The 57,671-nt window shown below is 64.1% G+C and carries 48 protein-coding genes and 1 tRNA gene (1 of these 49 running past the window's edge); 12 read left to right on the forward strand and 37 right to left on the reverse strand.

Features of this window, described 5'->3' with window-relative positions:
* Nucleotides 1-102: 102 nt before the first annotated feature.
* The 6 genes from VF617_RS06755 to VF617_RS06780 all read right to left on the reverse strand — a co-directional run bounded on the left by VF617_RS06755 (nucleotide 103) and on the right by VF617_RS06780 (nucleotide 6,530).
* Nucleotides 103-486 (reverse strand): VOC family protein, encoded by a 384-nt coding sequence (locus VF617_RS06755; RefSeq protein WP_331014110.1) that lies wholly within the window; start codon nucleotides 484-486, stop codon nucleotides 103-105.
* A 99-nt stretch (nucleotides 487-585) separates the two neighbouring features.
* On the reverse strand, nucleotides 586-3,336 hold the full coding sequence (locus VF617_RS06760) for a [protein-PII] uridylyltransferase (RefSeq protein ID WP_331014111.1): 2,751 nt from the start codon (nucleotides 3,334-3,336) through the stop codon (nucleotides 586-588).
* Between the two features lie 16 nt (nucleotides 3,337-3,352).
* Nucleotides 3,353-4,228, reverse strand: coding sequence for an Abi family protein (locus VF617_RS06765; RefSeq protein WP_331014112.1), 876 nt, complete (start codon nucleotides 4,226-4,228; stop codon nucleotides 3,353-3,355).
* Between the two features lie 118 nt (nucleotides 4,229-4,346).
* Complete coding sequence (grpE, locus tag VF617_RS06770) at nucleotides 4,347-4,901, reverse strand: nucleotide exchange factor GrpE (protein WP_414713987.1); 555 nt, start codon at nucleotides 4,899-4,901, stop codon at nucleotides 4,347-4,349.
* Between the two features lie 29 nt (nucleotides 4,902-4,930).
* Nucleotides 4,931-5,974: a heat-inducible transcriptional repressor HrcA gene (gene hrcA / locus VF617_RS06775; RefSeq protein WP_331014114.1), complete on the reverse strand. Its 1,044-nt coding sequence runs from the start codon at nucleotides 5,972-5,974 to the stop codon at nucleotides 4,931-4,933.
* A gap of 43 nt (nucleotides 5,975-6,017) precedes the next feature.
* A complete protein-coding gene (locus VF617_RS06780) occupies nucleotides 6,018-6,530 on the reverse strand; it encodes a DUF6438 domain-containing protein (protein WP_331014115.1) in 513 nt (170 codons plus the stop codon).
* 91 nt (nucleotides 6,531-6,621) lie between these two features.
* Here VF617_RS06780 and rph point away from each other — a divergent pair, with 91 nt between their 5' ends.
* Nucleotides 6,622-7,335: a ribonuclease PH gene (gene rph / locus VF617_RS06785; RefSeq protein ID WP_331014116.1), complete on the forward strand. Its 714-nt coding sequence runs from the start codon at nucleotides 6,622-6,624 to the stop codon at nucleotides 7,333-7,335.
* On the forward strand, nucleotides 7,332-7,988 hold the full coding sequence (rdgB, locus tag VF617_RS06790; RefSeq protein ID WP_331014117.1) for an RdgB/HAM1 family non-canonical purine NTP pyrophosphatase: 657 nt from the start codon (nucleotides 7,332-7,334) through the stop codon (nucleotides 7,986-7,988). Before rph ends, rdgB begins: the two co-directional genes overlap by 4 nt.
* A 204-nt stretch (nucleotides 7,989-8,192) precedes the next feature.
* Here the strand turns inward: rdgB and VF617_RS06795 are convergent, their stop codons facing one another.
* The 4 genes from VF617_RS06795 to VF617_RS06810 form a co-directional block, all read right to left on the reverse strand.
* Nucleotides 8,193-10,394, reverse strand: coding sequence for a TonB-dependent receptor domain-containing protein (locus VF617_RS06795; protein WP_331014118.1), 2,202 nt, complete (start codon nucleotides 10,392-10,394; stop codon nucleotides 8,193-8,195).
* Between the two features lie 277 nt (nucleotides 10,395-10,671).
* Entirely contained in the window at nucleotides 10,672-11,685 is a 1,014-nt protein-coding gene (locus VF617_RS06800) for an inorganic phosphate transporter (RefSeq protein ID WP_331014119.1), read from the reverse strand.
* 15 nt (nucleotides 11,686-11,700) lie between these two features.
* A complete protein-coding gene (locus VF617_RS06805) occupies nucleotides 11,701-12,825 on the reverse strand; it encodes a DUF47 family protein (protein ID WP_331014319.1) in 1,125 nt (374 codons plus the stop codon).
* A 79-nt stretch (nucleotides 12,826-12,904) separates the two neighbouring features.
* Nucleotides 12,905-13,237 (reverse strand): Gfo/Idh/MocA family oxidoreductase, encoded by a 333-nt coding sequence (locus VF617_RS06810; protein WP_331014320.1) that lies wholly within the window; start codon nucleotides 13,235-13,237, stop codon nucleotides 12,905-12,907.
* A 382-nt stretch (nucleotides 13,238-13,619) separates the two neighbouring features.
* On the opposite strand from VF617_RS06810, the gene VF617_RS06815 reads away from it, so the two are divergent.
* Together VF617_RS06815 and VF617_RS06820 are read left to right on the forward strand one after the other, a co-directional pair.
* A complete protein-coding gene (locus VF617_RS06815) occupies nucleotides 13,620-16,226 on the forward strand; it encodes a TonB-dependent receptor (RefSeq protein WP_331014120.1) in 2,607 nt (868 codons plus the stop codon).
* Nucleotides 16,227-16,237: 11 nt separating this feature from the next.
* Entirely contained in the window at nucleotides 16,238-17,260 is a 1,023-nt protein-coding gene (locus VF617_RS06820) for an arabinan endo-1,5-alpha-L-arabinosidase (RefSeq protein WP_331014121.1), read from the forward strand.
* Between the two features lie 34 nt (nucleotides 17,261-17,294).
* Here the strand turns inward: VF617_RS06820 and VF617_RS06825 are convergent, their stop codons facing one another.
* From VF617_RS06825 to VF617_RS06850, 6 genes are read right to left on the reverse strand one after another with little or no spacing between them, the layout of a single operon-like run.
* On the reverse strand, nucleotides 17,295-18,089 hold the full coding sequence (locus tag VF617_RS06825) for a FadR/GntR family transcriptional regulator (RefSeq protein WP_331014122.1): 795 nt from the start codon (nucleotides 18,087-18,089) through the stop codon (nucleotides 17,295-17,297).
* A 40-nt stretch (nucleotides 18,090-18,129) separates the two neighbouring features.
* Nucleotides 18,130-19,638 carry an alpha-N-arabinofuranosidase gene (locus VF617_RS06830; RefSeq protein WP_331014123.1) on the reverse strand — a complete coding sequence of 503 codons (1,509 nt, stop codon included), beginning with the start codon at nucleotides 19,636-19,638 and terminating at the stop codon, nucleotides 18,130-18,132.
* A gap of 19 nt (nucleotides 19,639-19,657) precedes the next feature.
* On the reverse strand, nucleotides 19,658-20,977 hold the full coding sequence (locus tag VF617_RS06835) for an extracellular solute-binding protein (protein ID WP_331014124.1): 1,320 nt from the start codon (nucleotides 20,975-20,977) through the stop codon (nucleotides 19,658-19,660).
* A complete protein-coding gene (locus VF617_RS06840; RefSeq protein WP_331014125.1) occupies nucleotides 20,974-21,801 on the reverse strand; it encodes a carbohydrate ABC transporter permease in 828 nt (275 codons plus the stop codon). The genes VF617_RS06835 and VF617_RS06840 overlap by 4 nt, the downstream gene beginning before the upstream one ends.
* On the reverse strand, nucleotides 21,798-22,685 hold the full coding sequence (locus tag VF617_RS06845; protein ID WP_331014126.1) for a sugar ABC transporter permease: 888 nt from the start codon (nucleotides 22,683-22,685) through the stop codon (nucleotides 21,798-21,800). The genes VF617_RS06840 and VF617_RS06845 overlap by 4 nt, the downstream gene beginning before the upstream one ends.
* Nucleotides 22,682-23,773, reverse strand: coding sequence for a sn-glycerol-3-phosphate ABC transporter ATP-binding protein UgpC (locus VF617_RS06850; RefSeq protein ID WP_331014127.1), 1,092 nt, complete (start codon nucleotides 23,771-23,773; stop codon nucleotides 22,682-22,684). The genes VF617_RS06845 and VF617_RS06850 overlap by 4 nt, the downstream gene beginning before the upstream one ends.
* Nucleotides 23,774-23,987: 214 nt before the next feature.
* Here VF617_RS06850 and VF617_RS06855 point away from each other — a divergent pair, with 214 nt between their 5' ends.
* Both VF617_RS06855 and VF617_RS06860 read left to right on the forward strand, forming a co-directional pair.
* Nucleotides 23,988-25,538: an alpha-L-fucosidase gene (locus VF617_RS06855; RefSeq protein WP_331014128.1), complete on the forward strand. Its 1,551-nt coding sequence runs from the start codon at nucleotides 23,988-23,990 to the stop codon at nucleotides 25,536-25,538.
* A gap of 497 nt (nucleotides 25,539-26,035) precedes the next feature.
* The gene (locus VF617_RS06860) at nucleotides 26,036-26,662 is read left to right on the forward strand and encodes an alpha/beta hydrolase (protein ID WP_331014129.1); all 627 of its coding nucleotides are present in this window, start codon (nucleotides 26,036-26,038) and stop codon (nucleotides 26,660-26,662) included.
* Between the two features lie 182 nt (nucleotides 26,663-26,844).
* On the opposite strand, the gene VF617_RS06865 is transcribed toward VF617_RS06860, so the two are convergent.
* The 3 genes from VF617_RS06865 to VF617_RS06875 form a co-directional block, all read right to left on the reverse strand.
* Nucleotides 26,845-28,518 (reverse strand): response regulator, encoded by a 1,674-nt coding sequence (locus VF617_RS06865; RefSeq protein ID WP_331014130.1) that lies wholly within the window; start codon nucleotides 28,516-28,518, stop codon nucleotides 26,845-26,847.
* A 4-nt stretch (nucleotides 28,519-28,522) separates the two neighbouring features.
* On the reverse strand, nucleotides 28,523-30,031 hold the full coding sequence (locus tag VF617_RS06870) for an ATPase domain-containing protein (RefSeq protein ID WP_331014131.1): 1,509 nt from the start codon (nucleotides 30,029-30,031) through the stop codon (nucleotides 28,523-28,525).
* A gap of 98 nt (nucleotides 30,032-30,129) precedes the next feature.
* A complete protein-coding gene (locus tag VF617_RS06875) occupies nucleotides 30,130-30,705 on the reverse strand; it encodes a TetR/AcrR family transcriptional regulator (protein WP_331014132.1) in 576 nt (191 codons plus the stop codon).
* 183 nt (nucleotides 30,706-30,888) lie between these two features.
* On the opposite strand from VF617_RS06875, the gene VF617_RS06880 reads away from it, so the two are divergent.
* The 3 genes from VF617_RS06880 to VF617_RS06890 are packed head-to-tail and all read left to right on the forward strand — an operon-like array spanning nucleotide 30,889 to nucleotide 36,669.
* Nucleotides 30,889-32,061, forward strand: coding sequence for an efflux RND transporter periplasmic adaptor subunit (locus VF617_RS06880; RefSeq protein WP_331014133.1), 1,173 nt, complete (start codon nucleotides 30,889-30,891; stop codon nucleotides 32,059-32,061).
* Nucleotides 32,062-32,071: 10 nt separating this feature from the next.
* Nucleotides 32,072-35,251, forward strand: coding sequence for a multidrug efflux RND transporter permease subunit (locus VF617_RS06885; protein ID WP_331014134.1), 3,180 nt, complete (start codon nucleotides 32,072-32,074; stop codon nucleotides 35,249-35,251).
* Nucleotides 35,248-36,669: a TolC family protein gene (locus VF617_RS06890; protein ID WP_331014135.1), complete on the forward strand. Its 1,422-nt coding sequence runs from the start codon at nucleotides 35,248-35,250 to the stop codon at nucleotides 36,667-36,669. The genes VF617_RS06885 and VF617_RS06890 overlap by 4 nt, the downstream gene beginning before the upstream one ends.
* A gap of 632 nt (nucleotides 36,670-37,301) precedes the next feature.
* Here VF617_RS06890 and VF617_RS06895 read toward each other — a convergent pair.
* From VF617_RS06895 to VF617_RS06915, 5 genes are all read right to left on the reverse strand, one after another.
* Nucleotides 37,302-37,739: an OmpA family protein gene (locus VF617_RS06895; protein WP_414713977.1), complete on the reverse strand. Its 438-nt coding sequence runs from the start codon at nucleotides 37,737-37,739 to the stop codon at nucleotides 37,302-37,304.
* A 323-nt stretch (nucleotides 37,740-38,062) separates the two neighbouring features.
* On the reverse strand, nucleotides 38,063-38,578 hold the full coding sequence (locus VF617_RS06900; RefSeq protein WP_331014137.1) for a hypothetical protein: 516 nt from the start codon (nucleotides 38,576-38,578) through the stop codon (nucleotides 38,063-38,065).
* 220 nt (nucleotides 38,579-38,798) lie between these two features.
* Nucleotides 38,799-39,047, reverse strand: coding sequence for an AlpA family transcriptional regulator (locus VF617_RS06905; RefSeq protein WP_331014138.1), 249 nt, complete (start codon nucleotides 39,045-39,047; stop codon nucleotides 38,799-38,801).
* Nucleotides 39,048-39,530: 483 nt separating this feature from the next.
* Nucleotides 39,531-40,589: a tyrosine-type recombinase/integrase gene (locus VF617_RS06910; RefSeq protein WP_331014139.1), complete on the reverse strand. Its 1,059-nt coding sequence runs from the start codon at nucleotides 40,587-40,589 to the stop codon at nucleotides 39,531-39,533.
* Nucleotides 40,590-40,764: 175 nt separating this feature from the next.
* Nucleotides 40,765-40,850, reverse strand: a tRNA-Tyr gene (locus VF617_RS06915).
* Nucleotides 40,851-40,970: 120 nt separating this feature from the next.
* Here VF617_RS06915 and VF617_RS06920 point away from each other — a divergent pair.
* Both VF617_RS06920 and rlmB read left to right on the forward strand, forming a co-directional pair.
* Entirely contained in the window at nucleotides 40,971-42,572 is a 1,602-nt protein-coding gene (locus VF617_RS06920; protein WP_414713978.1) for a M20/M25/M40 family metallo-hydrolase, read from the forward strand.
* Entirely contained in the window at nucleotides 42,572-43,318 is a 747-nt protein-coding gene (gene rlmB, locus VF617_RS06925) for a 23S rRNA (guanosine(2251)-2'-O)-methyltransferase RlmB (protein WP_331014141.1), read from the forward strand. The genes VF617_RS06920 and rlmB overlap by 1 nt, the downstream gene beginning before the upstream one ends.
* Nucleotides 43,319-43,349: 31 nt before the next feature.
* On the opposite strand, the gene VF617_RS06930 is transcribed toward rlmB, so the two are convergent.
* Nucleotides 43,350-43,667: a 2Fe-2S iron-sulfur cluster-binding protein gene (locus VF617_RS06930; RefSeq protein WP_331014142.1), complete on the reverse strand. Its 318-nt coding sequence runs from the start codon at nucleotides 43,665-43,667 to the stop codon at nucleotides 43,350-43,352.
* A 64-nt stretch (nucleotides 43,668-43,731) separates the two neighbouring features.
* On the opposite strand from VF617_RS06930, the gene VF617_RS06935 reads away from it, so the two are divergent.
* Nucleotides 43,732-44,355 carry a DNA-3-methyladenine glycosylase 2 family protein gene (locus tag VF617_RS06935; protein ID WP_331014143.1) on the forward strand — a complete coding sequence of 208 codons (624 nt, stop codon included), beginning with the start codon at nucleotides 43,732-43,734 and terminating at the stop codon, nucleotides 44,353-44,355.
* 19 nt (nucleotides 44,356-44,374) lie between these two features.
* On the opposite strand, the gene VF617_RS06940 is transcribed toward VF617_RS06935, so the two are convergent.
* The 12 genes from VF617_RS06940 to VF617_RS06995 all read right to left on the reverse strand — a co-directional run.
* On the reverse strand, nucleotides 44,375-44,815 hold the full coding sequence (locus tag VF617_RS06940; protein WP_331014144.1) for a zinc ribbon domain-containing protein: 441 nt from the start codon (nucleotides 44,813-44,815) through the stop codon (nucleotides 44,375-44,377).
* Entirely contained in the window at nucleotides 44,808-45,701 is an 894-nt protein-coding gene (locus tag VF617_RS06945; RefSeq protein ID WP_331014145.1) for an ROK family protein, read from the reverse strand. Before VF617_RS06945 ends, VF617_RS06940 begins: the two co-directional genes overlap by 8 nt.
* 9 nt (nucleotides 45,702-45,710) lie before the next feature.
* A complete protein-coding gene (locus tag VF617_RS06950) occupies nucleotides 45,711-46,082 on the reverse strand; it encodes a cytochrome P450 (RefSeq protein WP_331014321.1) in 372 nt (123 codons plus the stop codon).
* An 18-nt stretch (nucleotides 46,083-46,100) separates the two neighbouring features.
* Complete coding sequence (locus tag VF617_RS06955) at nucleotides 46,101-46,472, reverse strand: hypothetical protein (RefSeq protein WP_331014146.1); 372 nt, start codon at nucleotides 46,470-46,472, stop codon at nucleotides 46,101-46,103.
* A gap of 267 nt (nucleotides 46,473-46,739) precedes the next feature.
* Nucleotides 46,740-48,086 carry an HlyD family type I secretion periplasmic adaptor subunit gene (locus VF617_RS06960; protein WP_331014147.1) on the reverse strand — a complete coding sequence of 449 codons (1,347 nt, stop codon included), beginning with the start codon at nucleotides 48,084-48,086 and terminating at the stop codon, nucleotides 46,740-46,742.
* The gene (locus VF617_RS06965; protein WP_331014148.1) at nucleotides 48,083-49,915 is read right to left on the reverse strand and encodes a type I secretion system permease/ATPase; all 1,833 of its coding nucleotides are present in this window, start codon (nucleotides 49,913-49,915) and stop codon (nucleotides 48,083-48,085) included. The genes VF617_RS06960 and VF617_RS06965 overlap by 4 nt, the downstream gene beginning before the upstream one ends.
* A 10-nt stretch (nucleotides 49,916-49,925) precedes the next feature.
* The gene (locus VF617_RS06970; protein ID WP_331014149.1) at nucleotides 49,926-50,933 is read right to left on the reverse strand and encodes a hypothetical protein; all 1,008 of its coding nucleotides are present in this window, start codon (nucleotides 50,931-50,933) and stop codon (nucleotides 49,926-49,928) included.
* 71 nt (nucleotides 50,934-51,004) lie between these two features.
* Nucleotides 51,005-51,271 carry a hypothetical protein gene (locus VF617_RS06975; RefSeq protein WP_331014150.1) on the reverse strand — a complete coding sequence of 89 codons (267 nt, stop codon included), beginning with the start codon at nucleotides 51,269-51,271 and terminating at the stop codon, nucleotides 51,005-51,007.
* 261 nt (nucleotides 51,272-51,532) lie between these two features.
* Entirely contained in the window at nucleotides 51,533-52,447 is a 915-nt protein-coding gene (locus VF617_RS06980) for an AraC family transcriptional regulator (protein WP_331014151.1), read from the reverse strand.
* Between the two features lie 89 nt (nucleotides 52,448-52,536).
* Nucleotides 52,537-54,402, reverse strand: a complete 1,866-nt coding sequence (locus VF617_RS06985; RefSeq protein ID WP_331014152.1) for an ABC-F family ATP-binding cassette domain-containing protein — start codon at nucleotides 54,400-54,402, stop codon at nucleotides 52,537-52,539.
* 109 nt (nucleotides 54,403-54,511) lie between these two features.
* Nucleotides 54,512-57,499 carry a TonB-dependent receptor gene (locus VF617_RS06990; protein WP_331014153.1) on the reverse strand — a complete coding sequence of 996 codons (2,988 nt, stop codon included), beginning with the start codon at nucleotides 57,497-57,499 and terminating at the stop codon, nucleotides 54,512-54,514.
* Between the two features lie 168 nt (nucleotides 57,500-57,667).
* A protein-coding gene (locus VF617_RS06995) for a rhamnogalacturonan acetylesterase (RefSeq protein ID WP_331014154.1) crosses the window boundary here: on the reverse strand, nucleotides 57,668-57,671 show its final stretch. Its footprint extends 782 nt past the window's final position; only the last 4 of its 786 coding nucleotides appear in the window; its start codon lies off the right edge, out of view; the stop codon is at nucleotides 57,668-57,670.

Below are 57,671 nucleotides of genomic sequence, written 5' to 3' on the forward strand. Positions count from 1 at the left end.
GCCGCCTATCTCGCGCCGCATCTTCCGGGCGGCCGCGTGCGCCGATCATCACGATCAGGCCGAGCAGCACGATCGCTGCGACGGCCGCGATCCACACAGGCATCATGCCGCCGGCGGCTCCCACAATTCAATCGCATTGCCTTCGGGATCATGGATGCGCGCGAAACTGCCGGTCGATGGGTCGTTCCATTCGGGCTTGGTGATCACTTCGATACCTGCCGCGTTCAGTTGTTCGAGCAGGCCGTCGAGATCGGTCACCCGCAAGTTGATCATGAACTGCTTGTCCGCGGCGAAATAATCGGTGTCGGCTTTGAAGGGCGCGAAGACCATCGGGCCGCCGGTGACCTTCCAGAACCATTCGTCGGGGTCGCCTTCGCCACTGCTGTTGCAGCCCGCGCCGACGCCGAGATGCTCGCGATACCAGGCGTTCAGCGCATCGGGGTCCTGCGCCCGAAAGAACAATCCGCCCATTCCCACTACCGGCATATCGCCCTCCCCTCGTTTCCCACACCATATCCGCTCAGGCTGAGCCTGTCGAAGCCCGTTTCGAACGGACCCTTCGACAAGCTCAGGGTGAGCGGGGGGTCATGCGGCCTGCGCCACGCTGCCGTCGCCGGAAGCCGCATCGAGCAGCCGCCGCTCGATCGCCTTGAGCCGCGACGCGCCTTCGATCTTATCGCCGATCAGGTCGGTCAGATAGAAGGTATCGACGGCGCGCTCGCCATAGGTGGCGACGTGCGCGGAATGGATCGTGACCTTCGACTGGAACAGCGCGTGGGCCAGGTGATAGAGCAGGGCCGGCCGATCCCGCGCGTTGACTTCGATCACCGTGAAGCGGTTCGAGGCCTTGTTGTCGATCAGCACATTGGGCTCGATCGTGAAGGCATCGGCGCGCGGGCGGGACAGCGGCTTGGTCTTGAGACGATCGGAGAGCTTGGTTCGATTGGCGAGCGCATCGCCGATGCTTGCCTTGAGCCGATTGAGACGCGCGTCCTCGTCGAACGGGCGGCCGAGCGGGTCCTGGACCAGGAAATTATCGAGCGCCATGCCGTCGCGCGTCGTGTGGATGCGCGCGTCGATGATGTTGCCGCCGGCCACGTGGATGGCGCCGGCGATCCGATAGAAGAGGCCGGGATGATCCGAGGCATAGACCGTCACAAGCGTCGCGCCGCGTTCGGGATAGACCTGCGCTTCCACCGATAGCGCGGCATTGCCAGCGGCATCGACCAGGCGGGCGTTGCGCTCAAGCACGTCGAGCGGTTCGGCGATCCAATAGGGTTCGGTCAGCCGCTTGTTGAGCGCCGCCATGCGCGCCGGCTCCCAGCCCAGCGCGGAGGCAAGCGCCTCCTGCTTGGCGGCGACGCGCTCGCCGCGGCCCTTTTGCTTGTGGCCGAGCCGCAGCACCTCCTCGGCGGATTCGAAGAGATTGCCGAGCAGCTGGCGTTTCCAGCCATTCCACACGCCCGGGCCCACGGCGCGGATATCGACGATGGTGAGGATCAGCAGCAGCCGCAGCCGCTCGGGGCTCTGCACATGCTCGGCGAAATCGAGGATGGTCTTGAAATCCGACAAGTCGCGCTTGAACGCGGTGGCCGACATCAGCAGATGCCAGCGGACCAGCCAGGCGACGTTCTCGGTCTCCGCCGCGCTCAGCCCCAGCCGCGGGCACAGCCGCTCGGCGACCTCAGCGCCCAGCACCGAATGATCGCCCCCGCGACCCTTGGCGATATCGTGGAGCAGGACCGCGCAATAAAGCACGCGGCGGCTGACGACCTGCTGGAAGATCTGGCTGGCGAGCGGATGATCCTCCTTGAGCTCGCCCTTCTCGATCTGGTTGAGCAGCCCGATCGCGCGGATCGAATGCTCGTCCACGGTGTAGTGATGGTACATGTCGAACTGCATCTGCGCGACGACGCGGCCAAATTCCGGAACAAAACGCCCGAACACCCCGCTCTCGTTCATCCAGCGCAGCACGGTCTCCGGATCGCGAGGGCTGGTGAGCACATCGAGGAACAGGGCGTTGGCCTGATCGTCATCGCGAACGCGCTCGGCCAGGCGCGCATCGCGGGCGGCGGCGCGCATCGCCAGCGGATGGATTTCCAGCCCGTGCAAATCGGCGAGGTGGAAGAGCTCGATCAGGCGCACCGGCTTTTCGGCGAGGAAGCCGTCGCGCGGGATCGCGAGCCGCCCGCGATCGAGCGTGAAGCCATTGAGCTTTCGCGGGCTTCGAAACAGCGTGGGGAAGCCGAAGCGCGAGCCCCGCGCGGCGAACTTCTCGTCCAGATGCGCGAGGAAGACGCCGGTCAGGTCGCCCACCATCTTCGCCTGGAGGAAGTAGAATTGCATGAAGCGCTCGACCTTGGACTTGCCCGGCCGGTCCGAATAGCGCAGCCGCTCCGCGATCTCGCGCTGGACGTCGAAGGTCAGCCGGTCCTCGGCGCGATCGGTGATCAGATGGAGCTGGCAGCGCACCGCCCAGAGGAAATTCTCGGCGCGCTGGAACTGGCGGAATTCCTGGGCGCTGAGCAGCCCCGCCGCGACCAGTTCGGCGGGCTCGCGGACATTATAGGCGTATTTTCCGATCCAGAAGAGCGTGTGGAGATCGCGCAGCCCGCCCTTCCCTTCCTTGATGTTAGGCTCGACGACATAGCGGCTATCGCCCATCCGCTTGTGGCGGGCATCGCGCTCGGCGAGCTTGTCGGCGATGAAGTTGCGCGCGGTATCGGCCTGGACCTCCTGGCGGAAGCGCGCCGCGGCCTGATCGTACAGCTCGGTATCGCCCCAGACATAGCGCGCCTCCAGCAATGCGGTGCGGACCGTCACGTCGCTCTTGGCCTGGCGGACCATCTCGTCGAGCGAGCGCGACGAATGGCCCACCTTGAGCTGCATGTCCCACAGCGAATACAGCATGGATTCGATGACCTGCTCGCTCCAGCCGGTGACTTTCCACGGCGTCAGGAATGCCAGGTCAATATCCGAATGGGGCGCCATTTCGCCGCGGCCGTATCCGCCGACCGCAAGCAGCGTCATCCGCTCGGCGGCAGTGGGGTTCGAATTGCGATGCAGCCGCTCGACGGTGAAGTCCCAGAGCAGGCGGAGGAGCTGATCGGTAAGGAAGGCGCCCGCCGCCGCCGCCTCGAGCCCGCGTGAGGGGTGCTCCGCCAGCCGCCGCGCGATCTCCGCGCGGCCGGCGTCGAGCGCGATCCGCAATTCGGCGGTTCCGGCCTTGCGCAGGGCCGTCTCGTCCTTCGCCTCCAGCGCCGCAAGCCGCTCCGCGACCCCGCGCCGATCGATCAGCGCGCGGCGGTTGGGTACGGAATCGAAGCGGGCGGACATGGGTGCTTAGCTCGATCTAATAGCCGGCCTCAGCCGGCGTAATTTCAGGGTATCGAATGATGATTTTCCCCACCTCTGCCTCAACATTCGTTGGAACGCCTCGGTGTGCGTTCATATGATCCAGGCATTGAAGAATTGCTCTAAGCTTGTGTCGCGGAGCGGTTGGCAATGGCGGGCGGGTGAGGCTACTCGGCTGTTTCTGAAAGCTTCGATTGAATAGTCGGTCATGGTGCGCGCACATGTTTCGCAAATCGACTAGGCATTCTAGCCATTGGGTAAAAATCGTATCCTTGCCTACCCCAAACTGCTGCGCGACAGCGGTGCGCACGGACCCCTCTAGACATTGAAATATACGCGTGGCCGCTCCGAAGGTAAGGAACTCCTTGAGAGTCCATATCGGCGGCAAGGCTGGCGGAGAATATGTTTGCCGATAGTGCTTCGCTCTTCCATCCTTCGCTTTAGCATACACGCCGGTAAAGGTTTGTAGAGCGTCCAAATTTGCTGTCGGGTTTTTGAAAGCGGGAACGTCGTAATAGGGATGGCTTCCGAACCGATTGCTCAATTCCTCGGAAACCGCGTTGCGAAACAGCAATTCGAATTGCCCCACTGCTGCAAAGCACGCATCGCGCAGCGCCATGTCGCATTCATAGATGCGAAGAATATTCTGGTACGTGATGCCTGCCAGGAATGGTTTTCCCGGCAGCCCCATCTGCCTGCGGCTGAGAAAGTAAATTCGTAGCCGTTCGTAACCTATGAGCTCGATCTTGCGAGCAGCGACGTTGGGGCGTTGGATCACAAGGCCCTTGCTTCGCAAATGAGCGACACGCTGGGCTGGTGTGGCATGAAGCTTGGTATATGGAGTAAGCATCGCCATAGCGAACAGCAGATACAAGAAGGGCTGCCCTTTTGCACTCCCCGAAGGGACGTGTGGCAGCCCATGACAAATTCAACTTAATGTTGAATCCCTAATAATTCAACCCCACCAGCGTCGGTCTGTAGTTTAACACGCCTCAATCCCCCTTTTTCGCCACGCCCACCAGCGCCGGCCGCAGCAGCCGGTCTCGGATCATGTAGCCCGACTGGATTTCCTGGACGATCGTACCGGGTTCGACATCGGCGCTGGGCACTTCCATCATCGCCTGGTGGCGATTGGGATCGAGCATTTCGCCCATCGCGACGATCTTCGAAATGCCGTGGCGCGCGAAGACCGAATCCAGTTCGCGGCCGGTGGCTTCGAGGCCAACGACCAGCCCCTTCATCTTCTCGTCCTCGCGCAATTCGGGCGGGATCACCGATAGCGCGCGGCTGAGATTGTCGGCGACCGAGAGCACGTCGCGCGCGAAGGCGGTCGCCGCATAGGTCTTGGCGTCCTGCGCTTCCTTCTCGAAGCGGCGGCGGACATTCTGGGTCTCGGCTTGGGCATACATTACCGCCGCCTTGGCTTCGGCCAGCTCGGCTTCAAGCTCGCTCAGCCGACCCTGCTCCGTGACTTCGGGAGCGGGCTCGGCGGCTTCCTCACGAAGGTCCAGAGCCTCGTCCTGCACGTCGCCAGCGTCCGTATTCATCTTCTTGTCTTTCGTCATGTCTCTTCTGTTCAAGCAAGCAATCGGGCCAGGGTGGCCGCTGTGAAATCCACCATTGGCACTACGCGCGCATAATTCAACCTGGTTGGGCCGATCACGCCGACCACCCCCACCACGCGGCCGTCGAGCGCGCGAACGGGCTTGGCGATCACCGAAGATCCCGACAACGCAAAGAGCTTGTTTTCCGATCCAATGAAGATGCGCGTGGCCTCTCCTTCGCGCGCGCTGTCGAGCAGCCGGGCGATCTCTTCCTTGCCCTCAAGTTCATCGAGCAGGCCGCGCACGCGATCGAGATCCTCGGCGGCGGCAGTGTCGATCAGCCGCGCCTGGCCGCGCACGATCAGCACCGGGCGGCGGCCGCCATCTTCGCTCCACACGGCCAGGCCGCGCTCGACCAGGGCCGATGCAGCGCTGTCGAGCGCCGCGCGCTGATTGCGCAGATCGCTCTCCACGCGCGAGCGGGCCTGGCTGAGCGTCAGGCCGCCCAGCGTCGCGCTCAGATAATTGGCGGCTTGCTGGAGCGAAGCGGGGTCCATCCCGCCGGGCAGATCGACCACGCGGTTCTCGACCGAGCCGTCCTCGCCGACCAGCACCGCGAGTGCGCGATCGTGACTGAGCGGCACGAAGCCGAATTGGCGCAGCACCGGCTCGGCCTTGGGCACCAGCACCAAGCCGGCGCAAGCCGACAGGCCGGACAGAGCAAGCGTAGTGCTCGCCAGTGCATCCTCGACCGGCCCCGCCTGCCCCGCGCGCGCCTCGATCGCGGCGCGCTCCTCGGCGCTGGGCTCGCTTGCCTGCATCATCCCGTCCACGAACAGGCGCAGGCCCGTCTCGGTGGGCATCCGGCCGGCGCTGGTGTGCGGCGCGGCGAGCAGACCGAACTCCTCGAGATCCTGCATCACGTTGCGGATCGAGGCCGGGCTGAGGTTGAGCGCTGAGATTTTGGAGATCGTCCGCGATCCCACCGGCGCGCCGGTCTCCAGATACGAATCCACGACGATGCGAAACACGTCGCGTGCGCGGTCGGTGAGTTCGTGGATGGGGGGCGTGGTCATCTATTCCCGATGTAGGCGCAGCGGGAGCATGCCTCAACCGGGGTCAGGGCCGCTCGCCGATCAGCGCCTCCAGCGCCGGCAGCGCCTCGACCGCATCTCCCAGCGTCGAGGCCATCGCGGCGTTCTTTTCCATGTCGCAGCCATAATAGAAATAGAGGCGCTGGGGCAGCTTGCGGGGTGTGCGCCAGTGCACATCGACGCTGGGGAGATCGGTGGCGACCTGGCGGCAGATGTCGCTGCCCGGCTGGAAGACGCGGTCGCCCATCTCGGGCCGGTAGGGCGCGATGCGATCCGCGAAGGCTCGATATTCGGCCGGTGTCACGGTGAACAAGCGTTCGCCGGTAACGGCAGTGTGGCGCATGCCCACGAAGGTGCCCTTGCCATCCGCCGTGAGCGTGAAGCGGAACACCGGGCAGGCACCGAAGCATGGGCCGGCCTCATAGTCTATCCGCTCGAGCGCCGCGGCGGCCACCGGCTGCGGCCCATAATCGCCCCGCTCCGCCGTGCAGCCGGCCAGTGCCAGGATCATTCCCGGAATCATCCAACGCTTCGTCATGCCAGTCTCCAGTTCGGACCCGCGCCGACACTGGCGCGTTCCAACGCTTCCGTCTACGTCGCCCAGCACACCTTACAGGAGACTGAAGCAGATGCGCCCATCCGGCCGCGCCCCAGACGAGATGCGCAGCATCAGCATCGAGCCCAATTTCACGCGCCATGCCGAAGGATCGGTGCTGATCGGCTTTGGCGACACCCGCGTACTGGTTACCGCGAGCATCGAGGAGCGCATTCCGCCCTGGCTGCGCGGCAAGGGCGAAGGCTGGGTGACGGCCGAATATGGCATGCTGCCCCGCGCGACGCACACGCGCGGCAGCCGCGAGGCCGCCAAGGGCAAGCAATCGGGCCGCACGCAGGAAATCCAGCGGCTGATCGGCCGCTCGCTGCGCTCGGTCACCGATCTGAAGCTGCTCGGCGAGCGCCAGATCACGCTGGATTGCGACGTGATCCAGGCCGATGGCGGCACGCGCACGGCGGCGATCAGCGGCGCCTGGGTCGCGCTTCGGCTGGCGGTCAACGGCTTGCTCCAGTCCGGCGCATTGACTGTCGATCCGATCCAGCAGCAGGTCGCCGCGGTTTCATGCGGCATCTATCAAGGCAATCCTGTGCTCGACCTGGATTATGACGAAGATTCCAATGCCGATGCGGACGCCAATTTCGTGCTTCTTTCCAACGGCCAGATCGCGGAGGCGCAAGCGACCGCGGAGGGCGCGACTTATGACGAGGAAGGGTTGCTCCGCCTGCTCCGCCTGGCCCGCATCGGCTGCGGCCGGATATTCGAGGCGCAACTGAAGGCAGCGGCATGAACGGTCCCGACGAAGGCATTGGCGGCGACGCCCCCCAGGCGATCCGCAAGCTCGCGCCCGGCAAGCTGGTGATCGCGAGCCACAATGAAGGCAAGGTCCGCGAAATTCGCGCACTGCTGGGGCCCCACGGCATCGATCCGGTTTCGGCGGCCGAGCTCGACTTGCCCGAGCCCGAAGAGACCGGCACCAGCTTCGTGGCCAATGCCGAATTGAAGGCGCTGCAGGCGTCCGATCTCTCCGGCCTGCCCGCGCTCGCCGACGACAGCGGGCTTTGCGTCGAGGCTTTGGGCAATGAACCCGGCATCTTCTCCGCGCGCTGGGGCGGGGAAGGACGCGACTTTGCAATCGCGATGCAGCGTATCGAGGATCAGTTCGCCGCCCTGCCCCCAGAGACCGGGCGCAACGCGCATTTCGTCTGCGCGTTGGCGCTAGCCTGGCCGGACGGGCATGTCGAATGGTTCGAAGGCCGCGTGGACGGCACGCTCGTCTGGCCTCCGCGCGGCGACCGGGGCTTCGGCTACGATCCGATGTTCGTGCCGCACGGCTACACCCAGACCTTCGGTGAGATGGAACCAGACGCCAAGCATGCGATCAGCCACCGCGCCCGCGCTTTCGGCCAGCTTGTCGCGGCGGTGCTGCCCGATCGGGCTTGATCCGTTAAGCATCAATTCGATGCAACCATAGCCGACGAGCCCGGTTCTCTCCCGCAACACAGGCTCGGGGGAATATCAATGGCTTCGCTGCGACAGCTCGTAACCTTGATCGAGCATCTCCATGTTCGCGAAAGAGTGACCGATCATTCTGATCGCGCGAGCGCGGGAGCCGCTTCGCGCGGCGCCGATGCGCCGCGCGTCATCTCACTGTGCGGAAGCGCCGGGATCGAAATCGAAGCCGGGCTCCTGCCGGCGGCGCCCACCGGGATTGCCTAGATTATAGCTGAGGCTGAGCAGGAACAGCCGCCCGCCGCCGCGCTGCGTTACGCGATCACGGATCGTGGGCGTGTCGATCACCAGCACCTGGCGCGCGCTGTCCAATATGTTCTGCGCGGTCAGGACGAGGCTGAATCGCTCGCTGACTTTGCGGCGATATCCCAGGTTCACGATCCCGCTGGAGCTGCGATAGCCCTGAGGCAGCAACTGCTCACCTGAATAAAAGCCATTGAGCTGAAAGAAATCATTCGAAGTCGGCTGCCAGGTGACGTTCGCGCGCACGGTTCCGGTGGTGCCCGAGCGAGGAGCGGATATGCCAAGCTGGCGCGGATCGATCTCGTTCCACTGGAACGTGCCCGAAGCATTGTAGGACAGCGTCTTGCTCAGCTTGCCGTTCGCAACCAGCTCGGCCCCCACCCGGCGCGTGGTGGCCAGATTGGCGCGCGTCGAAAGGAATATGCCGCCGCCCAGATCCTGCACGACATCGGTGACGCCGCCGCGCGAATCGCGATAGAATCCGGTTACCGAATAGAAGGTCCCGCCATCGCGAAGCTGCCACGACAATTCGAGCGAGTCGGTGACTTCGGGGCGCAGCGAAGGATTGCCGCGGCGGACATTCTGGGGGTCGATATAGAGCGTATAGGGATTGAGATCCTGCGGCCCGGGGCGCTGGATGCGCCGGCTGTAGCTGGCGCGCAGCCGCTGCTTGTTGCTCAGCGCATAGCCGAGATGCAGCGTGGGATAGACGCGGAAATAATCCTGACTCACGCTGATCCCGTTGCTGACCTGATCGATGCCAAGCTCGACCTGTTCGGCGCGCAGCCCGGGCTGGAGCTCCAGCTTGCCCAGTTCGAACTTGAAGGTGCCATAGAGTGCGTGGACGTCCTGATCGAAACCGAACCGGTTGGTGAGCGCGGCGACCGGAAGGAGCGTATCGAAGCTGAGGCCGCGCCCGCCTGAATATTCGAAGTCGGTCCGGCCGACATCGAGCTCGTAGCCGATATTCAGCGATTGCCCGTCTGCCATCGGGCGCTTGTAATCCAGCTTCACGCCGTAATCGCCGCGATCGGCCGCATTGCGGATGCGCTCATAGCCGGCGGGCCCGGCGGGGAGGCTGGGCGTAGTGACGCCCTCGACCTCGCGGCGCAATTGGCCGGCTTCCAGCTCGATATCAGCAACGAGTTCGTGATCGCTTCCGGGCAAGGTGCGGCGCCACGACGCGGTCAAGCCGTAACCGCGGTTCATCATCCGCACGTCGGATGTACGCCCATAAGCGGAAGTGGGGCTGGAAAAGCTGTCGGTCCGCTGGGCATGAATGCGATTGTCGCGAAAGCTCAATTCGGTGCTCAGGCGGTTCTTCTTGTCCACATCATAATCGACGGCGAACCGCGCGTTGCGCGAGCTCGCGGCATTTTCCACCTTTGCTTCCAGGCGGCTATCGACAAAGGCCCCCGAAACCATGTCCAGGCGCGATCTTTCCTGCAGGGCGCTGCCGGTGTTCTTGAAACGGCGATAGCCAAGGTCGCCGCTCATCGTCAGGCCGGGGCGCGAGACCGCTCCGTTCAGGTTGAGCCCGCCGCTGCCATTGTCGCCCAGCGTCGCGCGGATCGTGGCGGATCGAGCACCCGGCCGGACCTGCTTGGAGACGAGATTGATCACGCCGCCCGACCCTTCGGGGCTGAAGGCCGCGGACGGATTGGTGATCACTTCGACGCGCTCGATCTGCCCGGCGGGCATCGAAAGCAGAACGTCCCCCCGCCCCTCGCCGCGCAACATCGCAGAGGGCCGCCCGTCGATCAGGATCGTCACGCCGGGATCCCCGCGCAGCGAAACGCCGCCCTGAAGATCTACCTCGACCCCCGGAACGGCGCGCAAGGCGTCCGCCACGGTCCCGGTCTGCGCCTGCAGGTCGTTGGCGACATTGAAGCTCAGGCGATCGGGCGACGAGACGACGTCGGAGCGCTGGCCGGTGACCACGACTTCGCTCGACTTGTCCGGCGCGGGCTGGGCCGGGGCGGACGGTTGCGCCGCGGGCGCGGGCGAAGTCTGCGCCTGGGCGAGCGCCGGCGCGGCAACGGGGAACGCCGCCGCGATTGCGGAAGAGCAGAGCTGAAGGGCTTTGAAATTCATGAACTGTGCTGCCTTTGATAGACGCCCGGCCCGCAAGCCGTGCGCCGTGCCCGAACCTTGGATGAGGAAGTGACTCTGGCGTTCCTGGCGATGAACGGCATGAGCGATCGGTGAGATTTCACTGAAATGATGTGGGCCGGATTTACCAATTGGTCCCCCTCCTCCTGAGCCCGCATATGCCGCATTTAAAGCATGCGTGCTAGTGAATTAATGCACTGATGCACCTGATTTCGGGCACTACGTCGCGGCGCTTGGGTAAGTTCGTTCCTTGCGCGTGCTAGAAGGCGAGCGTCGCAGCGTAGAATAATGCCGCGATCGCGGCGGACGCAGGGATCGTGATGACCCATGCCGTGGCGACGTTCTTCGCCACTCCCCAGCGCACCGCTGAGGCGCGCCGCGCAGTGCCGGCGCCGATGATCGCGCCGGTGATCGTGTGCGTGGTGGAAACCGGGATGCCCAGCGCGGACGCACTGAACACGATGATCGATCCCGACATCGATGCGCTGAAACCCTGATGCTGCGAGAGCTTGGTGATGCGCGATCCCATCGTCTCGATGATCTTCCACCCGCCGGTCATCGTACCGAGCGCGATCGCGACATAGCAGCTGATCGCCACCCAATGCGGGACTTCGAACTCGCCCGAGAGCCTTCCGGTGGAATAGAGCAGGACAGTGATGATCCCCATCGTCTTCTGCGCATCGTTGAGGCCGTGGCTCAATGAATAGCAGGCCGATGAGAGGAGATGGAGCGCGCGGAAGCTGCGCTCGGCCTGAAACGCCGTGACGCGGTGGAGCAGCCAGCTGCTGGCCAGCATCACCAGCATCGCCAGCAGCATGCCGAGCGTCGGCGAAAGAACGATCGCCACCAGCGTCTTGTTGAGCCCGATCCACTGGATGCTGCCCATTCCGCCATGCGCCACGCCGGCGCCGATCAGCCCGCCGATCAGCGCATGGCTGCTCGATGAAGGGATGCCGCGCAGCCAGGTGATCACGTTCCACGACATCGCCCCGCCCAGCGCTCCGAAGATCACCGCGGGCGTGATGACATCCTTGTCCACCAGCCCCTTGCCTATGGTCGCCGCCACCGCGTGGAGGCTGGGAAAGGCGATGGTCAGGAAATAAGCGGCGAAATTGAACACCGCGGCGAACAGCACTGCCTTTACCGGCGACAGCAGCCGCGTCGCGACGACGGTGGCGATCGAATTGGCGGCGTCGTGCAGCCCGTTCAGATAATCGAACGCCAGCGCGACGGCGATCAGGCCGACAAGCAGCGGGAAGGCGAGTTCATGCATGGGGGGCGGCTGCGATCAAGCGTGGTCGATCACGATGCCATCGATCTGATCGGCAACGTCTTCGAACGCATCGACGATACGCTCGAGATGCTTGTAGATCTCGCGCTCGGTGACGAAGCGCAGCGTGTCCGCCTTGCCGTATAGCTGGAGCGAGCGCTTGAGCCCCGCTGCATGGATATCGTCGGCATGCCCCTCGATCCGCACCAGCCGCTCGGTAAGCTCGTGCAGCCGGTCGCCGTTGCGGCCGATCTCGCGAAGCAGCGGCATCGCCTCCGCCGCCAGGCGCGCCGCATCCACGACGATGGCGGCCATGTCCTGCATCTCGGAGGGGAATTCGGTGAGCTCATACAGGTCGATCGCGGCCGCAGCCGCCTGCATCTCGTCGATCGTGTCGTCCAGCGAGCCGATCAGCGCCGTGATCGCGCTGCGATCGAACGGCGTGAGGAAGGTCCGCCGCACGGTCTGGAGCACTTCGCGGGTGATGTCGTCCGCGTCATGCTCGCGCTCGCCGATCTCGCGGATATGCTCGGCCGACGAAGGGCCGCCGGCCAGCAGCCGCGCAGTCGCCTCCGCCCCCGACAATACCGTCGCGGCATGCGCTTCGAACAATTCGAAGAAATTGCCCGTGCGGGGCAACAGGCGCTGAAACCATCCAAACATCGAAGCCAACCCCGTATGTCGTGTCATGGTGCTGAGCGCACCGGTGCGCCGCACCGCGGCCTTGAATTCGGCAGGAGCGAAGGAGCGAATCAGGTCCCTGAGATCAGGCTCATCTACTGCGTTCGCAGCTTCGGACAATCCGAACCATTTGCGTTCGCGCTCGCTTTGCTCCTTCCAGCTCGGCAGTTCGTCGTTCACCGCGAGCGGGAAGACATCGACGTCGATCATCAGCGAGGCCCCGCTGCCCCGGCGCTTGCGATAGCGATAGCTGCCCAATGCTATGGGGCAGAGCGCCCCGCGCACCCCCGCTTCGTCCTGCGCCTCGATCGCCGCGGACGCATGGGGAGACAGGCCGGGCTCACGGTTCCCCTTGGGGATCACCCAGCGGCCAGTGCCCCGCGAGGTGACCAGCAGCACCTGCACCGATGGCTCATTGGCGTTGCCCTCGATGCGATAGGGAAGAGCGGCAATCTGGCGAATGATCGAATCCCGGCGTTGATGCGCGGACGTGCATAACCGGTCCCCGGCTTCCCGTCATTTAGAAAGGGACCGGGCTGGGCTAGGCTGCTCGCGCTCTTGAAAGCCCGCTCGCGGCGGTGGTGGACAGCTCTGCCTCACTCAACGTCGCGGCAGGAGGCTTCTCGATCATCACGTCGAGCCCTGACCGGAGCGCCTGCTCGATCAGCGCCAGCCGACCGCGCGGCGGCGAGCATATCGATATCGCATCGACTTCCACGCCTCCATCATCTCCGCGATCATGCGGTAGCCGGGCACCCCATCGGCAGAATCGTGCTCGGTGACAGTCGCTACCAATTCGAAGTCGGGGCCCGCGATTAGCGGGGGATATGCTGTCGCGTGCGGTCTTTCCGATGCCGATCAGCGCAATTCGAATCGGCTCACAGCGCTGGCCCCCCTCGCAAGGCCATCCGTTACGCTTGGCGGCGGGTTATCCAAAATTGTACCTAGCGCAATCTGTCTCTCGGCGAATAATCAGACATATATGACGGCTTGGATCGTGCGCAGTCTTGGGATCAGTGACGTCATTAAAAACCATAAGTCATTAAGACTTATAACATATTTCATTAAATAAATTGATCGGACACCGCACCGAAACAAAAACCTTGCATCTCTCGCCCCTCCGATGCAGTTTTGTCTGACTAATGAGAAAACGATCCTTATAATGCGCTGCATTCGGGGACGTTCAGGAGAGGGGAAAACTGATGGCTCGGAAGTTGACGATTCTGTGTTCGGCGTCCTTTTTCGCTATGACGGCGATGGCAGTTCCCGCGTGGGCGCAAGACGCGCAGCCCGTCGAGCAGGACGGCGAGATCGTCGTGACTGGTATCCGCGGCAGCCTTGCCGGCGCGCAGGATATCAAGCGAGAAGCCGTCGCGGTGGTCGATTCGATCGTCGCCGAAGACATCGGGAAACTCCCCGATAACGCCGTATCCGACGCGCTTCAGCGCGTTACCGGCATTCAGGTTCAGCGCGGCGCCGGCGAAGCGAACACGGTGCTGATACGCGGCCTTCCCAACGTCACTTCCTATATCAACGGCCGTGAAACCTTCACGGGAACCGGCCGTGGGGTCGCGCTGCAAGACATCCCGGCGGAACTCGTCACGGGGATCGATGTCTACAAGACCGCCACACCCGACCTTATCGAGGGCGGTGTCGCCGGGCGGATCGACATTCGCCTGCGCCGGCCTCTCGACTTTGGAAAGGGCGTGACCGTCGCCGGCAGCGCGCGCGCTCTCTACAGCGACAAGCGCGAAAAGTGGAGCTACATCGCCAGCGGGCTGCTCAGCGGTCGCTGGGAAACCGCGAGCGGCCAGGAGTTCGGTATCCTGCTGGGCGCGTCATACAACAAGCGCCGCTATCGCGACCAGACAGCCTTCAACTTCGGCTTCAATACCTTCAGCAATGCCGCGACCGGCGGCGCGAGCGTGCTTATTCCCGATACGGTCGGCGCGCTGATCACCGATGGCAACCGCACCCGCCCCGCCGTCAATGCGTCGATCCAATGGAAGCCCAGTGCCGATCTGGAATTCTATGCCGACGGGCTCTTCACCGGCTACCGCAATGAGTATGACGTCAATTTCTTCGTGGGGCTGCCCAAAGCGGGCAATGTAACTGCGGTCACACTGCAGCAGGGCACCGTCCGGATCCCAAGCGACACCGCCTCCCGCGGCGTCGCCCGCTCGATCACGACCCGCGACAATTTCACCATCACCAGCAAGCAGGCCTTCAAGCAGAAGACCGATGGCTATCAGGCGGCAACCGGCGTCAAGTGGAACCCCGGCCCCGCGATGCTCAGCAGCGAAGTGAGCTACAACGAGAGCCGCGTGGCGAGCACCTCGTACATCGTCGACGCCAACTTCGTGGTTCCGCGGATCGACTATATTTTCGATGTCGACGGCACCCCGAACATCAAGGCGTTCAATTCGACCGGTGGCGCCTATGATCTCACCAACCCCGCGAACCTCAACCTGTTCGCGCTGTTCGACCAGAACAACCTGGCCACCAGCAAGCAGATCGCGTGGCGTACCGACCTGCTCTATGAATTCGATGCAGGCCCGCTCAAGAACTTCAAGATCGGCTTTCGCACCGCCCGCCGCACCGGCACCTCGGACGGCACCGGCGAAAATCGCTTCGGCCTGAGCGGGGCGGGTACGTCGTATCCGGGCTTCGGTGTTCAAGGCCCGACCAACATCCTCGGAGGTCGGGTAGGTGTGGATGGGTTCGCGCTCCCGAGCACCGATTTCATCAATGGGAACATCGACCGGTTGCGCGCCATCGCGGGAAGGCCCCCCGGCACCCCGCCCTTCGCGCCGACGCTGCATTTCGATCTGGTTGAGAAAAATTACGCCTTCTATGGCCAGACCCAGTTCGACTTCACCGATTCGGGGATACCGCTCGAGCTGTTGATCGGCGCGCGCGTGGTCAACAACGACACCAAGCTCGATGCCACCCTGGTGAATGCGGGCGTTGTCCAGCCGGTGAGCGGAAAGCGCAACGAACTGAACTTTCTCCCCAGCGCCACGCTCAAGTTTCGGGCGAGCGACGATGTCGTTCTGCGCTTGGTGGCAGGCGAATCGATCACTGCGCCGGAATTCGCTCAGTTGAACCCGGCCACCAACATCGCGCCCCTTGGCGCCACCGGCAATTCCTCGACATTCGGGGCGGGCAGCGGCGGCAATCCCAATCTCAGCTCGATCAAGACCCAGAACCTGGATGCGACGGTCGAGTGGTATTTCAACCGAACGGGTTCGCTCACCCTTTCGGGATTTTACCGCAAGCTGAATGGCTACATCCAGACCTACTCGGCAGTGGAATTCTTCCCAACCGGAGCCGGTGGCGCCTTGCAGAGCTATCAGGTCTCGCGTCCACGAAACACCGACAGGGGAACGCTGAAGGGCGTGGAAGTCGCCTATCAGCAATTCTTCGATTTCCTGCCGGGGCCGCTCAGCGGGTTCGGCGCGCAGGCGAACTTCACTTATGCGGACGGCGAAGTGCAGGCGCCTCCGGTCACAGGGCAGCCGCGCGTCATGCAGCGCATCACCCCCGTGTCCAAATACTCGTACAACCTCGTCGCGATCTACGAGAAATACGGGCTCTCGGCGCGGCTCGCCTATAACTGGCGCAGCGAATATGTCGATTTCTATGCCAACAACATCCCGGGTGGCTTGGTCGAGGTATCGCCAACGGCCTTCCTCGATTTCTCGGCAAGCTTCGACGTGACGCCGCAGGTCACTCTGTCAGTCGATGCGACCAATTTGCTCAACACGACCTACCAGGATTCGTTCGGTGGTTTCGCAATCACGCCGCGCGATACCCGCCAATTCGACCGCACCTTTGGGGCGGGCATCCGGTTCCGCTTCTAAAGAGGTTGTCGATGGTGAAAATTCGCGTGTTGCTTGCGTCGCTTGCCGCCCTGACCACAGTCACGGCGGTGGCGATGCCGCAAGCGGGCGGCGACGCGAAACCCCCTGGACTGGCGCTCCAGGGGGACATCAGCCCAGTGCACGATCCTGCCATCTTCAAGCAGGGCGGCGCTTATTATCTGTTCACGACGAGCCAGATCAGCGAGAAAAAGGGGCTGATCCACGTCCGTACCTCTCCCGACCTGATCAATTGGGCTCGCGCCGAGCCGGTCTTTGCGGAAATTCCCGCCTGGGCGACGAAAGCCATTTCGGGCACGCGCGGCATCTGGGCTCCCGATATCAGCAAGACCGGCGACGAGTACCGCCTCTATTACTCGATCTCGACCTTCGGGAAGAATCGATCGGCCATCGGGCTCGCTACCGCTCGTTCGCTCGATTCGAAAGCGCCCGGGGGCGGCTGGACCGACAAGGGCAGCGTGATCGAAAGCCAGCATACCGACGATCACAACGCCATCGATCCTGCCGTATTCACGGACGCGCAGGGGCGCCAATGGATGGCGTTCGGCAGCTTCTGGACCGGGCTGAAGATGGTTCGGCTCGATCCTGTCACTGGAATGCGCTCGGCTGAGGACAGAAAGCTCTATTCGATCGCGCGCCGCCGTACGCCCGGCGCGGTGGAGGCGCCTTTCGTGATCCGGCGTGGCGGCTTCTATTATCTCTTCGCGTCCTTCGATTTCTGCTGCAGGGGCGCCAAGAGCACTTATTACACCGTGGTAGGGCGGTCGAAGGAGCCGACCGGCCCTTATGTCGATCGCGAAGGCAAGGACATGATGGACGGCGGCGGCTTCGTCGTCCTCCATGCCCAGCTCGATGCAACAAAGCGGTTCGTCGGTCCCGGCCATGCCGCGGTCCTTCAAGAGGGCGGGCGCGAACATATCGTCTATCACGCCTATGACACCAAGGCATCGGGCGCGCCGACATTGCGCATCCAGCGGCTCGGCTGGACCGAGGACGGTTGGCCGGTGGGGTTGTAACCGCCAAGCGGAGCCTTGTGGGCGCCGTAAAGCGCTATCCCGCTACGGTGCTCGGCTGCAGATTTCGGCCGAGGCGCGATTTGGATGGCCGCATGCGCGACCGCGTGGTGTCGAGGAACGCCATGTCCACCAGATCGGCCATGGTCTCGTGCGCGACTTCCGCGTCCCCGGCTGCGATCGCCTCATACACCAGCCGGTGATCGGGTATCGGATCGCGGCGTAGCGGGCTGTTGCGTTGCTTGAAGATCGTGGTCCACGAAACGGCCGCGCTGACACTGCTGGTTAGCGAGGCGAGGAAAGGATTGCCGGACGCCTCCAGCAATGCCGCGTGGAACTCCTGGTCGGCGATCCGCCCTTCTTCCACCGCTAGCGTGTGCAGCGCCATGCCTTCCAGCGCCTGCGCCATCCGCTCCAGGTGCGAAGTGGTCCGCCGCTCGGCCGCCAGCGCGGCGGCCTCGGGCTCGACGATCATGCGCAGCTCGAAAAGGCTGGCGAGCAGCGCATCATCCGGCTCGAATTCGAAAATCCAGGACAAGACATCGGGATCCAGAAGATGCCACTTGGCCAGCGCACTCACCCGTGTGCCCGTCTTGGGACGCGATTCCACCAAGCCCTTTGCCGCCAGAATGCGCAGCGCCTCGCGATAGGCGGTGCGTGAAACGTGAAGCCGGTCGCTCGCGGCGACTTCGTTGTTGAGCACTTCTCCCGGCTGATACCGGCCCGATACGATCAGGATGCCCAGGTCGCGCGCGATGTTGCCGTGCAGACGCAGCGACTTTCGCCGGGCGCGTACATCGGGCGCCTTGCTGGTCTTGGTCTTGGGGGGCATCATCCGACTCTAACTCTGTGTGCAGCAGGACAACAAGGCGCTATGCCGATGCCGTAGCGAAAACGTTCCACGAGAGCGGCTTGAGTGTAGCCGTGAGCGTGGTCCCCTGGATCGCGGCGGCTGGGTGCGCCACCGGCGCGACCCGCTCGGGCGCGTCCTTAGAGTTGATCGCCTTTAGATCGCTGTCATGCAGTTCATGCGCCGCGCGCAACGTCCGTTCTCCCATGCCTCGCAACTCGACGGTCAGCTCCATACGCTCGGTCAGGCTGCGGTTGAGGGCGAATATGCTTGTCTCCCCCGTCTCCGGATCGTCTACGATCGAAGTCACGAGCAAGGGCAGGCCGTCGCGGCCTCCGGCGGAGAAGCTGTCGGTGGCGACTTTCGCGCGCAGCACGTTGCCGCGGCCATAGCGTGATGCCTGTGCGAACGGATGGAAGATCGTCTGGCGCCACGCCGGTCCCCCGGTTTCCGTCATGATCGGCGCGATGGCGTTCACAAGCTGCGCCAGGCACCCGGTTTTCACGCGGTCGGCGTTGTTCATCATTGTCATCAGTGCGCCGCCGATCACCAGCGCGTCCTCGAAATTATATATCTCCTCGAGCAGTTTCGGGGCCTCGGGCCAGCCGGGCTGGCGCAGGTGTTCGCCATGATGCGCCTTGTACCAGACGTTCCACTCGTCGAGCGAGAGCATGATCCGCTTGGTGCTACGGCGTTTGGCGGCGACGGCGTCGGCAATCGCGGCGACCTCGACGATGAAGCTGTTCAAATGGTCGATCGCGGTCAGGTATTTGGCGATGTCGTCGGCGTCGTTGCGGAAATATTGGTGCAGCGAGATATAATCGACCTGTTCGAAGCAATGATCGAGCACGGTATATTCCCATGCGGCGTAGCTTGGCATGTCGAGATGCGACGAGCCGCAGGCCGCCAATTCGAGCCCGTCCGAACTCCACCGCATCATCTTGGCCGTTTCCTGCGCGATCCGGCCATATTCCTGCGCGGTTTTAGCGCCTGTCTGCCATGGTCCGTCCATCTCGTTGCCCAGGCACCAGAACTTGATGTCATGCGGCTCTTCATAGCCGTGGCTGCGTCGAAGATCCGAGTAATAGGTGCCGCTCGGGTGGTTGCAGTATTCGAGGAAGTTTTGCGCCTCCGCGGGCCCGCGCGTTCCCAGGTTCACGGCGAACATCGGCTCGATCTCGGCAGCCTTGCACCAATCCATGAATTCGTTGGTGCCGAACTGGTTGGTCTCGGTCGATCCCCAGGCGAGGTCGAGCCGCACGGGCCTCTCTTCCTTCGGGCCAACTCCGTCTTCCCAATCATAGCCGGAGACGAAATTGCCGCCCGGGTAACGCACGATCGTCACGCCGAGTTCGCGCGTCAGCTCCAGCACGTCGCCGCGAAACCCGTTGGCATCGGCGGTCGGATGGCCCGGCTCGTAGATGCCGCCATAGACGCATCGGCCCAGGTGCTCGACGAAGGTGCCGAAGACTCTCCGGTCGAGGGGAGCGACGATGAAGTCGCGGTCGGCGATAACGTGTGATTTGAGCATTATGGGCTCCTGGGCGGTGCTACAGGTTCTGGAGTATGGTATTCACGCGCCGTTCCATGTCGGCGAGCGCCTGGTCGATCGGCTTGGCGCCCGAGATCGCGGCAGCCGCTTCCTGCCCGACGATATTCTCGAGCGGGAATTGTCGGCGGACGTCCTTCCGCAGCGGCGTCACGGCCTGTGCCAGGTCGGCAAGGTTGGAGCGGTGCGGCAGCGAGCGCCACGCCGGGCTATCGATCACCGCCTGGAATGAGGGCAGGTGCCCCGTTCGCGCCCAATGCGCGTCCTGTGACGCGAAGAACACCAGGAATCGCAGCGCGGCCTCGCGCTCGGCGGGGGTGCGCCGGGGATCGTGCGGCATCACCCAATTATGCCCGTCGCCGAACGTGACGTCGCGCCCCGAAAAGAGCTGCGGATAAGGCACCACCGTGTAGCCGTCGGACAGCGGCCTGCCGGGCTTGCGCGATTCCTCGTCGAAGGTCCCGACCATCCAGGTGCCGGCCAGCGTGACGCCGCCGCCGCCGTTCAGGAAACTCGATACCGCCGCGCTGTAATCCTGGTTCCTCGTCGTGAAATTACGCTCGTGGATCGTCCTGAAAAGCTGCAGCGCCTTGTGCGCCTCGGGCGTCCGAAAATTGGCGTGGCGCGCGTCGGTGAACAGGGTCCCACCCTGCTGCATGACGAACGTATAGAAGTTGCGGGCGAAATTGGCGTATTCGTTGGCGGTCGCCTGGATCAGATACGGCTTGCCGGTGCGCTCGCGGAACTGCTGGGCCTGGGCGAAGAGTTCCTCGGGCGAGCGCGGCATAACCGGCTTGCCGTCCTTCACCAATCCCGCCTTGCGAAAAAGGTTGAGGTTGACCTGCCAAAGCTGCGTCCAGGTATCGATAGGCAGACCCCACACCGCTCCGTCGATGGTGACCGCGGCGCGCGCGGCATCGGTGAAAGAGGCCGGGGCCACCCCGCGCTTCACCAGCTCGGGGCCAAGTGGATCTAGCAGTCCGCGCGCCTGATAGTCGGCAATGACCGATCCGTGCATTGTGACGAGATCGGGCGGATCGTTGGCGGCAAGCTGGGCGGTGAGCTGGTCGTAGCCGGGCCAGAAGACGATATTCTCGACCACATCTATATCGGGATTGTCGGCCTGGAAGCGGTTGATCGCCGCAGTCATTATTCCGCATTCGCCCTCCGCTTTCGCTACGTCGGCAACCGCTCCATATTCGGCCTCGCACGCTCCGAAAATGCGTTGGATCACGAGCTGGGTGCGCTTCGGCGATGGCGGGCTGCACGAGCCGAGCAGCGCCAGCGCGGCCGCCAGGGCCAGGATGCCATTGCGGATCATCGCCCTGCGGCTCCCGCCACGGCCTGCACGATGTATTTCTGGAAAAACAGATAGACGATCAGGATCGGCAGACCGGCAAACACGGCCTGCGCCATCAGGAAGCCAAGGCCCTCGGTCTGTGCGAAGTTCATCTGGCTCGATGCTATGCCAACCGTGAGCGTGAACATGTCCTTGTTAGTCGCCGAGATGAGCGGCCACCAATAATCGTTCCAGGCGGAGAGGAAGGTGAAGATGCCAAGCGTCGCTTGCGCGGGTATCGTAAGGGGAAGCAGCACCTTCCAGAAAATCGTGAAGCGAGAGGCGCCGTCGAGCAAAGCCGCTTCGTCGATGTCGCGCGGGATGGCGCGGAAATATTGCGTCATCAGGAAAACGCCGAAGGGCGCCGCCATGCCGGGCAGCATCAGCGCGGCATAGGTGTTGTGCAGAGCTGCAGCGCTGAACAGCTGATGCCGGGCGATGATCACCGCCTGCTCGGGCACGGCCAGCCCGAGCAGCACGATCACGAACAGGATGTTGCGCCCGGGGAATTCAAGCCGGGCGAAGCCGTAACCAGCGAGCGAGGCTAGCACAAGCACGCCAGCCGTCATCCCGAGCGAGACGATCAAGCTGTTGCCGATCCAGCGGAACACTTGCCCGTCGCCGAGCAGGGTGCGGTAATTCTCCAGTGTGTAGGGGGCGTGGAACACCGAATTGGCGTCGCTCATCAGCGCCGCGTTAGCCTTGAACGACAGCGCCAGCACCCACACCAATGGAAGCATCATCAGCACAGCGGCGGCGCATACGAGGACGAGCGCCACCGGGTGAATGCGGCCCACCCCCCTCATTGCCGCTCCCCGCGCGCCGACACCCAATATTGCACCATCGCCGCCACAAGGATCATAGCGAACAGTATCTGTGCGGCCGCTGCGGCATAGCCGAGTTCCCACTGTCGCCAGCCGGCTTCGTAAATGAACAGCACGATCGGCCGCGAAGCGTTGTTGGGTCCGCCCAGCGTCATCAGCTGCGCCTGGCCGAACAGCTGGAATTGCAGGATCACTTCGATGATGATGACGAGGATGAAGGTGCGGCGGATCGCAGGGAGTGTGATGCGCCGCAGGGTCGTCCATCGCGACGCGTTGTCGAGCGCCGCCGCCTCGTACAAATCGCGAGGCACCTGCTGAAGCGCGGCCAGGAACAACACCATCGGCAGGCCAATGCACCACCAGATGCTCGTGATCGCGATCGCGGGCATCGCCAGCTTCTCGTCGTTCAGGAAGGCCGCCGGCGTGCCGCCCAGACCCCTGGTGATCACGCCCAGCAGGCCGCTATCGGGCAGGAACACGAGCCGCCAGACCAAGGCGACCACAGTAACCGAGAGTACAGTCGAGGCGAAGAAAATCGTCCGCAGCACCGAGGCCCAGCGCGCCTGCCGATTGAGCGCCAGCGCCAGCGCGAGCCCCACCGCCGCCAGCGCAGGGACGGTCAGCAGTACGAAATAAAAGGTGTTCCAGACGGTCTGCAGAAATATCGGGTCGCCGAACAGCCGCACGAAGTTTCCAAGCCCCACCCACCGCTCGAAGCCGAACAGGTCGCTCTTGGTGGTGGACAGCCACATCCCGATCGCGAGGGGTATTGCGATCATCGTGACGAACACGGCCAGATACGGCGCGACGAACAATGCGTTGCGCCAATCGCCCGTTCGGCCTCGCGCTGAAATTGCCGTGGTCACGCGGCTACGGCTGGGTGGTGGCCGAGCCCACCGGCATCGAAAAGATGGGCGGCGCGGGCATCGATCGCCAGCCCGATCTTGTCACCGGCCCGGACTGCCGACACTCCCGCATCTTCCGCCACCAGCCGCGAACCGTCGGCCAGCGCGGTGTGCACCAGCGTACGTTCGCCGAGGCGCTCAACAACTTCGACCACGCCCAGCGTAGTGGCCCCGTCGGGGGCGGCGACTCTCACCGATTCCGCTCGCAGGCCCAGCGTAAGCCCTGCCTGGGGCAATCCTGCGGACGGCACTGCAGTATCGAGGTTCGTGCCGTCCGACAGCCGAACCCGCGCCATGCCGCCGTCGCCGAATATGGCAACCGGCAGCAGGTTGATCTTGGGAGAACCCACGAACGCCGCCACGAACCTGGTGCGCGGACGAAGATAGATTTCCATCGGCGTCGCGACCTGCTCGACCTTGCCGCAGTTGAGCACGACGATGCGATCGGCCAGCGTCATCGCCTCGACCTGGTCGTGCGTCACGAAGATCATCGTCGTGCCGAGCCTGCGATGAAGCTGGGCGAGCTCAAGCCGCGTGCGCACGCGCAGCGCAGCGTCGAGATTGGACAGCGGCTCATCGAGAAGGAACACTTCGGGCTGCTTGACGATCGCGCGTGCAATCGCAACTCGTTGCCGCTGTCCGCCCGAGAGTTGCCCCGGCTTGCGCTCCAGCAACTCGCCGATCTCCAGGCTGGCCGCTGCCGTCGTGATCCGGTTGCCGATCTCTTCTTCCGCTATCCGCAGGTTGCGAAGCCCGAACGCCATATTTTCGCGCACGCTCATGTGCGGGTAAAGTGCGTAATGCTGGAACACCATCGCCACGCCCCGCTCACCGGGGGGCAGCGGATCGACACGTCGTCCGCCGATGCGGATTTCGCCTTCATCGACGGTTTCCAGCCCTGCAATCATCCTGAGCAGGGTTGATTTCCCGCATCCCGAGGGGCCAAGAAAGACGACGAGCTCGCCAGGTTCAATCGTGAGCGACAGGCGATCGATCACGGTCACTGACCCAAAAGCCTTGCTCAGATCCACCAAGGTCACGCCCGTCACGCACCGCTCTCCCCTCTATTTGTCTGATGATTACGGGTTCAGCGGCGGGTGTCAACCGCAGCGCTGGACACATCCGCCTATCCTCCGGACGTTTGGCAGCCATGCTGTCAAGCTTCCCAGGTGTGCAACCAGATTCCCTGCGTCGCTCTGCTCTCCCTACTGGACGAGTACCCATTAGTCGGACAATATACGGTTCCGCTGTCTGGAGAGATCGATGGTTGAGCTTAGCAAACGCGAACTGCTTGCCGCCCCGCTTGCTTCTCTGGCCTTTCCAGGCGCCGCTCGAAGCCAGGAGCCGCCCCAGCCCTCCGCCGCTTACGATTTGCCCATGGTTCGCGGCCGATTTGCGCCGACCCCGGAATCGCTGAAGGCCTATCAGACGCCCGGCTGGTTTCGTGATGCAAAGTTCGGCATCTGGTCCCACTGGGGACCCCAGGCGGTGCCGCGCGCCGGGGATTGGTATGCCCGTCACATGTATATCCCCGGTCACCCGCAATATGACCATCACGTCAAAACCTACGGCCACCCGACCAAGCATGGCTACAAGGACATCATCCCCTTGTGGAAGGCCGAGAAATGGGACCCCGACGCGCTGATGGACCTCTATGCCGCCGCCGGCGCGAAATATTTCGTCAGCATGGGCGTTCATCACGACAATTTCGATTTGTGGAATTCGAAGCATCACCGGTGGAACTCGGTGAAGATGGGGCCGAAGCGCGACATCGTCGGGGACTGGAAGAAGGCCGCACTGAAGCAAGGGCTGCGCTTCGGCGTTTCCGAGCATCTCGGGCCCAGCTACTCCTGGTTCTACCCCAGCCATATGTACGATCAGGTCTGGCCGCACGGGGGCCAATCCTATGACGGAGCGGATCCGGCTTATGCCGACCTGTACCATCCCCCGCACAACGAACCCTTTCGCTGGGGCCGTTCCTGGTATGCGAAGAATCCGCAGTGGCACCAGATCTGGTTCAACCGGATCAAGGATCTGCTCGACAGCTACCGCCCCGATTTCCTGTACACCGACGGAGGCATCCCGTTCGAAATCGTCGGGCGGACGATGCTCGCGCACTTCTATAATGCAAACATGGCCGCCCATGGCGGCAAGCTCGACGCGGTTTACGCCTACAAGGACCTCGGCACTGGTGAATTTTACGCCGAAGCGGGAGTTCAGGATGTCGAGCGTGGAGTGCTGAAAGGCATCAACGCGCTGCCGTGGCAGACCTGCACGTCGATGGGGGATTGGTTCTACAGCGAGGGCTATAAGTACAAGACCACGCCGGAAGTGATCCATATGTTGAGCGACATCGTCTCGAAGAACGGCAATATGCTGATTAACGTCGTTCAATATCCCGATGGCAGCCTGCCGCCTGAATCGAAGCGGTTCCTGGACGAGATGGCGGCGTGGATGGCCGTGAATGCCGAGGCGATCCACGGCTCTCGGCCATGGAAAATCTTCGGTGAAGGCCCGACCGAAGCGGCGGAAGGCGCTTTCAAGGAAGGCGCTGCCTACACTCCTAAGGATATCCGGTTCACGACCAAAGGCTCGGCGCTGTATGCGATCACTCTGGGCGAGCCCGCCGGCGCAGTAGCGATAAGGTCGTTGGGTCGGGGCGCGGGGCACGAGACGCGGGCGGTAAAAAGCGTGCGCCTGCTCGGCGTTCCGAGCCGCTTGACGTTCCGCCAGACCCCCTCGGCCTTGCAGATCGACTTACCCGGCCGGACCCCAACGAGATACGCCAGCGTCTTCAAGATCGGTTTCGCGTGATTGCTTATTCGCAATCGAGCGGGCAGTTTTCACCCGATCCGATCGGCGCGCGGGGAACCGCTTAGAGCACACGAAAGAAGCATCGATGCTAAACGTGACCGGCCTGTCGGAGCGGAGCCGCTGCCAGTCTCCCCATACACATTCACCCGTTTTCGCACAGATCAAGCCACGAACCTGACAACGAGTAAACGGCCTACCGGATCGATAGCTGGAGCCGCTCGTTACACCGGGAGGGCCATAGTTCGAACGCCCGCTTTCGCCAACTGCCGCCCGAAAGCTGCCTGACGGTTACCGCCCCATAAGCCGTCGGGCGAGATAGAGGGTTGCGGGCCGTGGCAACGGGCCCGCAAGGACCGAGGGACCGGGAGATCCATGCCCCCGCTACAGCAGCTTCAGGCCGATCGCATTCTGATCAGCTTGTCCCCTGATCGAGAAACGCATTGTCCAAAATTGTGAACGGTTCGAGCCTGCAGCCTTTGTCAGGCGGCCCTCCGAAAATGATCGTCCTTCTTCTCCATGGCTACGGCTCGAATGGCGCCGACCTCATCTCGCTTGCTCCGCATTGGCAGCAGACCGTTCCAGACGCCTTGTTTTTGGCCCCCAATGCACCTCAGCGCTGCGGGGGGACGAGATCAGGCTACCAATGGTGGCCGCTTTCAGCGTTCACTCCTCAGGCCTTGGCATCCGGCGCGGCTACCGCGGCACCGGCGATAAATGCGTTTATCGACCGCAAGCTTGCTCAATACGGCTTGGGAGAACGCAACCTCGTAATCGTCGGATTCAGCCAAGGTACGATGATGGCGCTCCACGTTGGGCTCCGCCGCGAGACGCAGGTCGCAGGGATACTGGGATATTCCGGGATGCTGACCGGCGCAGTTGAGCTGGCCCACCAAAGGATCACGAAACCGCCAGTGCTGCTCCTGCACGGCTCTGCCGACCCTGTCGTCCCCGTGTCGGCACTGCACGCTGCGGAACACGTCCTGCGCCGGCTTGGGATTGATGTCGCCACGCACGTGTCGGTTGGACTCGGTCATAGCGTCGATCCAGTTGGTTTGCGCATGGGCGCCGAGTTTGTCGGGCGAGTCCTCAACGGGGGAGCCAGCCCAGATAACGGCGACAAATGACGGCTTCCGGGCCGATTACGGAACGGCAGCTTTCGACGCGGGACAAGGGGAAGCCGACATTGGAACGGGTGTGCGAGAACCTAGTTCGAGCTATGCCGCGCGAGTAGGTCTCAGCGCAAGCGAGCACCTGCGTTCGCAGCGCAGTGCGGGGCACTCGAAGGCGGACCGCACCTCGAAAACGATCAACACAATGCTGAGGATGCTCTCAGCGCGCTGCGAATAGCGTCGAGCAAATCTTCGACCCTAAACGGTTTGCGCAGCACCGATCGGATCGATCCGGAACAGGCTAGATCGCCTGTTTCGGCGTACCCGGTGGCAAGGATGATCGGCAGACCCGGTAGCAGAGCAAAGGCGCGCGCGCAGACCTCATCCCCGTTGATGCCGTCCATCGCGAAATCGACGATCAGCAGATCGGGCCGCTCGTGTGTGAGTAATTCCAGCCCCTCCTCTCCGCTCGAGGCCTCCTTTACGGCGTATCCGAGCATCTCGAGGCTATTCACGATGAAACGACGAACGCCCTCATCGTCGTCGATGACGAGAACGCGCCCTTCCTCTTTACAATTCCCCGCATCGTCGGCTCCCCCGTTAGGCAACGCGGCTGGGGCCGCAGTCGTCGGCAACCAGATGCTGACGCTCGCTCCTCTGCCTTCGATGCTATGCGCGGTCGCGGTTCCCCTTGATTGTTTCGCGATGCCGATGACTTGGCTGAGACCCAGGCCAGTACCCTTCCCGACTGGCTTGGTTGTAAAGAACGGATCGAAGACGCGGCTGAGTATCTTTGGCGGAATGCCCGGCCCGGTATCCGTGACAGTGACAACGCCGTACGAACCTGCGGGAAGCTCCGGAGGCGGATCGTCCGACACGGTGGTCGCGATCCCCAACAAACCGCCCTCGGTCATTGCGTCTCGCGCATTGATCGACAAATTCAGGATCGCGAGTTCCAACTGGTTGGCATCCGCCATCACCCAGACCTCGCCCGCCGACAAAGTCTGTTCCTTTTTAACTTGGGGCCCCAAGGTGTGGTCGAGCAGGTCCTGCATGCCCGTGACGAGCGCATTGATGGCGACCGGTTCTAGTGTCAGCTGCTGCGTGCGGGAGAAAGCAAGTAACTGACTCGTCAGCTTGGCTGCACGGGCCGCTGCCTTGCTCGCATTTTCGGCATATGTCAGGACGGGTTGCTCGCTAGCCCGTCGCTGTATCAACTCCAGGTTTCCGGAGATCACCGTCAGCAGGTTATTGAAATCGTGAGCGATTCCGCCGGTGAGCTGCCCAATCGCCTCTACCTTCTGGGACTGTACGAGTGCGGCTTGTGCACGCTCACGCTCCCCCACCTCTTCCATCAGCCGATTGTTTGCCCGGGAAAGTTCCGTGGTCCGCTCGGCAATTCGAGCCTCCAGAGAAGCATTCAGATGCGTAAGCCGTTCCTCTGCGGCCTGTAGCGCCAGGAGCTGCCCTCGTGCCTCATATTGCCGGCGCCGTACCCGCAGCGCAGAGGAAACCGCGCTCGCAAGCGTCTCGCTGTGGATGGGGCGCTCGAGGATAACGACATTGCCAAGCGCCTCAAGTACGCGGACCGCGCTCCCGGGCCGCCGTCCCGCGCGCTTGGTCGCCAGCAGGATGAACGGGAAGTCCGACCATGGCTCCTGCACCGCGAGCCACGCTTCAAGCGACTTGAGATCGTCACCGCCGAGAGATTCTTCCGTCATCAGCGCGCAGCCGGCGCCTTTCGCAAGCTCCAGCGCCAGTCCGTCCGCGCTGCTGCACGTGTAGCTCTCCTTGCCCTGCTGCTGAAGGAGCCCCGCAATAATCTGAGCGTCGCGCCCTCGAAGCGCGAGCAGCAAGACGCGATTATCCATGGAATCAATTCGCCGCTGCGGTCTCGGATGCCAGCAGGGGCGTAATGCCCCGGTAAGTGGGCAGGCCGCTCAGCACGCCCTCGAAGTCCTTCAGGGGTTCTCCGATTTTGATTCCTCCACTACTCAGTCTGAACTCGCGAATTGTTGCTTCATGCGACGTCGTCCGGCTTTTTGCGACAGAGACAGCCTTCAACATCTCCCCGTGCGCCTCGAAATATCGGAATAAGACGATCGTATCGGACAGATAGCTTAGATCCACATCCGATCGAACTTCGCCGATTATGCCATGTTGCCCCAAGATTAGTATGGTGATCACGCCTTGCTGATTAAGATAGCTCAGCATCTCATGCATCTGCAGGACCAGATGCTTTTCCCCCGGCATTGCCTGAAGGAAGGCATTCAAGCTGTCGATCACGATAAACTTGACCTGATCGTTCTGGACCGCGGAACGCACCCAGCTTGAAAACTCGCCCGGCGACAGTTCCGCCGGATCGATCTGGACCACCCGGAGATCGCCGCGCTCTATATAGGGGTCCAAATTGGTTCCCATTGCGCGCGCTCGGGCCAGCATGGTTGCCTTGCCTTCATCGAACAGGAAGTACGCCGCCTTTTCGCCGCGTTCCAAAGCGGTGAGTGCGCAGCGTGCTGCAGTCGTCGTCTTGCCTACTCCGGAGGGGCCATTGAACAGCGCATTGGTTCCCGCTGAGAGCCCGCCGCCCAGCATCTGGTCCAGCGGAGCAAGCCCCGTCGATAGCTGCCGCTCCGGGAACGGGCTGTGGTGCTCCGCGGCCACTAGCCGCGGAAAGACCGATACGCCGCCGGTTTCGATCGTGAAGTCGTGGAAGCCACCCCGGTATTTCACTCCTCGCATCTTCACGATCCGAAGGCGGCGGCGTTCCGTTCCATAATCCTGCGCCGCCTGCTCAAGCGTGATCACGCCATGGGCAATGCTGTGCAGCTGCAGATCGCCCGGATCGGAACTGCGATCGTCGAGGAGCAGAACCGTGCAATTGCGGGTGGAAAAATACTGCTTCAGAGCGAGAATCTGGCGCCTGTAGCGAAGGGAATTCTGCGCCAGCAGCCGCATTTCGGACAGACTATCGAAGACGACGCGCTTCGGCTTCACGCGATCAACGCATGCCTTGACGCCATTGATGGTCTCGCCGAGCTCCACTTCGGAAGGCTCCAGGATCGATTGCTCGGCATCTGGATCGAGGCCATCTTCGTTGACCAGCTCGAAAAGCTCCACTCCTTCGAGATCCCACCCGTGGCTGCGCGCCACCTCCCGCAGCTCCGTGGCCGTTTCAGAGAGGGTAATGTATAGGCCGCCCTCGCCCGCGCGGGCGCCCTCCAGCAGGAATTGCAGTGCGATGGTCGTCTTGCCGCTGCCGGGGGTCCCTTCCAGCAGATAGGATCGATTGCTCGTCAGGCCGCCGCCAAGGACATTGTCAAGTTCGGGAATGCCGATCGACACCATCTCGGCTCGAGGTTTCATCGCGCTCGTTCTATCCATGCCCCAATCCGTAATTAGCCTAGGATAAACTAAGCGACCTGCCGGGGGTTCCTCGCACCTCCTGCGGCCTGGCTGCCGTTTGGAGCGAACTTCGCCCGCTAGCGCACCGCCGCTGAAAGCACTTCAACGAGCTTCTCACGCAACCTGTCGTCGCTGCTCTTATGCAGACTCTCGATGCCCATCGTATTCACCATGGCGGTGCCCAGCATAACCGCCAGAACCAACCCGGCCCGCAACTCGGCGGCCTCGCCGGAGAGCATTTGCTCGAGAGGCGCGAGCACGTCTTCATGCAAGGTATCGCGAACAATCTGCGATGCCTGGGCCGAGCCTGCGGAGTGCATCACGATCAGGAGCCATCCGACTTTCTCGGCTGACACTTCGCACCGCGGCTCAGTTAGCAGTTCCGCCAAATATTCCGGCAGGGTCTCCGCCGTAGCGCCCGACAGGAACTCGCCATCGTCTGGGCTTCGCAATACTTCACGAAAGAGGGCTTCCTTGCTGCCGAAATATCGGCAGACCAGAGCCGGGTCGACCCCGACCTCGCCGGCTATTTCCCGCAAGCCGACATTTTCATAGCTCTCGCGCGCGAATTGGCGGCGCGCCGCCTCAAGCATCGCCTGACGCGTGCTCGCTGCATTGCGCGTGCGGGGTGCGGGGCAGGCGAAGGCGGGCATCGGCTAAGCCTATGCTCTTGCCGGCTAAAGTCAACGAATGATGACATTTATGTCCACGGTCGTTGACAACCCATTGTTACGGCTCTAGCCAATTGCCCGTCGAGGCCGCCCCAGAAGCGACACGGTTCGAGGATGATTGGCCGGCAGCACTCCAAGCGCGGACATTTTCTGATGACACCACGGATGCTTACAGTTGCGGCGGCTGCGCTCGCATTGGTTCTTAGCGGTTGCGGCGAGGCCAAGGAAGGACCCGGCGCGCCGCCCGCGCCCGCAGTAACGGTGGCGGCCCCACTGGTTCAGGATATCGTCGATTGGGATGAATATGTCGGCCGCTTCGAGGCCGTGCAGAATGTCGAAGTTCGTCCGCGCGCGACCGGCTTCCTCTCTTCGGTGCACTTCCAGGACGGCCAGTTCGTGAAGCGCGGGCAGTTGTTGTTCAATGTCGATCCGCGCCCGGCACTCGCCGCGCTCGCTCAGGCCCGTGCCCAGGCGGCGCAGGCGCAGGCGGGGCTCGCCAACGCCCGCACGGAGCTCGCCCGCTCGCAGACGCTCGCGGCGCAGCGCGCGGCCAGCCAGGAGGAACTCGAATCGCGCCAGTCTGCCATGCGCTCGGCGCAGGCGCAGGTCGCGGCAGCCGGCGCCGTCGTTCGCGCACGCCAGCTCGATCTGGCATTCACGCGCGTCACCGCGCCGATCAGCGGCCGCATCTCGGAGCGGCGCGTCGATCCAGGCAATGCCGTGACCGCCGACCAGACCGTGCTCACCACGATCGTCTCGACCAATCCGCTCCACTTCGTCTTCCAGGGGTCCGAAGCCCTGCTGCTCAAATATCAGCGGCAGGACAGCGGCACGCGGATCGGCACGCCCGTGCGCGTCAAGCTTGCAGACGAGATGGATTACAGCCGATCGGGCACACTCGATTTCGTCGACAATGCAATCGACACCGGCGCCGGCACGATCCGCGCCCGCGCGATCATCCCCAATCCCGGTGGCTTCCTGAAACCCGGCATGTTCGGCAATTTGCGGCTCGAGGCTTCGCGGCCTTATCCGGCGCTGCTGGTGCCCGACACTGCGGTGACCGCCGATGCTGCGCGCCAGGTCGTCTATGTCGTAGACAAGGCCGGGGCAGTCGTGGTCCGCCCGGTTCAGACCGGCCCTCTGCTCGGCAATCTGCGAGTGATCCGCAGCGGGATCTCGCGCGATGACAGGGTGGTCATCGACGGAACCCAGCGCGCGCGGCCCGGCCAGAAGGTGCAGGCGAAGCTTGGCAAGATCCAGGTGCAGCCACCGGCCGCCAGCCAACCGCCGGGAAGCTCGGCACCGCCTGCATCCTCCGCTCAACCGGCCGGCCGCTGAGGCCGCACCTATGAACATTTCCAGCTTCTTCATCGAGCGCCCGATCTTCGCGGGCGTGATCGCGGTGTTCATCACGCTGATCGGCGCCTTCGCCTATCCGCTGCTGCCGCTGTCGCAATATCCCGAGATCGCTCCGCCGACGATCGCGATCACTGCGGCGTATCCCGGCGCCGCGGCAGAGACAGTCGCCGAGACGGTCGCCGCGCCGATCGAGCAGGAGATCAACGGCGTCGAAGGCATGCTCTATATGAGCTCGTCGTCGAGCCAGGGCGCCGCGCAGGTCACCGTCACCTTCAAGCCCGGCACCGATCTCGATGCCGCGCAGGTGCTGGTGCAGAACCGCGTGGCGCTCGCCGAGCCGCGCCTGCCCGAGCAGGTCCGCCAGATTGGCGTGACCGTGAACAAGCAGGAGTCGGGCTTCCTGATGATCGTGGCGCTGACTTCGCCAGACAAAAGCCTCGACGTGGATTATATCGGCAATTACGCCAACACCCAGGTCCGCGACCGGCTGCTGCGCCTTGAGGGGGTGGGGGGCGTGCAGGTGTTCGGCGGCGGAAATTATTCGATGCGCGTCTGGATCGATCCGGACAAGGCCGCAGCCCGCAATCTCACGGCGGGCGAGATCATCACGGCATTGCGCGCGCAGAACGTCCAGGTCGCTGGCGGGGCGCTCGGCCAATCGCCTTCGGGCACCGCCAATCCGTCGTTCGAGATGCCGGTCGACGTGCAGGGGCGGCTCACTACGGTCGAGCAATTCTCCAATATCACGCTCAAGACCGACCAGGCTGGCGGCGCGATCACCAGGCTACGCGACGTGGCGCGAGTCGAGTTGGGCAGCCAGGATTATTCGATCCGCGGCTCGTTCGGCGGCAATCGCGGCATCGCGCTCGCGATCATCCAGCAGCCTGGCGCGAACTCGCTTTCGGCGGCCGATCTCGTCCTCAAGGAAATGGACACGATCGCGAAGACCCTGCCCCCGGGCATGAAATATTCGGTGCCGTACAACCCCACCGAATATGTTGCCTCCTCGGTCGAGGCGGTGCAGCACACGCTGCTCGAAGCGATCGTGCTGGTCGTGATCGTCGTGTTGATCTTCTTGCAGACCTGGCGCGCCGCGGTGATCCCGATCATCGCGATCCCGATTGCGCTGGTCGGTACCTTCGCGGTGCAGCTGGCGCTCGGCTATTCGATCAACTCGCTGTCGCTATTTGCGCTGGTGCTGGCGGTGGGCATTGTCGTCGATGACGCGATCGTGGTGGTCGAGTCGGTCGAACGACATATCCGCGAGGGGCTGACTCCTCGCGAAGCGTCGCACAAGACGATGAAAGAAGTCTCGGGTGCGCTGATCGCGATCGGGCTGGTGCTGGTCTCGGTGTTCGTGCCGACCGCGCTGGTGCCTGGCATTCCCGGCATCTTCTATCGCCAGTTCGCCGTAACGATCGCGGCCGCGGCGGCGATCTCGCTCGTCGTGTCGCTGACGCTCTCGCCGGCAATGGCCGCGTTGCTCCTCAAGCCGCACAAGGAAGCTGATGCCGACAGCGGCCCGCGCTGGGCACGCCCCATCAAGCGGGGCGCCGAGAAGTTCAACCGGGGCTTTGAATGGCTGTCGGATCGCTACGGCCGGTTCACAGGTCGCGTCGTCCGGATGGGCGCGATCATGATGGTAATCTATGCCGGTCTGCTGGTGCTCACCGGCTGGCGGCTCACTGCGACTCCGACGGGATTCATCCCCGAACAGGATCAGGGCTTCCTGATCGGCGTGGTCCAGCTGCCGCCGGGCGCTTCGCTCGACCGCACCGAAGAAATCGTCAACAAGGCGTATGGCATTGCCAGCAAGACGGACGGCGTCATCGATGGCGCGTCTTTCGCCGGCCTCGACGGCGCCAGCTTCAGCCAGGCGTCGAACGCCGGCGTGTTCTTCATCAAGCTTAGCGACTGGGCCGAGCGTGGCGCCGAGAATTCGGCGGCCGCACTGGCGGGCACGCTGACAGGCGCGCTCGCCGGGCAGATCGAAGGCGCCAACATCTTCATCATCTCGCCGCCCGCGGTGCAGGGCCTGGGCAACGGCTCGGGCTTCGTGATGATGCTGCAGGATCGCTCGGCCAACGCCGGCTATCGCGGCCTCGAAGGGGTCGCCGGTGCGATGATGGGCGGCGCGATGAGCCAGCCCGACGTCACTCAGGTCTTCTCGCTGTTCAACACGGGCACCCCGCGCATCCGCGCCGATGTCGATCGCGACAAGGCGCAATTGCTCGGCGTCCAGCCGCAACAGGTGTTCGACGCGATCGGCACCTATATCGGATCGAGCTATGTCAACGACTTCAACCTGCTCGGCCGCACCTTCCGCGTGACCGCCCAGGCCGAGCCCTTCGCTCGCGACGACATCGCAGATGTCGGCCGGCTCCAGGTGCGCTCGTCGAGCGGCCAGATGGTGCCCCTGTCCTCGGTCGCGACGCTGGTTCGCGACACCGGGCCGTCCCGCGTGGTGCGCTACAATCTGTTGCCTGCAGTCGAGTTGCAGGGTGCCGCGGCGCCGGGGGTCTCGTCTGGCAAGGCGCTCGAGACGATGGAGACCCTTGCCGCGCAGGCGCTGCCCCAAGGCTATTCATACGAATGGACCGGGCTTGCCTATCAGCAGAAGGAAGCGGGCGGCAGCGCGGCGCTGATCTTCGTGCTGGCGGTGGTGTTCGTCTTCCTGGTGCTCGCGGCGCAATATGAAGCGCTGACTCTGCCGCTGGCGGTGATCCTGATCGTGCCGATGTGCATCCTCGCGGCGCTGCTCGGCGTGAACCTCAGGGGGATGGACAACAACATTCTCACCCAAGTCGGCCTGGTCGTGCTGATCGCATTGGCCGCAAAGAATGCCATCCTGATCGTCGAGTTCGCCAAGCAGGGCGAGGAAGAAGGCATGAACCGCTTCGACGCGGCCATCCACGCCGCACGGACTCGCTTGCGCCCAATCCTGATGACCAGCTTCGCCTTCATCTTCGGCGTCATCCCGCTCGCGATCGCATCCGGGCCGGGTCAGGAGATGCGCCAGTCGCTAGGCACCGCGGTCAGCTTCGGCATGCTGGGGGTGACCGTGTTCGGGTTGATCTTCACGCCGATCTTCTTCGTGCTGATGCGCGGGCTGAGCTTATGGCGGAAGCACAAGAAGACGCCGGAAGTGCCGGCGGGAGAAGCCGCATGAAGCGCTTGGTGACTGTTTTGCTCGCGGGCGCTTCGCTCAGCGCCTGTGTGGTCGGGCCAGACCATGTTTCGCCGATTGCCAAGGCGCCGGCCCAGGCGGTGTTCGTCGGAAGCAATGCGCCCGCCTTCGTGCCTGCCGAGCCGCCCGCGAAATGGTGGAAGCTATTCGATGCGCCGGTACTCGACGGGCTTGTCGCGGAAGCGCTTCGCAACAACACCGATCTGCGCGTGGCCGAAGCCAATCTGCGCGAGGCGCGTGCGCGGCTGCGCGAGACCGGCACTGCGCGGCTGCCCTCCACCGACGTGAATGCCAGCGCGAGCTATGGCCAGCCCGCAGGCTCCACGCTCGGCATCAACGGTGCCGGCCCGCGCCGCGAGAATTACGATGTGGGGCTGGACGTAGGCTATCAGATCGACCTGTTCGGCCGCATCACTCGTGCGATCGAGGCCGGTCGCGCCGATGTCGAGGCCGTGCAGGCGGCGTACGACCTTGCCCGCGTCACCGTCGCGGCGGAGACCACCCGCGCCTATGTCGATGCGTGCGCCAACGGCCAGCAGCTCGCCGTCGCGCGTGAGACCTTGCGCGTGCAGGAACAGACCTTCGATTTGACCCGACGCCTGTTCGAAGGCGGGCGGGGCACGGCGCTGGACACTAGCCGCGCCGGCGCGCTTCTCGAACAGACGCGAGCGGACATCCCCACGCTCAAGGCCGAGCGCCAGGCGGCACTGTACCGCCTCGCGGTGCTCACTGGGCGCCCGCCCGCCGAATTCCCCACAGAGGTGGCGTCCTGCGAGGTCTCGCCCACGCTCAACAGCGCGGTGCCAGTCGGGGACGGCGCGGGCCTGCTTGCTCGCCGTCCCGACATTCGCGCCGCCGAGCGCCGCTTGGCTGCCGCCACAGCGCGCATCGGGGTCGCGACCGCCGATCTCTATCCGAGCGTCAGCCTGGGTGGCTCGATCGGTTCCACCGCCAATTCGCCCGGCGGCCTATTCAAGAGCGAGGGCTTCCGCTTCGGCTTCGGCCCGCTGATCTCCTGGACCTTCCCGAACATCGGCGCGGCGCGCGCGCGGATCAGGCAAGCCGAAGCACAGGCCGATGCCGCCCTCGCCACTTTCGACGGCACCTGGCTCCGCGCGCTGCAGGAGGCCGAGAGCGCGGTCGGGCGCTATGCAGGCGAGGCCGATCGCATGGCCTCATTGCTGCGCGCACGCGACCAGAGCATGGAAGCGGCGCGGATCGCCCGGCTGCGCTATCAGGCGGGCGCGGAAAACTTCCAAATCGTGCTCGACGCCGAGCGTTCGCTGGCGGCATCCGAAGCGCTGCTCGCCCAGTCTCGCGAGCGCTATTCGGATCTGACGGTGACCCTGTTCCTCTCGCTCGGCGGCGGGTGGGAGGCCACTGACTCCGTCCGCCGATAAGCAGATCACTGTATCAAACCACGGTGAGGCGGCACCCTCTGTTCGCACTCTCGGGTAGACGAGTGGATCAGTCGTTTGCCCGTTTCTCAACGGCTCTGGCTGTGTGCCAAGTGGCCAGAGCTTGGGTGAAGATCACGATTGACGGACATTACCAGCCATCCGCAGATAACCGTAAGGAATACCCCGCGAGAAGTGCCAGCCACCCCTTCAGGTTAGCAGGGACGGCGGTAATCCGACCGGGCGTTCGCGAGTAGATGAACCAATGCCCAACTGGGTCGTTCCGGTCGCTCGCCTCCCAACTTCTAGACGCACTGGCGGGACCGTGGCAGTCTCGTTGCCTGAGGCAGCCGTCCGAAATGTCCGACGGCCAACTGATTGAGGAATGGGAATCGCTCGCAGTGATTTGCGGCGAAGAGCCCAGCGAGGATGCGAAGCCATAGCCGTCGAGATGGCAGCGCGCGATCTGAGCTTCTAGCGCATGTGCAACCGCAAGCATCAAACCGAGAAGGCCGTGCAACTGTGGTTCGACCGGCACGGCGTTGCGATCATGCCTTTGCCTACACTGTGGTAAGTTCGCCTCTCCGATTGCCCGTTTCGATTTACGGACAATCTCATTCGGCAGGATGCGAGCCTTACCAGCCGCTGCCCGGTGCGAAGGTGATCTCCACGCGCCGGTTCTGGGGCTCGGCCTTGCCGTCCGGGGTATCTACCATGGGACGCGTTTCGCCGAACGCCTGGGTCGTGATCGAGCCCGCAGGTATACCCTGAGCTGTCAGATAGTTGCGAACGCTCACCGCCATGCGCTGGGACAGGCCCACATTATACGAGTCCTTGCCCTTCCGGTCGGTGTGGCCGGCAATCACCACTTGGACTTGGCCGCATGTCCGATAGGTGTTCGCGACCTTGTCGAGGATCGCCCTCGCCTTTGCGTTCAGCTTGTCGCTGTTGGCACCGAAGAATGCCGTAAACCCCCCCGCCACGCATGGCGTGGCTGCCGTCTGCGCCGCAGCCGGTTGCGTGAATGCGAGCGCGCCGGCGGCAATCGCTGCGAGCCCGAGTACCTTCTTCATCTGCATTCCCTCTGTTCAAGCACGTTTACGGTGATCGGACGCCGTGCCCGAGTCAACCGCCATGCTACTGCTACCCTTGGTTGAGATTGCGGGAATGACGCTTTGGCTTGGCTGGGCGAACCGGTGCCATCATTACTACTGGCTCGATGAAAGTATTGGCATCGCCAATTGGCGATAAGATCGCCTTGGCTTCGGATCACGCCGAGTGCCTTCGCCAGCTTCGAGCCCCAGAGCGGCACCGTTGCCAACATTCGATTGGGAAGGCGAGCGGAGCAAAAATGCCACTGGGTTGCGCGTTGCTCGCCATGCCGCCTGGCACGTCGCTAACACATGCGAAGAATAGACTGCGGGCCCAGGACGAAGAAAACTCTCGTAGGATCGGTTCCAGCCTGGTGCACGATCAATCCGCCCCCGATCGCCATCACAGCGATCGCCCGCTGCTCAATCGCCACGGAAAAATCACGAATGCAACGCGATAGCTCCGAAGTGCCGGCGACCAGCCCCGCCTCGCGCTCAGCAACCCAGGCGGGTGCCATCGTCGCCTGAAGCAGGAGGTCGCAAACTGCCTGGCAATGATTGCTCTCGGCCATTTGTCGGGTGAGTTCAGCAAGCACCGGGCAGTCGCCGCCCATCGGGTTGCGCCATGTGCGATCAAGCCGGGCCGCAACGATGCGGGCAAGCAAATCGGCATTGGCAACGCCGATGCCTTCGAGCGCATCACGACCAGATGCCGCCATGTGGCTGTACGGTCCGTCGCGAAGCACGCGCAGGTGATAGATCCCATTGCGGTGTTGAAGGTGTGGAGCGCGGCGTCCGCTCATGGCGGCGTGCTCGGTCATGGCCCCACCATACTTGGCCGACCCAGCCGATTTTATGCCCTCGGCGGCAGGGGTATGTACCAGCATTATGTACCGCAGCAGCGGTTGGCAGAAAAGCCCACCTGTAAGTATTTGTTTTAAAACAAATACTTCTGCAAATGGTGGACAGGGCTTCCATTGAAACCAAGGCCAGAAACGGCGGTTCTGCGGTTTTCGTGGGGGTCGCCGTTGACGATACCCCCTACCCTACCCCCAAATTATTTTTCGCCCCCTTTTCGGGAAGCGCATCGAGCCAGTCCAATACCTCCGATTCGAGCCAGCAAACAACCCCGCCGCCCAGGTCGCGTGACTTCGGAAACGTGCCCGCCTCCATGCGATCATAGATGGTCGATCGGCCCAGCGGGACCAGCTCCATTACTTCCTTGAGCCGGATACGGCGGTTCGATCGAGGAGCGGCCGGCGCGGGGATTTCGGTCGTCTGGTCGGTCACAGGGGCACCTCGTTACCTAGCACGTCGAAGTAGGCGACCGGGCCGAGCTGATCCGGCTCGCAGTCCGGGCACTCGAACCCGCGACTGCGCCCGGCCCCGCCGCCCGCCTATGACGATTTCGTGCCCGATCCCGAGGGGCCGGAGTGGGGCGCCTAGCTGGCAGGGCCTGTTCTGCGCACTTGTGAAGTGATAGCCTCTCGCCTGAAGAGGACCAGAAACCATGCCCATTGCTCTATTTGCGGCCGCCATTCTGCTCGTTACGGGATCAGCACCTAACCAGGATGTTCCCACTGCGAAGCCGACTCCTTCGCCCGCACCAAGCGCAAACCCGTGCGCAAGAGACGCGCGAGGCGTTATGACGCTGGGCCAGTTCAATGCATGCGCGGAAGCTGAGGCAGGTGAAGAAATCGACCCGGCAGCGGTGACTCGTGCCGTGATCGATATGGGCATTCCCAAAGCTCGATGCGTGCGCTCGAACCAGCTTTATACGGCCGACAAGAAATATGCAGGGTGCGTCTCGCGATAAGCACCGAGGCGCAAATCTAGTTGGATGATCAGCGCCCGCACCGCATTCTCCGACATCGGGCGATGAGCGTGGCGATCGTTCGGGAAGAGGAACGGCAGATGCCCGGTCAGCGGGCGCACGGCCTCGATCACCTCGACCGCCTGCCGCGATAGCGGTACGATATGCTCAAAGGTGACATCGTCCTTCAGCTTGAGCGCGAGCTTCATCGTGCCGGGCGGGACGCGCCAGATCGGCTCCGGCCCGTCGAGCCCCTCCAATTCACTCCATCGGCAATGCCGCTGCACGGCCGAGCGCACGGCGGTCAGGGCGATCAGGCGATTCGCGAGCTTCGTGATCGGGCTCGCGCGTTCGGCCTCCACGTCCGCGATCAACTGGCGGCACTCGGCCAGATCGGTCAGGGCGGGCTGTTTGCCCGCCTTGGGCTTCGGCTTGAGCAGCGACTTCACGACGGCAGCGGGGTCACCAGTCCTCATACCCCCAGCCGCGGCATAGGCGAATACCCCGCTCGCGCGCTGGCGCAGGCGGTGCGCCGTCTCGATCGCACCGCGCTTCTCGACCTTGCGCAGCGCATCGAGCAACAGCGCCTCGGTCACGTCCTTGACCGGCATCGCGCCGATCGCGGGGAAGAGGTCGGCCTCCATGCTGTCGATCACGTTGCCGGCATGCACCGCGCTCCAGCGGGGCTTGTTCAACTCGAACCACGCCCGGGCGCACGCCTCAAAGGTGTTTGAAGATCCGAGCGTCCGGGCAGCTGCGGCCTGCTTCTTCTCGACGGCTGGGTCGCGCCCTTCGCGCAGCGCAGCCTTGGCGCGCTCGCGTTCGTCGCGGGCCTTGATCAGCGAGACATCGGGATAAGCGCCGAAGGTCAGCAGCTTCTCTTTGCCACCGAAGCGATATTTCATGCGCCACGATCGGTTGCCCGTCGTCGACACCAGTAGGAACAATCCCCCGGAGTCGGCGAGCTTATAGGGCTTGTCCGCCTTCTTCGCGTTCTTCGCCTGGACATCGGTGAGCATCGTACCCCCTTGGGGGTATCCTGCCCCCTCTCGCTGAACTTACCCCCTGCGATACCCCCGAGAGGGGCTGGCAAGGGCCGGATAATGCCGGACAGAGCGGGACCGTTGGAAGGTCGCGCCCCGAGAGCGTTCTTAGCGTATGTGGGAAACTACCGGAAGATGCCGGAAGAACAAATGGTGGACAGGGCTGGATTCGAACCAGCGTACGCTTGCACGGGCAGATTTACAGTCTGCTGCCTTTAACCACTCGGCCACCTGTCCATTGGGGCGCCTTTGGCGAGCGCGGTCCATTGCCGGGCCGGGCGCGCACTGTCAACGCCTTGCGCAGCCCCGCCGCGGCGCATAGCGTCGCCTCATCCCATTCCAAGCAGCGAGACCCCCATGCGCGCCCTTGTGACGCTTTTGACCGCAGCCGCCCTTGCTGCCCCCGCCCCGCTTGCCGGGCAAACCGCGCCGACGGCCACTGCCCGGATTATCGAGGAGGGCACCGCCAATTCCGAAGTGATGCGGATCGCGCAATATCTCACCGACGTGATCGGCCCGCGACTGACCAATTCGCCGGGGATGCGCCGCGCCGAGGCGTGGACGGCGGCGAAGTTCCGCGAATGGGGACTGACCGAGGTCCATAAGGAAGGTTTCGAATTCGGCCGGGGGTGGGAATCGCTCGGCGCTTCCGCGCGCATGATCGAGCCGCGCGCGATCCAGCTCACCATCGCCCCGATCACCTGGACGCCCGCCACCGAAGGCACGCTGCGCGCCGGCGTGGTCGTGGCGCCGCTTCCCGACGAAGCCTCTTTTGCCCGCTGGAAGGGCAAGCTGAGGGGCAAGATCGTCTTCATCTCCGATCCCTCCGCGCCTAAGGACCTGGACGAGCCCCCGTTCCGCCGCTGGACGGATCCGGAGCTCGCCAAGGCTGACACCTTCGATTTCTCCCCGAGCACGCCGCCGGCATATGGCGCGCGATCGCGGCTGACGCGCGCGCGCGATGCATTCCTCCAGCAGGAAGGCGCAGTCGCTTACGCCACCATGTCGAGCCGACCGGGCAAGATCGTGCACGGATCGGGGTCGCGCTTCGGGGTGGGGGATTCATCGCCGCTGCCGGGCTTCGAGATCGCGCAGGAGGATTATCGTCGCATCGCCCGTCTGACCTCGATGGGCGCGGCGCCGGTCGTCGAGTTCGCCAGTGCGGTGCGCTTCGACGACAGCGACACCCAGGGCTATAACATCATCGCCGATATCGCGGGCGCCGATCCGCGCAGCGGCTATGTGATGGCGGGGGCGCATCTCGACAGTTGGGCCGCCGGCGACGGCGCGGCGGACAACGCGGCTGGCTCGGCGATGGTGATGGAAGCCGCGCGGATCATCAAGGCGAGCGGCATCAAGACCAGGCGCACGATCCGCTTCGCGCTCTGGTCCGGCGAGGAGCAGGGCCTTTTCGGCTCGCAAAACTATGCGCAGCGCCATCTTGCCAGCCGGCCCGCTGATCCGGGCCTCACCGGCGCGGCAGCCGCTTATGGATGGGCGACGGGCTGGCCGATCACGGCGCTTCCCGGACACGCGCAGCTTTCCGCCTATTTCAACCTGGACAACGGTTCGGGCCGGATTCGCGGGATCAACGCGCAGAAGAACCCCGCGGTGGTGCCGATCTTCCGCGAATGGCTGGCGCCGTTCCGCTCGATGGGGGCGGAAACGGTGGCGATCCGCAAGACCGGCGGCACCGATCATGTCTATTTCGATGCGATTGGCGTGCCGGCCTTCCAGTTCATCCAGGACCCGCTCGATTATGGCAGCCTGCGGCACCACACCAATCTTGACACATTCGATGCGCTCAAGGCCGAGGACATGCGCCAGGGCGCGATCATCCTGGCCGCATTCCTGATCAACGCCGCGAACAGCGAGAAGCCGCTGCCGCGCGTGCCGCTTCCGACCAAGCCGGTCGAGGGCGAATATTATCGCTATTCCGCGCCCCAGGGAGGCAAATAATGGCCAAGAAGGGACATCGGCCGAGCAAGGCCGCTCCATCACGCCCGCGTTTCTATGGCCGGCATGCCGTGCTGGCGGCGCTCGCGAACCCCGAGCGCATGGTGCGCAAATTATGGGTGACGCGCGAAGCGATGGCGGGGCTGGACGTGCCCTCTACGCTGCCCGTCACCTTTGCCGACGCCGCCGATCTCGCGCGGCTGGTGCCCGGTGACGCGCCGCACCAGGGCATGGTCGCAGAAGTCGATGCGCTCGAGGATATCTGGCTGGGCGACCTGATCGCGCAGGGCGAAGGCGACCGCCGGCCGCTGGTGGTGCTCGATCAGGTAACCGATCCGCACAATGTGGGGGCGATCCTGCGCTCGGCTGCGGCGTTCGACGCTTTGGGGATCGTGACTCAGGACCGGCACGCGCCGCCCGAATCGGGCACGGTTGCACGCTCCGCGGCGGGCACGCTGGAAGTCGTCCCTTGGGTGCGCGTGGTCAATCTGGCGCGTGCGCTCGACGAGATCGCCGAGGCCGGCTTCTGGCGGATCGGGCTGAGCGGCCACGCCGACAAGACGCTGGGCGAAACGCTGGGCGGCGAACGCATCGCGCTGGTGCTCGGCGCCGAGGGCGAAGGCATGCGCCAGAATACCGAGGCGCATTGCGATCAGCTCGCCAAGCTGCCGATTAGCGACAAGGTCGAGAGCCTGAACGTATCGAACGCGGCGGCGATCGCGCTGTATGCGGTGGCGACCCGCGGCTGAGCCCGGGAAGCGGCGCCAGCTGAACAGACTCTCAGTCCTCGTCGGCGATCGTCACGCGCAGGCCGTCCAGCGCATCGGTAAACGGAATCTGGCAAGACAGGCGCGAGCGGCTGTCGCGATCGGCGGAGCTTTCGAGCAGGTCGTTCTCGTCTTCGCTCATCGGCGGAAGTTTGGCCGCAAATTCCGGATCGACATGCACATGGCATGTCGCGCAACTGCAACAGCCCCCGCACAAAGCGAGCAGTTCGTCGAAACCGTTTTCGCGGATCACTTCCATCACGGAGAGCCCCGCGCCGCCGGTTACTTCGCGTTCTTCCCCATCGCGCGTGACGACGATAAGCTTGGGCACATGCATTCTCCTAGGGTTGCGGCGTCCATGCCGCCATCCTCGTCACCTTTCAAGGACACGACCGATGGGTTTGAGCGCAAAGCAGCTAAAGGATTCGCTCGACGCCCTCGCCCGGATCGAGCCGGCGATCGCCGCGGGGATCGCGCGCGCGGGCTATCCCGAGCCGCGGCGGCGCGATCGCGGCTATGAGACGCTGCTGCGCACGATCATCGGGCAACAGGTGAGCGTCGCCGCCGCCGCCTCGATCTGGAAGAAACTGGAGGCGGGCGTGGGCGACCTGACGAACCCCGCAAAAGTCGCTGCCGCTTCGGACGAGACGCTGCGCGCCGCCGGCCTTTCGCGCCAGAAAGCGAGCTATGCGCGCAGCTTGGCCGAGGAAGTGACCAGCGGCACATTGGACCTGGAGAATTTACCCGCCGACGACGAGGAAGCGATCACGCAGCTCGTCAAGGTCAAGGGGATCGGGCGCTGGTCGGCCGAGATATACTTGCTCTTCGCGGAGGGCCGGCCGGACATATGGCCCGCGGGCGACCTTGCGGTGCAGATCGAGATCGGGCGGCTGCTGGGCCATGCCGAGCGCCCCAGCGAGAAGGCGATCCGCGAGATCGCGGAGGCCTGGCGGCCGCATCGCGGCGCGGCGGCGATCTTCGCATGGCACCATTACAAGGTGGATATGGAGGTCGTTTAAGACGAACTCGCGGCAACGCCTACTTCTTAGGCGTCCACCACAGCCGCTCCCCGAGCGTCGGCCGGCGCGCCCGCTTCCAATCCTTCAGCCACTCGTCGCCATGGCCCTGTTCATCATTGTCCTCGACCGATCCGTTGAAGTCACGGTTGCCGCAGTAGCGACAGACCTTGGCGTCGCTTTTAATGATCTCGGCGCATTCGGGGCAGGCTTTCCCACCCGCGGAGGGTTCGGACTTCGGACTCGATTTCCCATTGTCGCGATGGAAAAGGAAAGCACCGATCAAGGCGATGACGCCTGATATGATAAGGTAGTTTTGCTGATCCCTCATCAAACCGAGGTTGTTGACGCGGCCAAGCGCGGTGGGAACGCTGGTTTCCATTCCAAGTGCCAGGACAGCGCCTGCGCCACCGATGGCGAGCAGCCATTTTCCGGGGTTATTTACAGGACGGCTGTTACTCATGGCTCAGTGCGCCCAGCCCCACCGCGATCGCGCCCAGCGGCCCCGCCATCCCGCCAAGCCCCGGCGGACCCAGGCGGCTATCGAGTTCGGCGCAATAGGGAGCGAGCGAGCCGTAGCCGCCGATGCTCTCGACCAGGCAAGCCCGGATGCGGGGAAAGAGGTGCTCGCGCGCGGCGATCACGCCGCCGCCGATCGAAATCCGCTCGGGCGCGGCCGTGACGACGAGATTGTGGAGCATCCCCGCCAGATCGTGGACGAACAGCTCCCATTCCGGGCCATGATCGGGCAAGTCCTGTCCTGGGCGCCCGAAGCGGGCGGCGAGCGCGGGGCCTGCGATTAGCCCCTCGACGCAATCGCCGTGAAAGCGGCACCAGCCGGCAAAGCCGTCCCCCGGTGCGCGCGCTATGCGCATATGGCCGGCTTCGCCGTGGGCCACGCCCAGCACCGGCTGTCCGCCGGCGATCAGTCCGACCCCCACGCCGGTGCCGATCGTGATATAGGCATGGCTGGCCAGGCCCTGCGCCGCCCCCCAGCGCCCCTCGGCCAGCGCCGCGCCGACCACATCGGTCTGTATCGCGAGCGGTTTGGCATAACGCTCGGCAAGGCGTTGGGTGAGATCGGTTCCCTCCCATCCCGCCTTGGTGGTGGCGGTGATAGAGCCGAAGGCCGGGCTGGCCGGGTTCAGATCGAGCGGGCCAAAGCTGGCGATGCCCAGCGCATCGAAGGTCCAGCCGTCAAGCACTGCCTCCAGCGCGCCCAGCGTTCCCTCCGGACTGGTGGTCGGCACCGTCTCGCGCGCTCGGACATCGCCGGGCCCGGCGGCCAGTATCGCGACGCATTTGGTGCCGCCCAGTTCGAGGCCGGCGATCAGCGGAAGGCTTGCCATGCGGCCCGGCTAGCACGGCCCCCGATCGAACGCGACCGTCAGCGAGGCGGCGAACGGCCCGTTCTTGTGCAGCCGCCCCGCCCGGCCCGGAACGCGCCGCAAATTCTGGTGCTTGAGCAGCGGCTTGAGCATCAGGTGCAGCGTCGCGCGGTTGATGTGCAGCCCGAAGCATTGATGCAGCCCGTGGCCGAAATGGATATAGTCGCTGGCGGGCCGGTGCGGATCGAACCGCTTGGGATCGGAAACGCGGCGCGGGTCCATCATGGCGGAGGCGAACGCCGCGAGCATGGTGGACCCGGCCTTGAGCGTCCGCTCATGCCGCGTGCCCCTTGCAAGCGTCCAGTCCGCCAGCACGTTGCGTGGCAGCCCCCGCGAGCGGATCGAAACGCATCGCCTCGGTCACGTATCGCCAGCAGCATCGTCGTCCGCGCGCGCGGCGGCTTGGGCTCCGGCGAGCGCCTCTGGGCGTCGCAACAATTGCTCCAGCGCTTGCGGCACCACCATTGGCGGCTGGGGCGGCCCGCCGACGATGAATCCCGTCAAAGCCGTGCGCATCGCATCGGTGTCGTGGCGATATTGCGGGGTATCCCCCATGCCGAGGAAGAAGGGCTGGCCGCCCATGATCACGTCGAGCCTGGGCTTGTAGGGCACGCAGAACGCCCCATCGGTAGCGAAGACTTCGCGCAGGTCGTCGTAACGCGAGGTCAGATAGATGCCGCCCAGCCTGGTGATCGGGCTGAACCGCCGCAGGAACGTGAAGACATAGGGCATGCCCGCAAACTGCCCGCTGGATCGGTCTTACCACCGGTGCCAGTCGCACCGCCCGTGCCGCCGGTCCCACTGCCTGAGCCGCCGCACCGTCCGTGCCGCCGCTGGTCTCGCCGCCTGTGCCGCCACCAGTCGCACCGCCTGCGTCCTCGGGAGCAGTGCCTACACTGGTAGACTGCGAGCCGCCCCCGTTCCGACTGGGCCTAATTCATCGTTCTCCTTCAGTGCCATGATCTGCGCTCCAATTAGGTTGCCCGCGCTCATCAATCTTCATTCTTCCCGGAAGCTCTTGCTCAGCGCATCGCTGAACGGCGCCATCAGATAATCCATCAGCGTCCGGTTCTTCGTTTTTATGTTGACGGTGGCCGGAATGCCCGGCTGCAGTTCGACACCGGCACGGCGCACCGCATCGGGATCGTCCAGGACGACTTGGGCGCGATAATATCCCGGCTGGCCGCCTTCCTGACCGACCCGCGCCGGCGAAAGCGTGACTACCCTGCCGGCAAACGCACTCTGGCCATGCGGATTGACGCTCGAAAAGCGCACTGTGGCCGGAGTCCCGATCCGCACGTCATCGATGTCCTCGGGCTTTACTTGCGTCTCGATGATCATCGCGCGGCCATTCGGCACGATCTCCATCAGCGTGCGCCCGCCGCTTATCACTGTTCCCGGGCCGATCTGCGCGACCCCGGCGACGCGGCCCGCTACCGGGGCGCGCATGAGATCGAGATCGGCATAATATTTGGACATGTCGAGCTGCGGGTTGACCTGTGCCAGTTGATCCTGGACGCTGCGCAGTTCCGAGACGAGCGCCATTTGCTGGCCGTCATTGGTCTTGCGCAGCGAAAGCTCCGCCTGTGTCACCGCGGCTTGCCCGCTCAGCGTATCGGCGAGCAACTGTGCTTCGGTGCGTTCGAGCGAGCGGACCGTCGTCTTGCGCGCGAAGCCCTTGGCGTAGAGCTTGCGATAATCGGCGAGCTCCTCACGGATGAGCTGCAACTGGTGGGCGGACGCCGCCGCCCGCGCGCGCGCGGCATCGAGCTGAGTCCCGGAAATGCCGCGGTCCGCCCCGAGCACCGCGCGATGCTTGTCGAACAGCGCGCGCTGCGCGGCCATCGCATCACGGGCCGTCGGGTCGCTCCAACGCTGCGCCAGGTCGCTCGGGAACAGCAGGATGTCCTTGCCGTCGCGCTCGGCGATCAGCCGCGCTTCGGCGGCGCGCAATGCGTCGCGCTTGGCCTGTGCCTGAGTAAGCTGGGCGCCCGAGCGCACGCCGTTGAGGCGGACGAGCGGCTGGCCCGCGGTGACCGCCTGTCCTTCGCGAACGAGTATTTCCGCCACGATGCCGGAAGATACGGGCTGGATCACGAGCTTCGCCCCGCTGACCGAAACCTCGCCGGTCGCGATGGCGGCGCCGGAAATCGGCACGAGCAGCGCGAACAGCAGGAAAACGCCGAAGAACAGGCCCGCGCCGATGAGCCCGACCCGGATCGCACGGCCGGCATCGTCAAGCGGACGCACGTCAAGCCGGCGCATCCGCCGCTCGATGAGCCGACGGGGAAGCGGCAACGCCGCGCCATTGCCGGCGCCGCCGAACCCGGGAAATTCGATTTTCATGATTCAGCAGCCTCCGCGATAGGCTCGCTCGCGATCGAACGGACGATGTCGGTGCGCACCTTGCGGAAGACCCGCGCGCGCGGCCCATCGAGCTGAAGTTCGCCGTTATTGAGCACGATGACCCGATCCACATGCGCGATCGGATTGAGCCGATGCGCGATCAGCACGATCGTCGAGCCCTCGGCCTTCAGCGTCTCGAGCGCGGCGGCCAGCGCTTCTTCGCCGTCGGCATCAAGATGCGCGTTGGGCTCGTCCAGGACGAGGAGCCGCGGGCTGCCGAACATGGCGCGTGCCAGGCCGATCCGCTGGCGCTGCCCTCCCGACAGGCCAGAGCCGCCGGCCTTGATTTCGGTCTCATAGCCCTCGGCCAAGGAGAGGATCATGTCATGGACGTTCGCGCGCTGCGCCGCCTTGACGACTTCCTCGTCGGGCGCATCGGTAAAGCGCGCGATATTGTCGCGAATCGTGCCCGGGAAGAGCCCCACGGTCTGAGAGAGATAGCCGACATAGCGGGACAGATTCTCGGCGGTCCAATGCCGCCCCTCGACGCCGCCCAGCAATACCTTGCCCTGTGTCGGATCCGTCGCGGTGACGAGCAGGCGCGCGAGGCAGGACTTGCCGGCGCCCGAGGGTCCGACAATGCCGATGGCCTCGCCCGCGATGATTTCCAGATTGATCTTGTCGAGCGACGGCCGCGCCGCGCCCGGAGGCGTATAGCTCATGTCGCGAATCGAGATATCGACGTCGCGATCGGGCAACTTCATTCGGCTGGCCGGCGGCGGCGAGGCCTTGAGCGCGCTCTGCACGCGGCGTCCTGCCTGGATCGCGTTGGCGATCGCGCGCCAGCCCGACACCGCCACTTCGAGCGGCGCCAGCGCGCGGCCGAGCAGCATGTTGGCGGCGAAGATGCTCGCGGCGAGGATCGATCCCTGGATCACCAGATAGCCGCCGATGCCGATCATCGCGCTTTGCAACACCAGGCGCAGGAAGCGTATCGAGGATGCGAAGTCGGCGTTGCGGTCGCTGCCCTCCGCCTGGCGGCGCATCATCGTGTCGCGATCCACGTGCCAGCGCACTGCCAGCCGATCGGCCATGCCCATCCCGCGCACCGGCCCCGAATAGCGCGCCACGCTATCCGTAAAGGCATAGGAGCGGTTGGCCGCTTCGGTTGCGATCCGGGAGCTTTCGCGGGTTGCCCGATCATTGAAGAAAGCAAGCGCGAGCAAGGCCGTGGCGCCGGCGACCGCCACGCCGCCCAGCAGCGGATGGATCAGGAACAGCACGAGCAGGAATAGCGGCATCCAGGGAACGTCGAAGAAGAACTGGGCGCCCTGCCCCGCCAGCGCGGAGCGGAATTGATCCAGATCCCGCAGCGTCTGTGCGTTGCGCGAGCCGATGTTGGCCTTGGGTGCACCGTCGATCGTCGCCTGGAACACCCGGTGCGCCAGGATGCGATCGAGCCGAGCCGCGGCACGGATCAGGATGCGCGCGCGCACCGCATCGAACACCGCCATCGTGACCAGCGCGAGAAGCAATGCAAAGCTGAGGCCCACCAGCGTGGCGGTGCTCCCGCTTGGAATCACGCGATTATATACCTGAACAAGGTAGATGGGCGACGCGAGAAACAGCAGGTTGACGCCCCCGCTGAACAACCCCGCGATGATCAGCAACCGCTTGCACTGGACCAGCGCGGAAGCGAATTCGTCGCCTTGCGTGAGTTCGGCCGAGCGCAGTGCGCTGTCGAGCGCGATAACCTCGGCGGTGGCTTCGCTGACGCGTTCGTGCGCGGCCTGGGCTTCGCTGGGCTTGAGCGGCTCGTTGGGGATCATGTGGCTTTTCTCACAGGCCTAGCGGGTTGTCGTCGAGCGGATGGCCCAGCGGGCCGCTATCCTCCTGGCCCACGCCAAGCAGTGGTTCGGGGGCGTCCTCGCCCACCAGCGCGTCGAGGATGCCAAGGCCGGGATCCCCGGCGGCATCGGGCATTGGCGGATCGACGGGCCTGAAATCGAACACGTCGGAAACCGAGACCAGATTGACGAGGGTGGCGACTCCCCCCAGCGGATCGCTTCCCCCCAGCCCGTCGAGCGTGTCGTCCACGGCGCCGGTTGCAGCGATCAGGCCATCGGCAACGCCGGTGATTGGCGGTGGAGCGCCCGTGACCAAGCCGGCAGGCTCGGCGAGATCGTCGAGCAGCGAGGCCGCGGTGCCGATCACCACGTCCTGGGGTGCGGCGGCCAGCGCGTCTTGCACGGTCTCGATGGGAGTATCGACCAAGCCTTCCGCGGTGGTGGTGATCGGCGATAGCGCACTGGTAGCCGAGCCGGCCGGCTCGACGAGATCGTTGAGCAGCGCCGTGGCGGCGCCGGTCACCGCGTCCAGGGATGTCGCGCCGGGCGCGCCGTCCACAGCGCCGTTTGACGCCGGGCTGGAGGAGCCCGCGCCGGCGCTCGCAGGGTTCGGAGAGCCTGGGTCGAAGGCCACGGGGCTCCATCCGGAATGCACGGGTGACGCCACTTCGCCCAGGCTGCCCTGTACGGGACTGAAGTCGGCGGTCTGCGGTGCGATCAGGAAAGATTGTGGGGCGAGTGAGATGGCGCTGGATTGCGCCTCCCCTTCGGAAGGCGCCGCGATTGCAGGAGCAGCCCCGGAAGCCGGAGCGGATTCCCCAATGGGCGCAGGGGGGGCTGCATTGATAGCGGCGGCGTCGGGAGCCTGGGAGACAGGCGCCTCATCGCGCGCGCCATGCACCGAAAAACGCGGGTCGCCTTGAGAGCCGAACAGGCTGAAATCGCCCGTGGATGAACCCAGCAGGCGATTATCGGGATTGAGGAGGATAGGATCGGCCATGCATCGTCCTCTTCCCCCCGGAAATGAAACGATAGCGGGCCGGAATTACCCGGCCCGCCACCGATGAGCAGTTATTCGCTCTCGGAATCGCTGCTGGACGACGACATCGAGTCGGTCACGCCGCTGAGCAGGCCGTCGGTGTTATTGTCGAGGCTGACGCTGTTGTCGCTGGAGTCATACGACATATTGCCGTCCTCATCCGTCTCCGAGCTCTCGTTGCTCGAACTGGCGTCGAGACCAAGCACGTTGGTCAGCGAGCCTTCGCCTTCCGAATTGTTGGAACTGGTCGAATCGCTCGAATTCGAGCTGTCGTTAAAGATATCGCTAAGACGGGCCATGGTACTTCTCCTAACTCAGTTATTGTGGATGCACTCGTCGGAGCACGGAGATAAAACCAACGCGGCAGGTCGCGCGTTCCCCGCCTAATGGACCCAAAATGCTCACTTGGACTGAGCGGCGTGCCGCTGAAAATTTGGTTTCGGCCGCGAAATTTTCCAGAAAAACTGGCGGATAGCGTCCACTTCGAACGCGACAGGCCTCGCGATCATTTCGGGCTTGCCATGATATTTCGGGGTACGCTTTTGCAAGTTTGGCGTGGGTTAATTTTGTTCGAGGTGCTTGCCGTGACTTCCCTCCGCAGGCGCTGTTCCTGGCGAAATCAACGATTTGCGAAAGGCGCTCGGGTCGATTCCGAACTTCAACCGGAATGCGCGCGAAAAATGACCCGGGTTCGCAAAGCCTATTCGCGCGGACACTTCCTTGATCGGCAGATCGGTCGAGCGCAGCAATTCTGCAGCATGGTCCATCCTGGCTTGCGCAACAAAGCGCATCGGATTGGCCCCAGTGAACCGGGCGAAATGCCGGATAAAGGTCGCACGGCTCATGCGCACCAGATCGGCGAGCGATCCGATGCTGTGCGGCGCGCCGGGATCGGTCAGCACCGCCGACACCGCCCGGCTGACGCGCGTGCTGCCGCCCTTGACGTCCGGATTCAAATCACGGGCCGCATAAACCAGGCCGAGCTTCATAAGCGCCGACAATAGCGGAATCGTGCCCAGCGCCGGCGTGTCGAGTTCGCCCGCAAGCGCAGCAGCGAGCGCCGCGGCGCCAGGCGCCCGTGAGAAGTCGTGGGCCAGGGGCTCATCGATCTCCGCGAGCCCGAGCGCAGCTGCCGCGCGCGGGCTTACGCGGCCGATCATCACCCGGGCATCCGGACGGCGCGAGCGGGCCGCCGAGGCTCGCGCGCCAGTCATCCGAATGGCGCGGCCCGCGGGCAGCAGGAGCGCGACGCCGCACGGCAAAGTGATCGGCGCGCCGCCATCTACCTGGGCATGCACGTCGCCCTCGATCACGCAATGAAAGGTCATCCGGTCGCCACCCTCGGCGACGAAGGGCCGCCCTGCGCGCAGATCGCACTGGGCTAGGCCATCGACGGCGCCATCGAGCGTGCCCGGCAGCGCCGTAACGCCTTGCACGGCTATGCCGCTTCCCAGTTGGGCAGGCGTTGAGATCATTCTATCTCCCTTTTGGGAGATGCGAACTCCCTTTTGGGAGATGCGAACGAGCGACGCGCGGTAAGGATGCTTGCGGGTCCGGTACGGAGCTAAGCGGCGATCCCTTCCAGCGCCTCGCTCGCCTCCAGCCACGCCGCCTCGGCCGCTTCGATCTTTGCCTCCAGCTCGGCGCGGCGCTTCATGAGATCGGTCATCGCCAATTTGGCCAGAGAGGCGTCGGCGGTGGAGGGGTCGAACATCGCGCGATCGACTGCGCTGCGCTGGTCATTGAGCCTGGCAAGCTCCGCCTCCGCGCTCTTCGCGGCCCTGCGCAGCTCGGTCCCCTTTTCACGCGCCTCGGCGGCGGCGCGGCGGGCTTCCTTCTTGTCCGCCTTGGAAAGCTTCGGCCCCGCGCCTTCCTTTGAAAGTACGAAGGCGATGTAATCGTCGAGCGACCCCTCGAACTCCTTGGCGGTGCCGCTGTCGACCAGGACCAGCCGGTCCGCGGTCATCTCGATCATGTGGCGGTCGTGGCTGACGATCACGACCGCGCCCGAATAATCGTTGAGCGCCTGGATCAGCGCCTCGCGCGCATCCACGTCCAGATGGTTCGTGGGCTCGTCGAGGATCAGCATGTGCGGCGCGTCGCGCGTGATCAGCGCCAGCGCGAGGCGCGCTTTTTCGCCACCTGAGAGCTTGCCGACCTCAGTCGTCGCCTTTTGCGCCTGGAAGCCGAAGCGGCCGAGCTGCGCACGCACCGCCGACTGGCTGGCGCCCTTCATCAGCGCAGTCATGTGCTGCAGCGGAGTCTCGTCGCGGGTTAGCTCCTCGACCTGATACTGCGTGAAATATCCGACGCGCATCTTGCCCGAGGCGTTCATCGCGCCTTCCATCGGCGCGAGTTGCGCCGCGAGCAGCCGCGCCAGCGTGGTCTTGCCGTTGCCGTTGCGGCCCAGCAGCGCGATCCGGTCGTCGGGATCGAGGCGCAGGTTGAGCTTCTTGAGGATCGGCTTGTCGCCATAGCCGACGCTCGCATAATCGAGCGTGATCAGCGGCGGGCGCAGCTCGTCCGGGTTCGGGAAGTCGAAGGTCAGCGAGGGATCGTCGATCAGCTCGGCAATCGGCTGCATCTTGGCCAGCGCCTTGGCGCGCGACTGCGCCTGCTTGGCGGTGGAGGCGCGCGCCGAGTTCTTCGCGATATATTCCTGGAGGTGCTCCCGCTGCGCCTGCTGCTTGGCCCGCGCCGAGGCGATCTGCGCCTGGCGCTCGGCGCGCTGCCGCTCGAACGCATCATATCCGCCGGGATAAAGCGTCAGCTTGCCCTGCCCCAGATGCAGCGTGTGATCGACGACATTGTTGAGGAAGTCGCGCTCGTGGCTGACGAGCAGGATCGTCGCGGGATAGGACTTCAGAAAGTCTTCAAGCCACAGCACGGCTTCGAGATCGAGATGGTTCGAAGGCTCGTCGAGCAGCAGCAGGTCCGGCTGCGAGAAAAGCAGGCTGGCCAGCGCCACGCGCATCCGCCACCCGCCTGAAAAGCTCTCCAGCGGCTGGTGCTGCGCGTCCTCGTCAAAGCCCAGGCCCACCAGGATCTGCGCCGCGCGGCTTGGCGCTGTATAGGCGTCGATCGCCATCAGCCGGTCATGCACTTCGCCTAGCCGATCGGGATCGTGGCTGGTCTCGCTCTCGGCCATCAGCGCCGCGCGTTCGGTGTCCGCGGCGAGCACCGTCTCGAAGGGCGTGGCGTCCCCGCCGGGCGCTTCCTGCGCGATATAGCCCAGCCGCGCGCCTCGCGGCATGTCCATGCTGCCGGTATCGGGCTCGAGCTGGCCGGCGATCACCTTGACCAGCGTAGTCTTGCCCGCGCCATTGCGCCCGATCAGCCCGATCCGCCCGCGCGGCGGCAGCTTGGCGGTCGCGCCGTCCAGGATCGTGCGCCCGCCGAGGCGCACCGTGATGTCGGTCAGGTTGAGCATGGCGCGCGCCTAGCACTGCGCTGCAGCAAACCCAAGAGCGCTCGGTACGCGGGTGGGCCCAAAAAAATGGGCCGCCCCCGAAGGGACGGCCCAACTCGGGCAGGATCGATCAGTATTGGAAGTTGAGACCGAAGGTAAAGGTGCGTCCGATCCGGGTTTCGAACAGCGTGTCCTGGCGGACGCTGTCGATGTAGAGCGTGTTGCGCGCGTCGGTCAGGTTCTGCCCTTCGAGTATCAGCTTGATTTTGTCGGTCACGTTGAACGAGGCCGACGCATCAACGAAGGTGTTCGGGTGGTTCGCGCGAATATCGTTTCCGTTCGCGCCGATGATGGCCCGTGTATAACGATCACGATAGCTGGCCGTGGCGCGGATGCTGAACCGATCATCCTCATAATAGAGCGTGCCGCTGGCCGAATTCTTGGACAGATCAATCAGGTCCGACGTGAAGGTCGCGCCCGTGCCCAGGATATAGTCGATCTTGGAGGTGACGCGGGTGTAGTTCGCAAGCGCGCCGAAGTTAGAGAGGAAGCCCGGGAGGAAGCGGAACTGAACCTGGGCGTTGACTTCGAAGCCCTTCAGCGGACCGCCCGGCGTATTCAACGGCTGCCGGATCGTGAAGATCTCCGTCGGCGCCGTGTTGGTGCCGGCCAGCAGGGCGTCCGGAAGTCCGAGCTGGTTGAACGGAATCTGGTTCGACGCAGTCTGGATGAAGGTTTTGATGTCCTTGTAGAAATAGGCGACCGACAGCAGCGAGCCCGGCTGGAAATACCATTCCAGCGCAAGGTCGATGGTATCGGCCCTGATTGGATCAAGGAAGGGATTGTTGGTGCTGCCGGTGCGCGTCGTCGCGGTGATCGCGGCGGAGCTAGGGAAGAGCGGCCCGAATTCGGGCCGCGACATCACGCTCGCCGCGGAGAAGCGGGCAAGAAGGTTCGGCGTGGCTTCGAAAACCACATTCACCGAAGGGAGCCAGTCATCATAAGTCCGGTCCACCGGATTGGCAGTGGCGGTGACCCCGGTCGGGCTGCTGGCGAGTGCGCTCGTAAGATAGCCCACGGCGCGCTGATCGGTATGGACATAACGCACGCCGGCATCGCCGCGGATCGTGATCGGCAGTGAATCCGAAGTGTCGAAGTTCACCATCAGATAACCGCTTTTCACGCGCTCGCGGATCTGCGCGGTGCCTACGCCGCAGGCGGCGGTGGTGCAGAAATCGAAACCTTTGGGGAAATTGAAGGTCGTGCGCCATTTGTCCGGATCGATCGCGGCCCAACTTGCCGGCGCCCCCGTCCCGAAGATGTCATCGACTCCGGTGATCTGGCGCGTGATGCTGGCAAGCGTCGTGCCCGTGGGCAGTGCCTTGGTCACGTTCTGGCCGGTATATTGCGTGGCGCCGCGCGCCCGATAGTCGCTTTCGCGATACTGTCCGCCGACCTTGACCGTGAAGCCCTGGGTGACGTCCCAGTTGGTGTTGAGCTCGAAGGTCTTGTTGTCGGTCTTGTTGATCGAAGGCTTGCCCTGCGTGCTGAACCCGCCGAGGAAGGTCTGCCCGCCATCCGGGCTAGGCGCGTAGGCGAAATTGGCCGGGTTCGCGACGTCGAAGCCGAAGCCGATCTTGGGATTGTTGCCGCCCTCGCGGAAGTCGATCGTGAAATTGTCCACGTCGATCGCGTCGATGAAGGTCTGCAGGCGCTCCTTGCCGTCCCACAGCGAGCTCGAGATGCCGGCGAAGGCAGTGATCTCGAAGCTGTCCGAGAAACGGTGCTTGAAGTTCAGATTGGCCTGTTTGAAGGTCGAGACGAACGTATCGACCAGGCCCTCGGAGCGCACGTCCACCCCATCGAACAGGCCATAGACCAGCGATCCTTTCGAATCGAACTGGATGTCCTTCACCGACACCATCGGCTGGCCGTTGTTCGTAATGCTCCGCGCGAACGAAAGACCGGCGATGTAATTGTCGCGCCGCTCAACCTGGAAGCGGGAATAGAGCCCGTCGATCGAAATATCCGTATTCTCAGTGGGCTTCCATTGTAGGCTCAGTGTGCCGCCGAGCCGCTCGGTATCCTGCTCCGAATTCACATAACGCGGAATGCGCGGGAAGAAGGCGCCGCTGCCGGGCGTGCCGGGCGCGATCGGGCTGCGAAGCGCCATGATCGTGTTATAGGCCGCGACCGTGCCGGTGCGAGGATTGTTCGTGCTGCACATCGTGTCGGTCGCGCCCCTGGACGCATGCGTCACCGGCGAGGGACTGATCGGAGTAACGCCGATCGGCGTGCAGAAGGGCTGTGCAGCCGCTCCGGTGCCGAGCTGGTTGCCGCCAAGCGATGCGGACAGGATGTCGACCGCCGAATAGCCGGCCTCACGCATATGGCGCTTCTGGTAGGCGATCGAGCCCAGGATGCCGAAGGTGCCGTCGGCGAACTGCTTCGAAATGATCGCCGACGCACGCGGATCGAGCGACTTGCTGACTTCGTTGTAAACACCGCGCGCAGTCACGCTCAGTACGAAATCTTCCTTATAGTCGAGCGGATGCGGGGCCTTGAGATCGACCGTGGCGCCGAGCGAACCTTCCTCGACATCCGCGGACGGCGTCTTGCGCACGGCCAGCGACGAGAAGATTTCGGACGGAAATACGTTGAAGTCGAAGCTGCGGCCCGAATTGCCCGCGCCGTAGATATCCGACGAGCCGGTCTGCGAGGTGCCCTCCATACCGTTGATGCGGACCCGAGTGAAGCCTGCGCCAAGGCCGCGAACCGAAATGTTGCGGCCCTCACCGCCGTCGCCGCGCGAGAGCGACACGCCAGGGATACGCTGCATCGATTCAGCCAGGTTGCTGTCGGGGAACTTGCCGATATCCTCAGCCACGATCGAATCCACCGCGGCGGTTTCGTTCTTCTTCAGGTTGAGCGCGCTGTTCAGCGAAGCGCGGAAGCCGGTGACGACGATCGCGCCATCTTCCTCGGCTGCCGCGTCCTGCGGAGCGGGATCGCTCTGCGCCAGCGCCGGAGCGCTCCACAGCAATGCCGCCGCCAGGGCAGCGCCGGAGACGCCGAACCGGCGACTCGAAATCGCTCGCGAATGCAATTCACCCTTCATGATGTTCCCCTCCATGTGCCGCCGGCGCCGTTACGCCGCGCGGTATCCCATTTATTGCTTCACGGTCTCATATTACTGCGGATTTGTCATATAATCTATTTAAAAATGATAGCGGTGTCATTTTGGGACCGCTCATCTGGTGAATGCATCGTCACGGACCCATCCGCCTCAG

The sequence above is a fragment of the Sphingomonas sp. genome, from assembly GCF_036388215.1.
GTDB lineage: Bacteria > Pseudomonadota > Alphaproteobacteria > Sphingomonadales > Sphingomonadaceae > Sphingomonas.

Excerpts from the sequence above, each read along its gene's own strand:
- VF617_RS06755 (WP_331014110.1), bottom strand. The coding sequence starts at position 486 with ATGCCGGTAGTGGGAATGGGCGGATTGTTCTTTCGGGCGCAGGACCCC.
- VF617_RS06760 (WP_331014111.1), bottom strand. The coding sequence starts at position 3,336 with ATGTCCGCCCGCTTCGATTCCGTACCCAACCGCCGCGCGCTGATCGAT.
- grpE (WP_414713987.1), bottom strand. The coding sequence starts at position 4,901 with ATGAATACGGACGCTGGCGACGTGCAGGACGAGGCTCTGGACCTTCGT.
- hrcA (WP_331014114.1), bottom strand. The coding sequence starts at position 5,974 with ATGACCACGCCCCCCATCCACGAACTCACCGACCGCGCACGCGACGTG.
- VF617_RS06780 (WP_331014115.1), bottom strand. The coding sequence starts at position 6,530 with ATGACGAAGCGTTGGATGATTCCGGGAATGATCCTGGCACTGGCCGGC.
- rph (WP_331014116.1), top strand. The coding sequence starts at position 6,622 with ATGCGCCCATCCGGCCGCGCCCCAGACGAGATGCGCAGCATCAGCATC.
- rdgB (WP_331014117.1), top strand. The coding sequence starts at position 7,332 with ATGAACGGTCCCGACGAAGGCATTGGCGGCGACGCCCCCCAGGCGATC.
- VF617_RS06795 (WP_331014118.1), bottom strand. The coding sequence starts at position 10,394 with ATGAATTTCAAAGCCCTTCAGCTCTGCTCTTCCGCAATCGCGGCGGCG.
- VF617_RS06800 (WP_331014119.1), bottom strand. The coding sequence starts at position 11,685 with ATGCATGAACTCGCCTTCCCGCTGCTTGTCGGCCTGATCGCCGTCGCG.
- VF617_RS06815 (WP_331014120.1), top strand. The coding sequence starts at position 13,620 with ATGGCAGTTCCCGCGTGGGCGCAAGACGCGCAGCCCGTCGAGCAGGAC.
- VF617_RS06820 (WP_331014121.1), top strand. The coding sequence starts at position 16,238 with ATGGTGAAAATTCGCGTGTTGCTTGCGTCGCTTGCCGCCCTGACCACA.
- VF617_RS06825 (WP_331014122.1), bottom strand. The coding sequence starts at position 18,089 with ATGCCCCCCAAGACCAAGACCAGCAAGGCGCCCGATGTACGCGCCCGG.
- VF617_RS06830 (WP_331014123.1), bottom strand. The coding sequence starts at position 19,638 with ATGCTCAAATCACACGTTATCGCCGACCGCGACTTCATCGTCGCTCCC.
- VF617_RS06835 (WP_331014124.1), bottom strand. The coding sequence starts at position 20,977 with ATGATCCGCAATGGCATCCTGGCCCTGGCGGCCGCGCTGGCGCTGCTC.
- VF617_RS06840 (WP_331014125.1), bottom strand. The coding sequence starts at position 21,801 with ATGAGGGGGGTGGGCCGCATTCACCCGGTGGCGCTCGTCCTCGTATGC.
- VF617_RS06855 (WP_331014128.1), top strand. The coding sequence starts at position 23,988 with ATGGTTGAGCTTAGCAAACGCGAACTGCTTGCCGCCCCGCTTGCTTCT.
- VF617_RS06860 (WP_331014129.1), top strand. The coding sequence starts at position 26,036 with ATGATCGTCCTTCTTCTCCATGGCTACGGCTCGAATGGCGCCGACCTC.
- VF617_RS06865 (WP_331014130.1), bottom strand. The coding sequence starts at position 28,518 with ATGGATAATCGCGTCTTGCTGCTCGCGCTTCGAGGGCGCGACGCTCAG.
- VF617_RS06870 (WP_331014131.1), bottom strand. The coding sequence starts at position 30,031 with ATGGATAGAACGAGCGCGATGAAACCTCGAGCCGAGATGGTGTCGATC.
- VF617_RS06875 (WP_331014132.1), bottom strand. The coding sequence starts at position 30,705 with ATGCCCGCCTTCGCCTGCCCCGCACCCCGCACGCGCAATGCAGCGAGC.
- VF617_RS06880 (WP_331014133.1), top strand. The coding sequence starts at position 30,889 with ATGCTTACAGTTGCGGCGGCTGCGCTCGCATTGGTTCTTAGCGGTTGC.
- VF617_RS06885 (WP_331014134.1), top strand. The coding sequence starts at position 32,072 with ATGAACATTTCCAGCTTCTTCATCGAGCGCCCGATCTTCGCGGGCGTG.
- VF617_RS06890 (WP_331014135.1), top strand. The coding sequence starts at position 35,248 with ATGAAGCGCTTGGTGACTGTTTTGCTCGCGGGCGCTTCGCTCAGCGCC.
- VF617_RS06895 (WP_414713977.1), bottom strand. The coding sequence starts at position 37,739 with ATGAAGAAGGTACTCGGGCTCGCAGCGATTGCCGCCGGCGCGCTCGCA.
- VF617_RS06900 (WP_331014137.1), bottom strand. The coding sequence starts at position 38,578 with ATGACCGAGCACGCCGCCATGAGCGGACGCCGCGCTCCACACCTTCAA.
- VF617_RS06910 (WP_331014139.1), bottom strand. The coding sequence starts at position 40,589 with ATGCTCACCGATGTCCAGGCGAAGAACGCGAAGAAGGCGGACAAGCCC.
- VF617_RS06920 (WP_414713978.1), top strand. The coding sequence starts at position 40,971 with ATGCGCGCCCTTGTGACGCTTTTGACCGCAGCCGCCCTTGCTGCCCCC.
- rlmB (WP_331014141.1), top strand. The coding sequence starts at position 42,572 with ATGGCCAAGAAGGGACATCGGCCGAGCAAGGCCGCTCCATCACGCCCG.
- VF617_RS06935 (WP_331014143.1), top strand. The coding sequence starts at position 43,732 with ATGGGTTTGAGCGCAAAGCAGCTAAAGGATTCGCTCGACGCCCTCGCC.
- VF617_RS06940 (WP_331014144.1), bottom strand. The coding sequence starts at position 44,815 with ATGAGTAACAGCCGTCCTGTAAATAACCCCGGAAAATGGCTGCTCGCC.
- VF617_RS06945 (WP_331014145.1), bottom strand. The coding sequence starts at position 45,701 with ATGGCAAGCCTTCCGCTGATCGCCGGCCTCGAACTGGGCGGCACCAAA.
- VF617_RS06955 (WP_331014146.1), bottom strand. The coding sequence starts at position 46,472 with ATGCCCTATGTCTTCACGTTCCTGCGGCGGTTCAGCCCGATCACCAGG.
- VF617_RS06960 (WP_331014147.1), bottom strand. The coding sequence starts at position 48,086 with ATGAAAATCGAATTTCCCGGGTTCGGCGGCGCCGGCAATGGCGCGGCG.
- VF617_RS06965 (WP_331014148.1), bottom strand. The coding sequence starts at position 49,915 with ATGATCCCCAACGAGCCGCTCAAGCCCAGCGAAGCCCAGGCCGCGCAC.
- VF617_RS06970 (WP_331014149.1), bottom strand. The coding sequence starts at position 50,933 with ATGGCCGATCCTATCCTCCTCAATCCCGATAATCGCCTGCTGGGTTCA.
- VF617_RS06975 (WP_331014150.1), bottom strand. The coding sequence starts at position 51,271 with ATGGCCCGTCTTAGCGATATCTTTAACGACAGCTCGAATTCGAGCGAT.
- VF617_RS06980 (WP_331014151.1), bottom strand. The coding sequence starts at position 52,447 with ATGATCTCAACGCCTGCCCAACTGGGAAGCGGCATAGCCGTGCAAGGC.
- VF617_RS06985 (WP_331014152.1), bottom strand. The coding sequence starts at position 54,402 with ATGCTCAACCTGACCGACATCACGGTGCGCCTCGGCGGGCGCACGATC.
- VF617_RS06990 (WP_331014153.1), bottom strand. The coding sequence starts at position 57,499 with ATGAAGGGTGAATTGCATTCGCGAGCGATTTCGAGTCGCCGGTTCGGC.